The organism is Vibrio sp. 03-59-1, assembly GCF_013114135.1.
Taxonomy (GTDB): Bacteria; Pseudomonadota; Gammaproteobacteria; order Enterobacterales; family Vibrionaceae; genus Vibrio; species Vibrio cortegadensis.
Map to the genome: position 1 here is coordinate 57,672 of NZ_VTYA01000010.1, position 57,671 is coordinate 115,342.

Here is a 57,671-nt window from a genome sequence, read left to right on the forward strand (position 1 = left end):
TCAAGAGAGCACGCGCCACTCAGATGTACTGTCGGAACTGACTCGCTACCTCGGCATTGGTGATTACGCGCACTGGAGCGAACAAGACAAGATCTCGTTCCTCGTGAATGAGCTAAGTTCAAAACGCCCATTACTACCACGAGATTGGCAACCATCAGAGCAGGTAAAAGAGGTTCTGGATACTTGCCAAATCGTTGCGTCTCAATCACGCGAAGCGTTTGGTGCTTATGTGATCTCTATGGCTCGTACCGCTTCAGATGTATTAGCCGTGCATTTACTTCTTCAAGAGAGTGGCTGTGAATTCCGCATGGATGTTTGCCCACTATTTGAAACCCTTGACGATTTGAATAACTCTGAAGAGGTCATGAAGCAACTTTACTCTATCGATTGGTATCGCGGTTTCATCCAAAACCACCAAATGGTGATGATTGGTTATTCTGATTCAGCTAAAGATGCTGGTGTTATGTCTGCAGGTTGGGCGCAATACCGTGCGATGGAATCGTTAGTGAAAATCAGTGAAGATGCGGATATCGAGCTGACCTTATTCCATGGCCGTGGTGGTACGGTTGGCCGTGGCGGCGCTCCTGCGCATGCTGCACTATTGTCTCAGCCACCAAAAAGCTTGAAAGGCGGTTTACGTGTGACTGAGCAAGGTGAAATGATCCGCTTCAAACTTGGTTTACCAGATGTTGCTGTCAACAGTTTCAATATCTATGCGAGTGCGATTTTAGAAGCGAATCTTCTGCCACCACCAGAGCCAAAACAAGAATGGTACGATCTGATGGATGTATTGTCAGAAGTGTCATGCGAGGCTTATCGTCATATCGTTCGTGGTGAACCTGATTTTGTTCCTTACTTCCGCTCTGCAACACCAGAGTTAGAGTTAGGTAAATTACCGCTAGGTTCACGCCCTGCAAAACGTAACCCGAAAGGCGGCGTTGAAAGCCTACGTGCCATCCCATGGATTTTCTCATGGAGCCAAAACCGCTTAGTATTACCAGCTTGGTTAGGCGCAGGTGAAGCAATCCAATACTCTATCGATAAAGGCCATCAAGCGCTTTTAGAAGATATGTGCCGCGAATGGCCATTCTTCTCGACTCGTCTTGGTATGCTGGAAATGGTTTACTCGAAATGTAACATCGAAATTTCTCGTTACTATGACCAACGCTTAGTGGATGAATCACTCATTCCACTGGGTGATCGTCTGCGTGAACAACTACAGAAAGATATCAAAGCGGTATTGAACGTAGAGAACAACGAGAACTTGATGCAAAGCGACCCGTGGGGATTAGAATCCATCCGTTTACGTAACATCTACGTTGAGCCATTGAACATGCTTCAAGCCGAGCTGCTGTACCGTACTCGTCAGTCAGAAACACCACAGCCTGAACTCGAAGAGGCATTAATGGTGACAATTGCGGGTATTGCAGCCGGAATGCGAAACACTGGATAGCAGTTAAAACCTCTACAAACGAGACAAAAAGGTCGCCACGTGCGGCCTTTTATTCTTTTAAATTCCACTACTGAGTATTTTGTCAGTTTTTTGGGTTATTTTGTCCGACTATTCTACTTTATGCTTATTATTTAGATATACTACCTCTCCGCTGCGAAAGCACTCTAATCAAAATATTTCCGCAGCTTATTGGTATGTACTCATACCAACCTAGGTGATAAACGGCTTTTCAAGGTGACAGTACCAACTATTTATAAGGTTGGAGTCGCTTAAACATAATTACAAATACGTGCCATTAGAAGCACTCTTGAAGTTTAAGCGAATTTGTTAGTTTATTGACCATTTGGATTGAAGACATGTCATTACCACACGTAATCTTAACCGTTTTAAGTACTCGCGACGCAACCGGTTACGATATCACCAAAGAATTTTCTGCAAGCATCGGTTACTTTTGGAAAGCAAGCCACCAACAAGTTTACCGTGAACTAAACAAAATGGCTCAGAACGAGCTAGTTACATGTGTTTTAGAACCGCAGGAAGGTAAACCCGACCGTAAAGTTTACTCAATCACAGATGCTGGTCGTGGTGCACTTGGTGCATGGTTTGATCAACCTACCGCTCATCCAACCGTTCGTGATGAGTTCTCTGCTAAGCTGATGGCATGCGCTGTACAACCTTCAACAGCGTATCATGCACAACTAACAGAGTTGGTTGAAGAATCTCGTAAACTTGTAGCGCATTACAAAGAGATCGAAGCGGCTTACTACGCAACACCAGCGTCTCTAGATAAGCAAGCTCGTTTAGAGCGTCTAACACTTCGCCGTAACCTTGTTATTCGCGAAGCATGGGTATCATGGGCTGATGAAGTAATAGCTGAATTAGGCGCAATGGCGTAAGTTCAAATCAGTTCATTGAAGTAAATACCAAAAAGGGTTAATGCATTTGCACTAACCCTTTTCTATTTCTGTTCCCTTCAGCTTTAGTCTCTATTTCTATTCCTATCTCTATCCGCTAAAACAGTACCTATAAGCTATAATTGGATGCAGACCTAATTTGGATATAAACCTAAGCTAAACGTAAACTTTAGCTTGGACATGAACTTTAGCTTGGACGTGAATTTAAGCAGGACGTGAATTTAAGCAGGACGCACGCCAAGTGTATGGCAAAGCGCATAGGTCATTTCAGCTCGATTCAGAGTATAAAAGTGAAAATCTTTCACCCCTTCTCGGCTTAGTGTTCTCACCATATCAATCGCTTGACTGGCACCAACGAGTTGTCGTGTCGTAGGATCATCGTCTAAACCATTAAACTGCTGTGCCATCCAGCCTGGTACTTTTACGTTATTCATCGCAGCAAAGCGTGATGCTTGCTTAAAGTTGGAAACAGGTAGAATGCCCGGCACAATTTCAGCATCAATGCCTGCCGCCACGCAGCGGTCACGAAAACGTAAGTAACTCTCTACATCAAAGAAGAATTGAGTAATGGCACGATCGGCACCTGCATCCACTTTACGCTTTAAGTTAATCAAATCCGCTTGAGCACTTTTCGCCTCTGGGTGAACTTCAGGAAAAGCCGCAACTGAGATATCAAAATCATGCTGAGATTTAAGCAGTTTCACTAAGTCTGATGCGTACATGTCAGGCGCACCGCCACCTGCAGGAATATCACCACGCAGTGCCACAATGTTTTTAATGCCATTGTTCCAGTAATCGTCTGCAATATTGATTAACTCTTCACGACTTGCATCAATACAGGTCAAGTGAGGGGCTGCGACCAATCCAGTTTGATCTTTGATCTCTTTGATAATCGAGTGAGTACGATCTCGCTCGCCAGAGTTGGCACCATAAGTAACTGAGACAAATTTAGGTTGAAGAGTCTTTAATCGATGGACAGAGTTCCATAAGGTTTCTTCCATTTTTTCACTGCTTGGTGGAAAAAACTCAAATGACACATTGATATTGTCAGAAAGTTCGGCAATATTCTGATTTAAGGCGTCGATATGGCCTGCGTGTGTATATCCCATCTTAACTCTCCCTGTGGCCATCTTTGCCACGCAATAATCTAAATCCTTAAATGACGTTTAGACGTCTATATGTCCACAGAATGGAATGAATACGATTTAATGTCAACAGGATGATTATGAATTTTTCTCATGTTCAAAGTGAAGATAGTTCATTATTAATGGAAAACACAAAGCTCACCCGCAAAGAACATAAGATCCTCACCTCTGTAAAAAACACAAAGCCCTCTGCCAGAAAACACAAAGACCCTAATACAAAATCCAATAGCTCCCGTAGAAACAACAAAGGAGCGAATGATTTCGCTCCTTTGGTTAGGGCCTGTTGATCCAGTATCGACAGATGATGTTAGAAGGCTATAAGAAGAGCCCCCTCGACTTACCACTTAAACAACGTCGATCACCACTTAAAACAGCGCAGACATCCGATTTAGGTCTGATTGAATAGCACCAGCGGTCACTTCTCTTCCCGCACCTGGGCCTCGAATGACCAGAGGGTTATCTTTGTACCACTTACTCTCAATCGCAAAGATATTGTCACAAGGGAGTAAGTTCGCTAGCGCATGCTCTTTCGCAAGCGCCTCGACGCTCACACTCGCATTCCCATTCTTTTCCAAACGAGCGACATAACGCAGCACTTTATGCTCTTTCTGAGCTTTTTCTAAACGCTCGGCTAACTCTTCACTCAAGACAGAAGCGTGGTCAAAGAAATCATCTAATGACAGATCTTGTAATTCTGCCGGAACCAGAGATTCAACCTTCACATTTTCGGGCTCAATCTCTAACCCTGATTCTCGCGCTAGAATGACTAACTTACGCATCACATCTGAACCATCTAAATCCGACCGAGGATCGGGTTCCGTCAATCCTTGTTGCCATGCGAGATCAACCAACTCACTAAAGGGAACACTGCCGTCGAATTGCTGGAATAACCATGAAAGCGTCCCCGAAAAAATGCCCGACACCGCAATGATCTCATCGCCACTCTCACGCAAATCTCGAACGGTATGATTAATCGGAAGCCCCGCCCCTACTGTCGCGTTATACAACCAATGACGACCAATTTTTGCAAAGGCATCTTGAACTTGATGGTAATACTCACCAGAAGCTGAACCGGCCACTTTATTGGCTGAAATTAAGTGAATACCTTGATGCGCGATATTCAAGTACTGCTCGGCCAACTCTTTACTCGCGGTAACATCTAACACCACAGCTTCATCATAATTTTGAATCGCACCTAAACGCTCTAACCATTCGTGACTGTTATTTGCAATGGATTCGTCATTAAAGCGGGCATCAATTGTGGTCGGGTCTATCCCTTTATCATCAAACCAATACGTTTGGCTTCCCACCACACCCACCAAATCAAAGCTCATGCCTCGGCGTTTTTCTAGCTCACTTTTCTGCTCGGTAAACAGAGATAACCAACTCGAACCAATATTGCCTTTACCACACAATACCAATGCCACTCGTTTCTGAGCTTGGAAAAGTTGAGTATGAATGCCTTTTACTAAAGGTGGTGTTTCACTGCGGCGTAAAACCGCAACTAAACTTAATCCAGATAGCGACTCCGACACAAATTCGACTGGGGAGTGCTTCAACTGCTGATAGAAACCGTAGCAATGATTTGGATTTTTAGTGACGCCAGCACCAACGGCCGCGATCAGCGAGTAACCCTCTTTCAATTTAATTTCGGCTTCCACCGCACAATCTTGCAAATGGCTAAGAGCGCCACCAGCAATCTCTGCCGTGTACGCTAAACGCAAACAGTGCTGATCCGATTGGACTTCATAAGCCAAAGGTTCAAGTTGCGCCCGAGTTAGGCTCTGCAATACGTCCGTTTCAATTCGCTTAAAATCATGACCCTGTGTAAACGTCAGTTGGATCAACAACACCTCATCTAACGAGGTAATGATCTTAGCGCCGCGCCCTGAAGCTAACACTCGCTCAATTCGAGTCGATCCCGATTCGGGTTGATGGCTACAGCGTAAACTTAAATCCATCGCACTTTGCGCGACAGGTTGTAAAGTGCGGCTATGCAATACTGGTGCAGCAAGACGAGCCAGCTCGCTCGCCTCATCTAAGCGCAGCAGAGGCAGAAGACAGGCATCAGAGACAAGTCTTGGGTCAGCGCTGTATACGCCAGCCACATCGCTCCAAATCGTCACACAGCTCACTTCCGCTAATGCACCAATCACAGTTGCCGAGTAATCCGAACCATTTCGACCAAGCAAGACCGTTTCATGAGCGGAATCTTGCGCCATGAATCCAGTGATCACGATTCGATGATGTGTATGTTGGGCAAGAATTTCTTTCAACAACGGATAAGAGCGCGCGCGATCGACTTCTGGCTGCGTACCCGCTTCTGCCCGTAAAAACTCACGAGCATCTTGAGCTACAGCCGCAAGATCTTGCTGACACAATAGTTCAGCTAACAATCGAGCCGACCATACTTCACCATGGCCTAACACATTCGCTTTGTCGGTTGCCGAAAGCGGAGTGGTTAACTCCCCTAGCGCACTAAATTCAGCATTCAACGTTGCAAGCAAAGCCGTTTGTGATTCTCCACTCAGCAAGGTTTCAATCAATTCAGTCTGAAATTGACGCAATGACTGCAAAGCCTCATGCGCCAAACGCCCATCTTTATCCAGCGCTTCTAAAAACTCGATCAGACGATTGGTGGTTTTCCCTGCCGCAGACACCACCACTAAATCATCCGCTCCCGAATACTCTTTAAGAATATTCACCACGCGCTGATAACATTCAGGATCAGCTAAACTACTGCCACCAAATTTATGCAGTTGACGAATAACACTCATTTAAACGGTCTCTCCATCGTCCGTAAATCGCTCTGCTTTAGCAAAAGCTTGTGATAAATCGTTAATCAAATCGTCAGCATCTTCTAGCCCAACCGATAAACGTAATAAATGCTGTGAAATGCCAGCTTCCGCCAAGGCTTCCTCCCCCATCGCACGGTGAGTCATCGAAGCTGGGTGGCAAATCAAACTCTCAACGCCACCTAAGGATTCCGCTAAAGAGAATAATTCGAGTTGATCGACAAAATATTTCAGTTGTTCAAAACTGCCTGCAAACTCAAAGCTCAGCATAGACCCAAAACCAGACTGCTGCTTCTTCGCGATATCATGTCCGGGATGATCAGGCAGGCTTGGGTGATAGATAACATCGACTAAAGATTTCTTCTGAAGTTCGCTAAGGATGGCTATCGAACTCTCTTCATGCACACGCATTCTTGCGCCCAGAGTGCGTATGCCACGTAACGTCATGTAACTATCGAATGGTGTTCCTGTTGCGCCAATGCAGTTTCCCCACCACGCCAACTCTTCTGCATGTTCTTCTGTTTTCGTCACCACAACACCACCAATCACATCCGAGTGGCCGTTAATAAACTTAGTGGTCGAGTGAATAACGAAATCCGCACCGAGTTCTAATGGCTTTTGGTACACAGGTGTCAAAAAGGTATTATCGACAGCCACTAGCGTCCCGACTTGCTTAGCTTTAATGCATGTCTCTTCGATATCGATAACACGAACGAGCGGATTTGACGGCGTTTCAAGCAGTAATAATTTCGGCTTCAGAGCAATCGCAGCATCCAACGCAGCACAATCTGATTGATCAACAAAAAGAACCTTAAAGTCCCCTTTTTGAGCTCGTGTATTAAACAGGCGATAAGTACCACCATAGCAATCGTGCGGTGCGACAATCAGATCATCAGATCCTAAAAAAGCAGAAACCCAAAGGTTGAGCGCCGATGTACCGCAATTTGTGACCACTGCCCCTTTTCCCGATTCCAACTCAAACAGTGCCGTTTCTAATAATCCTCGGTTTGGATTACCAGAACGGGTATAGTCATATTTAGGCACTTCACCGAAGGCTGGGAAGCTATAATTGGTCGAAAGATAAATCGGTGGGACAACGGCATTATGCTGAGAATCTGACTCAATCCCTGTTCGTACGGCGATAGTCGCGGGCTTCCGGCTGCTCATATGTGTTTCCTTTCCAAGTCGAATTCGATGCTCACAACACCTTGATTGATATCAAGGCACTGTGTTAGAGAGTTGTTATTCTCGTTACTTTATGTCACTTTACGTTTATAAGCGTAAGCCGTCAACACATCTAGACGTCTATATGTCTTTGCTTATGGCGGTAAATCCCGCTAAAATCCCCTCCTATTATTTTTAAACAACTAACAATAACAATGAAGGTGCGCAATGGCAGACTGGAATGGTGAATACATTAGTCCATACGCAGAGCATGGAAAAAAGAGCGAACAGGTTAAAAAAATTACCGTTTCGATCCCATTAAAAGTATTAAAGGTACTCACTGATGAGCGTACTCGCCGTCAGATTAACAACCTACGCCACGCAACAAACAGTGAACTTCTTTGTGAAGCCTTCTTGCATGCTTATACTGGGCAACCTCTTCCTACTGATGAAGATCTACGTAAAGATCGTCCGGATGAGATCCCAACCGAAGCAAAAGAATTAATGACTGCAATGGGCATCGAATTCGAAACATTCGACGAAGAGTAACCGCTTACTGCTGATGTCATTGGTTCGTTTGGGCGTTGTCTCAACTTAACCTCATTAAAAAAGCCGCTAAACATAATGTTTGGCGGCTTTTTAGTGTCTCGCTAGCGTGCAGATTTATTACGTCGTGTATTTACAGATTTACTGCATTGCGTTCTTACTGCACTCTACGTATTTACTGCATATTACGTTCTTACTGCATATAGTTTTCTGGCATCTCAATACGAGCCACACCAGATTCAACCGCCGCCACAGCCACGGCTTTTGCTACGCGTGGTAACAAACGTGGGTCCATCGGTTTAGGTATAATGTAATCGACGCCAAACTCAAGTGCATCCACACCCGCCGCTTTCAATACTTCAGCAGGAACAGACTCTTTAGCAAGTTGACGAATCGCTTCTACCGCCGCCAGTTTCATCTCATCATTAATCACGCTTGCACGTACATCTAACGCACCACGGAAAATGAATGGGAAACATAGAACATTGTTCACTTGGTTTGGATAGTCAGAACGGCCTGTACCCATAATCAGGTCATTACGCACTTCATGAGCTAATGCAGGTTTGATCTCTGGATCTGGATTCGAACATGCAAACACAACAGGCTTGTCGGCCATTAATTTCAGCGCTTCAGCCGGAAGAAGGTTTGGACCCGATACGCCTAAGAATAGGTCAGCACCATCAATCACATCTTCCAACGTGCGTTTGTCGGTATTGTTCGCAAAGCGCTGTTTGTACTCGTTGATGTCATCACGGCGAGTGTGGATTACGCCTTTACGGTCAAGCATGTAGATTTTTTCACGCATCGCGCCACACTTAATCAGTAGCTCCATACAGGCGACAGCTGCTGCACCTGCACCAAGACAAACGATCGTACACTCTTCTAATTTCTTACCTTGAAGTTCGATCGCATTCAGCATGCCCGCTGCCGTTACAATCGCGGTACCGTGTTGGTCATCATGGAATACAGGCACATCACAACGTTCAATCAAACGACGCTCAATTTCAAAACAGTCTGGTGCTTTGATATCTTCTAAGTTAATACCACCGAATGTGTCTGCAATGTTCGCAACTGTGTCGACAAATTCGTCGATAGTGCGGTGTTTTACTTCGATATCGATAGAATCAAGGCCAGCAAAACGTTTAAACAGTAACGCTTTACCTTCCATCACAGGTTTTGATGCAATTGGACCAAGGTTACCTAAACCAAGGATCGCGGTGCCGTTTGAGATCACCGCAACCATGTTACCTTTCGCTGTGTACTTATAAACGTTCTCTACGTTTTGGGCGATTTCACGTACAGGTTCTGCAACACCTGGGCTGTAGGCCAGTGCCAGATCTTCAGCTGAGTCTGCTGGCGTGGTTAGCTCTAAAGCAATTTTCCCCGGTTTTGGGAAGGCATGGTAATCAAGTGCTTGTTGGCGAAATAGTTCTTCTGAAGAGAGCTCTTGGTGATTGTCGTCTGACATAGGTGCAGTATCCCCGAAAAGGTAATGTGATGATTGAGTCGAATGCTAATATTAATTGATGTAAGTCAATCTTCATAGATAGGATTGCGATCTGATTCATTAAAAAACCAGATTCATCTACTCATTCGACCAGTCATTAGAAGATGTCACTAAAATGCAGATAATAAAAAAGGACGCCATGGCGTCCTTTTTTCATTCGGTGTAGCAAAAGTAATAGAATTACTTGCTAGAAAGAGCACCGAAACGCTTGTTGAAGCGATCAACACGGCCGCCTGTATCTACGATACGTTGCTTACCAGTGTAGAATGGGTGACATTTGTCACATACGTCTAGGTGGATTGAATCTTTACCTAGAGTAGAGTTGAATTCAAATGTGTTGCCACAAGAACAAGTTGCGCTTACAGCTTTGTATTCTGGGTGGATTCCAGTTTTCATGGGATAACCTCGTTAGGCCGTGTCGCCATCCGAATCTAAGCCGGACACCACACGTAGTTTAAAAAATTATTGCCACCGCTAAATTACTCAAAGGTAAAATAAGCCATGACGTTAAGGCGCAGTATAGTAATGAATCCCCTGCCTAGGATCAACCAATTTGATAGTTTTTTCACCGTTAAATGTTTTACGCGCCTTTATTACGGCTTATCTCTCCGATTAAAGACCATTCACTTCGGTTTTAACCTAAGCAGAACGCCAGCATAGCGACTTTTATCGCCTTTTCATTAGTCGACTTAAGGATAAGATAGCTCGAATTTCCTAACTGATTAAATTAGACTGTGTTTTCTCATCATTGTGCCGAATTTATGACCCTATGCGCCCATCAATAGCTCGAATCGCTCTGCCTGTTCCCCTAGATAAGCAGTTCGATTATCTTATTCCTAGCCACCTATTTCCAATTATTGGTGGGCGAGTCTCTGTGCCTTTTGGTCGTCAAACATTAGTCGGGATCGTCACAGCACTGGTCAATGAATCCGATTTCCCTCGCGAGCAGCTAAAAAGCATTAAGCAAGTCTTAGATAACCAACCTGTTTTCTCTGAGTCGGTGTATACCCTATTAACCTGGTGCAGCAAATTTTACCAATATCCCCTAGGTGAAACCCTAACCAACGCGCTTCCTTCTGCGTTACGTAAAGGGAAAGCCGCTGATTTTGCCACCTTGGTGGAATGGCAACTGACCGCATCAGGGAAAAATCAGCTCATGCAAGGGTTTGGTCGTGCAGTCAAGCAAGCGAAAGTGATGCATATGCTCGAAAATGGCAATGTCCCTCACCAAGAGTTTATCGATCACGAAGTGGGCAGCACTGTACTGAAAACCCTGCAAGAGAAAGGGTGGATTGAATCATTAGAGAAAAAGCCAAAGATCACGGCATGGAATCATCAGGTTGAAGCCGATTGCGATAAGCCTAAGCTCAATGAAGAACAAGCGATTGCGATCGCCACCGTCAACAGCCAAACCGAATTCGGCTGCTATTTATTAGAAGGGGTGACGGGTTCGGGGAAGACCGAAGTCTACCTGAATATGATTAAGCCCATCCTCGAACAGGGAAAACAAGCGTTAGTGCTGGTTCCTGAGATTGGATTGACCCCACAAACCATTAACCGCTTTAAAAAACGGTTTAATGTGCCGGTTGAAGTGATCCATTCAGGGTTAAATGACACCGAACGTCTGAACGCTTGGCTTTCTGCTCGCGATAATATTTCAGGCATTGTCATTGGTACTCGATCAGCTCTGTTCACGCCTTTTGCGGATCTTGGCATTATTATCGTCGATGAAGAGCATGATGCCTCTTACAAACAACAAGACAGCCTACGCTACCACGCGCGTGACGTCGCTATCATGCGCGCGAACAAAGCGCAGATCCCAATCATTCTTGGCACCGCGACACCAGCACTTGAAACGCTGCATAATGCGCTCAGTGGTAAATACCATCATCTAACCTTAAGCCAACGAGCAGGGGTTGCCCTTCCAACCACCAATAAAGTGCTGGACGTAAAAGGGCTCTATTTAGAAAGTGGATTATCAGCGCCACTGATTGCCGAAATGCGCCGCCACCTTAAAGCGGGCAACCAAGTGATGCTGTTTTTAAATCGACGCGGTTTCTCCCCTGCTTTGATGTGTCATGAGTGTGGCTGGATTGCAGAATGTAAACGCTGCGATGCGTACTACACCTTCCACCAGCACAGCAGTGAAGTTCGCTGTCATCACTGTGGCTCTCAGCAACCCGTTATCCATCAATGTCATGGGTGCGGATCCACTCAACTGGTCACGGTTGGGGTCGGAACAGAGCAACTTGAAACACAGCTAGAGCAACTTTTCCCAGAATACAAAACGATTCGAATTGACCGTGACAGTACGCGCCGTAAAGGCAGTTTAGAGTCTGCTTTAGAATCGATTCGTAAAGGTGAGTTCCAAATTCTTATCGGCACTCAAATGCTCGCTAAAGGGCACCACTTCCCCAATGTGACATTGGTAGGTTTGCTCGATATTGACGGCTCACTCTACAGCAGTGATTTTCGAGCGGCTGAACGTTTGGCTCAGCTGTTTATTCAAGTGGCAGGACGAGCGGGACGCGCCAGTAAACCCGGAGAAGTAATCTTACAAACTCATCACCCTGAACACGGGCTATTACAAGCATTGCTGCACAAAGATTATCGCCACTTTGCCATTAGTGCATTGGAAGAGCGAAAAATGGCGCAATTGCCACCCTATTCCCATCTAACGCTTTTTAGGGCTGAAGCAAACAACCCGCAGCAGGTAGAAGAATTTCTTCGCCAAGTGCGACATACCCTTGAAGCTCATCCACTGTTTGATGATAGCTGCATGGTGCTTGGCCCGACGCCTGCGCCATTAGCGAAACGAGCAGGGAAATCACGCTGGCAATTACTGCTTCAAACTCAAAGCAGACCATTAATGCAAAAGCTGCTCTATAGCGCGAAGCCTGCGATTAATCTGTTACCCAGCGCAAAAAAAGTGCGTTGGTCGCTGGATATCGAGCCCCAAGATCTTAGTTGATGGTGCGAATGCCCCTAATGACAATGTAATCAGAAAATGTATTCACATTTATCGTGAGCGAAGTCACATAGACAATGTAATTTTTGTTAAACAGCCCGTAACTTTCTCTTTGGAATTGAATAAACTATCTCCTCAACAGAAAACGTTAAAAAATGTAACTGACGTCTTTCATTCATTAAAACAATAATTAAATGCCGTATTGGCATGTAAGTAAGTGACTTAAGAGGATTTAGTATGGCGACAATGAAGGATGTTGCCCAGCTGGCTGGAGTATCAACTGCGACCGTATCACGTGCGTTAATGAATCCGGAAAAAGTATCATCCTCAACCCGTAAACGTGTTGAAGATGCTGTTTTAGAAGCTGGTTATTCACCGAACTCTTTGGCAAGAAATTTACGCCGAAATGAATCAAAAACGATTGTCGCCATTATTCCCGACATTTGCGATCCTTACTTTACTGAGATCATACGAGGCATAGAAGATACCGCCATGGAGTTTGACTACTTAGTCCTCCTTGGTGACAGTGGGCAACAGAAGAAGCGTGAGTCTTCCCTTGTAAACCTCGTCTTTACCAAACAAGCCGATGGTATGCTATTGCTGGGTACCGACCTTCCTTTTGATGTCAGTAAACCTGAACAGAAAAACCTTCCTCCGATGGTCATGGCGTGTGAATTTGCACCAGAACTTGAGCTCCCTACTGTCCATATCGATAACTTAACCTCAGCATTCGATGCAGTGAACTACCTCACCCAACTTGGGCACAAGCGTATCGCTCAAATCACAGGGCCAGAATCGGCAACCTTATGTAAATTCCGTCAACAAGGTTATCAGCAAGCGCTGCGTCGAGCGGGGATCATCATGAATCCAACCTTTACGGTACAAGGTGATTTTACGTTTGAAGCGGGGGCAAGGGCTGTGAGAAAGCTACTGTCTCTACCAGAAGCACCAACCGCTATTTTTTGTCATAACGACACCATGGCTATTGGAGCGATTCAAGAAGCGAAAAAACTAGGCTTACGCGTTCCACAAGATCTCTCTTTTGTTGGCTTTGATGACATTCAATTCTCTGAATATTGCGATCCACCTCTGACGACCATCTCTCAGCCTCGATATGAAATTGGACGCCAAGCCGTATTGATGATGTTAGAGCTTCTCAAAGGGAACGAAGTCAGTGCTGGTTCAAGGCTCCTTGAGACTGAATTGATCGTTCGCGGCAGTGCTGCGCCACCACGAATGAGTTGATTGCTTGTCGATTTTGAAAGCCTAAAAGAATGAAAATGATTTGAAGCAGTGCATTTTAGTGCGCTGCTTCCGTTTTTATCTCTCCTACTGTTCTATCCACTCAATCTGGATTACCATGAGAGCAGAGAATTTAACTGTCGAATAATGCTGTGGCGAATAAAGATTATGTAAAGCGCGGTCGAGCCCCTAAAAAGCTGACCAAAAAACAAGCTCCACGCCGAAAGCCGTGGCGCATCGGACTCTTAGCCGTTCTTCTGCTAAGTGGGTTTAGTTATGGGCTGTATATTTTAAGTAACGATCCTGAGCCACCAGCGCCTGTGGTCAAAACCAAGCCGAAACCTAAGCCAGCGAAATCCCTTCCGCCTCCTCCTGAAGAGAAGTGGGATTACGTCGATTCATTACCGAACCGCGAAGTGGAAGTGAAAGCCAAAGAACAAGTTGTCTCTGCCATTCCATACATCATGCAGTGCGGCGCTTATAAATCGATGTCTCAAGCAGAAAGCCGCAAACTCGATATCGCTTTTCAAGGGATCAACAGTAAAATTCGCAAGAAAGAGAACAGCAGTTGGTACCGTGTTGTTTTAGGGCCATACAAACTCAAACGAGATGCTGAGCGAGATCGCCATAAACTGCAGCGAGCGAAGATTGAGCCGTGCGCAATTTGGAAAGATACGCAATAACACATTAATTGACATAATTAGGGTAAGCCTCAACGCTTACCCTTTTTTGTCCCTTGAATTCCCTTCTCTTTATCCTCATATAGTTTTTATCGAAACCATATTTTCATTTATGTGAGTTCCCGCGGATACCACACGGAAGCTCAAGTAATAAGTAATCTAAATAATAGAGGCCAACTCGTGACTACTATTGTATCTGTACGCCGTAATAATAAAGTCGTCATCGCGGGTGATGGACAAGTATCTCTTGGCAACACCGTAATGAAAGGCAACGCACGTAAAGTTCGTCGTCTCTACAACAATCAAGTTCTGGCTGGATTTGCTGGAAGCACTGCTGATGCCTTCACTCTATTTGAACGCTTCGAAAGCAAACTTCAAATGCATCAAGGTCATTTAACCAAAGCGGCAGTTGAACTTGCAAAAGATTGGCGCAGCGATCGCGCGCTCAGAAAGTTAGAAGCACTGCTTGCTGTTGCTGACGAAACTGCATCATTGATCATCACAGGGAATGGCGATGTGGTTCAACCTGAAAATGACCTCATTGCCATTGGCTCTGGCGGTAATTTTGCTCAAGCATCCGCGATTGCTCTTTTAGAGAACACGGATTTAGATGCGCGTGAAATCGCTGAAAAATCACTAAAAATTGCTGGTGATATTTGCGTATTCACCAACCACCACCACACTATTGAAGAACTAGACATTGACGCTGACAACAGCGAAGACACCAAAAAATAGTGTTGTGTATCGCATCAACCATGCATTGAATAGATTTTAAGGAATAAACATGTCTGAGATGACTCCTCGTGAGATTGTTCACGAACTGAACCGCCACATCATTGGTCAAGATAACGCTAAACGTTCTGTCGCGATTGCTCTACGTAACCGCTGGCGTCGAATGCAGCTTGAAGAGAGCTTACGTGTAGAAGTGACACCAAAAAACATCCTAATGATTGGTCCTACCGGTGTTGGTAAAACAGAAATTGCTCGTCGTTTAGCTCGATTAGCCAATGCACCTTTCATCAAAGTGGAAGCAACAAAGTTCACCGAAGTGGGTTATGTGGGTAAAGAAGTAGAAACCATTATTCGCGATCTGACCGATGTAGCCGTGAAGATGACGCACCAACAAGCGATGGAAAAAGTAAAATACCGCGCTGAAGAGCAAGCAGAAGATCGCGTATTAGACGCCCTACTGCCACCCGCTCGTGATGCTTGGGGTCAGAATGAACAACCAGCAGAAGAGAGCAGCTCTAATACTCGTCAAATCTTCCGCAAAAAGCTGCGTGAAGGCAAACTGGACGACAAAGAGATCGACATTGACGTTGCCGCGCCACAAATGGGTGTAGAGATCATGGCTCCTCCTGGCATGGAAGAGATGACCAACCAACTGCAAGGCATGTTCCAAAACCTTGCTGGCGACACCAAGAAAAAACGCAAGATGAAGATCAAAGATGCCTTCAAAGCGTTAACCGAAGAAGAAGCAGCAAAACTGGTTAACCCTGAAGAGCTAAAAGAGAATGCGATTTACAACGTTGAAAACAACGGCATCGTCTTCATCGATGAGATCGATAAAATCTGTAAACGTGGCGAAAGCTCAGGCCCAGATGTTTCTCGTGAAGGGGTTCAGCGTGATTTGCTTCCACTGATTGAAGGCAGCACCGTTTCAACCAAACACGGCATGGTTAAAACTGACCACATTCTGTTTGTTGCATCGGGTGCATTCCAAGTCGCGAAACCTTCTGATTTGATCCCTGAATTACAAGGTCGTCTACCAATTCGAGTTGAGCTTGAAGCACTTTCTAGCCATGATTTCGAGCGTATTCTAACAGAACCAAAAGCGTCACTGACTGAGCAGTACGTTGCGCTAATGAAAACCGAAGGCGTGGATATCGAATTCACCAAAGAAGGCATTCACCAAATCGCAGAAGCGGCATGGAAGGTGAACGAAACCACTGAAAACATTGGTGCGCGTCGCTTGCATACCGTGATGGAACGCCTAATGGATGAGATCTCATTTGATGCAACAGAGAAATCAGGCAGCCAGTTAACCATCGATTCAGAATACGTTAGCTCACGATTAGGCGAGTTCGTTGATGATGAAGATTTAAGCCGCTTCATTCTGTAATTGAACCAATTTTCAACTCACTGAATACCCGTATTCAAAGCTTTATCTGAGATCTAATTCTAAGCCCACTTTCGAGTGGGCTTTTTATTCATCAAAAAAAGCGCGTATACTGACTTTATTGTATAAAACTATGAATACCGAATGAAACAGTCACTTCTGATCTGGCTTGATGCCGCAAGACCAAAAACACTCCCTCTCGCTTTAGTCTCGATTCTTACAGGAAGTAGTCTCGCTTTTTCAGCTGATCATTTTTCTCTGCCTGTCGCTCTGTTGGCCTTTCTCACTGCCACATTGCTGCAAATACTGTCTAACCTTGCGAATGACTACGGGGATGCAGTAAAAGGCACAGACAACGATGAACGTCTTGGCCCAGTCAGAGCCATGCAATCTGGCGCGGTCACACCGAAAGTCATGAAACAAGCCATTGCGCTGAATATCGTGCTGACCATCATCTCAGGTTTGAGCTTAGTTTTTTATGCCCTCAGTAGTCTTGAAAGTATCTTGGCGTTTATCGGACTCGGCGTGCTCGCCATTATTGCCGCCATTGCGTATACCATGGGCAGTAAACCTTATGGCTACGTAGGGTTAGGTGATATTTCCGTTTTCATCTTCTTTGGTTTACTTGGCGTGTCGGGCACTTACTTCTTGCACACGGGTAATCTTGAGTTTGGATTGTTTCTCCCATCATTAGGCTGTGGTTTACTGGCTGTTGCCGTTCTGAACATCAATAACATGCGTGATATTGAAAACGATGAAGCGTGTGGGAAACGCACCGTTGCCGTGAGACTAGGTCAACAGAAAGCCAAGCAGTATCACTCTCTATTATTAGGGGGCGCACTGTTTGCTTTTACGCTTTATCTCACCTTACAAGGCAAACCCCTGTGGATCAGCCTGCCATTCCTACTAAGCTTAATCATGGTAATCAAGCACAGTAAAGCCGTTTGGGCCGCCGATAAACCCGCTCAAATCGCGCCGATGATGCCGGTTATCGTAAAATGCTCGCTCATTACCAATCTATTATTTGCAGGAGTCGTGATAGCTCAAACTCTAGTGAGTTAATTGAGCCTTGTCATTGCATTGGCTTCAGCGCCCGATATACTCAAATCAGATTGATAATTTAAAAGAGAAGGTACGCTATGGAATACAACACCTCTGCCCTGTGTGATGTCTACTTAGATCAAGTCGATGTCGTAGAGCCAATGTTCAGCAACTTTGGTGGTAGCGCCTCTTTTGCTGGTCAACTCACCACAGTAAAATGCTTCGAAGATAATGGGCTGATCCGCTCTGTCTTAGAAGAGAACGGCGAAGGTCGTATTTTACTGGTCGATGGTGGTGGCTCTTTACGTAAAGCGCTCATTGATGCCGACATTGCCACTCTTGCTGAAGAGAACGAATGGGAAGGCATTGTGGTCTACGGCTGCGTTCGTGAAGTAGATGAACTTGAAGACATGAGCATCGGCATCCAAGCACTTGCCTCTATCCCTGTCGGCGCGACTCAAAAAGACATTGGTGAAATTGATGTACCCGTGAACTTTGGCAGTGTGACCTTCTTACCTGAAGATTACCTCTACGCTGATAATACAGGCATCATCCTTTCCCAAGAGCCGTTAGATATTGAATTCGAATTAGGTGAAGAAGACGAGCTTGATGACGAAGATGAGCTTGAATCTAACGACTAAATTGGCGTCACCTCTCACGTGCGTTAGCGAATGACTGATAGATAACACAAATAAAAACGCCTGCTGAACATTCAGCAGGCGTTTTCGTATTCTTTAGTAACGTATTCGCCCTTTTACCAAGGCAAAGCTAATCGCTTATTCTACGTCATCCATTTTGCCTAGAAGATTGCGAATGCGATCTTGCCAAGCTGAATGTTCTTGTTCCATCTGTTGAGCTTTTTGCTCTAGCTCTTCACGGTTTGCTTTTAGCTCAGTCGCTTCAGTTGCTAGTTGCTGTTTCTCTTCTTTAAGCTCTTCAACTTCCATTTGCAGTAGTGCAATTGTGTCAACAGCAGTTTGGATTTTAGCTTCCAGTTGTTCTAGTACTTCAAAAGACATATGGGCCTTCCTATGATTTATTGGATTGGGCGAAGGTTACTTCACTAATATTGCTTCATTCTACTCAGCACAGCGCAGATAGACACTCCCTATATTCGATATTTTTTACCATTCGCTCAAAAAAACAACGCAAATTGACATAAGCCTAACTTTTCTCACCTCAAGTGAGCCAAATCGCGTATCCATTACCCATAAAAATCTACATTGCAGACGAACTTTAAAACCAGCAAACACTAAAGCGATGGAAAAAGGCAAACGTTACCTTTCTGATATGGTAAAATCCTGCCAAAATTTCCTATTTATCTCTCTTTCATTTATTTGGAGTCAACATGAAACGCGATTTGGCAATGGCATTCTCTCGTGTAACCGAAGGTGCAGCACTAGCTGGTTATAAATGGCTTGGCCGTGGCGATAAAAACGCCGCAGATGGTGCCGCGGTAGAAGTGATGCGTAGCCTATTGAACAAAACTGAAATCAGCGGTGAGATTGTTATCGGTGAAGGTGAAATCGATGATGCTCCAATGCTCTTTATTGGTGAGCAAGTCGGTGTCGGTGGCGATGCCGTGGATATTGCGGTAGACCCAATTGAAGGTACTCGCATGACCGCGATGGGACAATCGAACGCATTAGCGGTTCTAGCGGCTGGCGAAAAAGGCAGCTTCCTAAAAGCCCCTGATATGTACATGGAGAAATTGGTTGTCGGCCCTGGCGCAAAAGGGGTGATCGATTTGCATCTTTCTTTGGAAGAGAACCTAATAAACATCGCAAAAGCGTTAGGGAAAACCCTTGATACTTTAGTGGTCACCACCCTTGCAAAACCTCGCCATGATGAAGTGATCACCCAAATGCAAGCAATGGGCGTTCGAGTGTTTGCCGTGCCTGATGGTGATGTTGCCGCGTCTATTTTAACTTGCATGCCAGACAGCGAAGTGGATGTGATGTACTGCATCGGCGGCGCTCCTGAAGGCGTAGTTTCTGCGGCGGTGATTCGCGCTCTAGATGGCGACATGCATGGCCGATTGTTGGCGCGTCATGATGTGAAAGGGGATACACCTGAAAACCGCACTCACGGTGAGCTAGAATTGTCTCGCTGTAAAGAGATGGGCGTTGAAGCTAATATCGTACTGAAAATGGATGATATGGCACGCAGCGACAATGTGGTTTTCGCCGCTACAGGGATCACCAAAGGCGATCTACTTGAGGGCATCACACGTAAAGGCAATATCGCGACAACAGAAACACTGCTGATCCGCGGTCGCTGTCGCACTATTCGTCGAATCAAGTCGATTCACTACTTAGAGCGTAAAGACGCTGAAGTTCGCGACTTTATCCTGTAGGTTTCTAACGTTAGGTTTTCTAACGTTATGTTCCCAGCCTTGAGCTTTTAAGCTTCTATGCTTTTAAATTTTTAAGCTTGGCGCAATACAAACGAATGTCTACATCAAACGCAGCCACTTCCGGCTGCGTTTTTTATTTTCTGGCTTTCTGGCTTTCTGGCACTGAGTATTTTCGACATTAACTCTTTCTGGTACCCACTCTTTTAGGTATTTACTCTTTCTGACATTCATTCAGTGTGGTCTGCATGCCAGGATCCGAATAGTAAGTTATTTGCTTTATTAAGCTCATACTTCATAATGAAGATGAATCATAAGGCAGGGATACAATGAAGACCATCGATAGGATATTACACAGCATCAAACGGGATGGAGCCGTCACCGCAAAGCAACTGGCTGACGATCTTAACATGACCACAATGGGGGCTCGTCAACACCTCCAAGGTCTTGAAGACGATGGTATTTTGGCCTTTCATGACGTCAAAGTGAAAGTCGGACGACCGACCCGTCATTGGTCTTTGACGAAAAAAGGTCATGCGCAATTTGCCGACCGCCACAGTGAACTCTCCGTGCAGGTGATTGATGCGGTAGAAAGTTTATTTGGCCCAGAAGGCTTAGCTCAAGTCGCGGCCAAGCGCGAAATCCAAACGCTGGCTCAATACCAACAAGCGTTGGCCGACTGTAATAGCCTAGAAGAGAAACTTGAAGCGCTGACCAAACTTCGTGAACAAGAGGGCTATATGGCTGAGCTGATCAAAAATGAGCACGGTTTCTTACTGATAGAGAATCACTGCCCGATCTGTAAAGCAGCAACTCGCTGCCCTAACCTATGCCAATCTGAATTAAATGTTTTCCAACAACTACTTGGAGAAGCGTACACGGTTCAACGTTCAGAACATATCACTCAAGGTGAGCGACGCTGCACCTATCAGATCCAAAATTTGCCGTAGAGAATAAATGTCTCAAGTTTAAGAATGCAATAAATCGAGCAAGAATTAACCACAAAACTCTCTTATGCTTTGATAGTGTGCCAACTATCAATAGCGCGTAGGAGAGTGATATGGGATTTCCTCTAACCAACCAAACCTTGCCACCATTTGATGATTTAGTCGCTTTGGCTAAAAATAACCCTCAAGCTTTTAAGCAGCTCAAACATGAGATGTGTGAAGAGATGATTCAGTCAGCATCGGATGTGATGCAGCATCGATTACGCGCTCAGCAAAGCCATATCGATCTGGTGGTTAGCCACTGTAAGAACCCCAATCACATCAATATCACGTTAATGAAAGAGTTATCGGTACAGGTTGTAAAATTTCAAGGTGTACTAGGGGGTGAGTATGTCCTTGACGATGATGCAAACGTAGCGCCTACACATTCAGCGGATATTATTCCTTTTACTCTAAAAGAAAAATGAGAAAGAGGCCCACACCTCTTTCTCCTTTTATACTAACTTTCTATTTATCTTTTTAACGGTCCCTTACTTTCTGCCTATTGCTGAAGCGGGTCACGACCGTATTGATTGTCTCCGGTGGTTCCTTTCATAAATCCGCATTCAACGAGGATCCAGATACCACATACAAATGCCACCAGCGTCGCCATCAGTTCTGGAGCGGAAGGCGTTGCCGTTGCAGATGCTGCCCCCGCCATAGGTGTCATTAAACGCCCGACAATAAGAGGCACGTTAAGAAGTAACCAGCGGTTAGATTTATCTCTGTCGTGCCAACGTTTTGCGGTGATCGCTAAATCCGGAACCATTAAGATCAATAAGAAAACAGGCAACAACAAATAAGCGTATACCGGGAATAGAATATTTATACCGATCGCAAAACCAAAAATAGCCGCGTAATAGATAAGGTTCCAGATCCAGAAAACTTTTCGACCTATCCGCCCTTGAAATGAAAGTAACAACTCTTTAATCGACATCTTTCTACCTAAATATTAAAAAATTAAACCGCCAGTATCCCACCACGATTCCATAACCACCTAACGACAAGGAGAGTACTAGTTAATGATTTTCTGAAAACAGGCGGTATCCATATCGCGCATATTCACTGTTAAGCTGCGCACATGACTGGCTTGCCCTTGAAGTACTTCAATGAGCTGACGAGAGAGTTCTCGCTTCTGCTCTTCAGTACGGCCAACCAATAGCTCAAAATTCACATGAATAAAATCGACACTATCACCTTCATCACCTATCAACCAATTATGGCAACGCAGAGCTCGAGATTTCACAGAGCCAACATCAAACAGACCACAATGCAGCGCCACGTTGTGTAAATCTTCCAGCAGACCCTGAACATTCACTCGATCATCTACCGAATTGGAGTACTCCATTACTAGGTTAGGCATTTTATCTTCCTTATATCGATTTAAGGTCATGAAAAACTCGATGACCATCATGGATCGTATTTGAGATGCCATTAATAGCAATTAACGCTGAAAAAACCGAGAAGATAAGGATTAATCTGTATGTCGGATCACTGACTAAATGAAATACTCCAACCTCGCTCCTATCCTGCACTTCGATGTCAAGATTGAGAACATTTCTCTCGATCCAAGAAAGACATGACTACAGTCATGATCTAAACTTATTAATCTGTTATATTCTTACGTAATCAAGTTTATTTTTTACATATTAACTTTCACATAAATTAATCGCGGAGAAAATCCTATGCGTCATCCTGTAGTTATGGGTAACTGGAAACTAAACGGCAGCAAAGAAATGGTTGTTGCGCTTCTAAACGGTCTTAACGCTGAACTTGAAGGCGTGACAGGCGTTGACGTTGCAGTTGCTCCACCAGCTCTATTTGTTGATCTTGCTGAGCGTACGCTTACTGAAGCAGGCAGCGCAATCATCCTAGGTGCTCAAAACTCTGACCTAAACAACAGCGGTGCATTCACTGGCGACATGTCTCCAGCAATGCTTAAAGAGTTCGGTGCTTCTCACATCATCATCGGTCACTCTGAGCGTCGTGAATACCACGCTGAGTCTGACGAGTTTGTTGCTAAGAAATTCGCATTCCTAAAAGAGAACGGCCTAACTCCTGTTCTTTGTATCGGTGAATCTGAAGCTCAAAACGAAGCTGGCGAAACAGTTGCAGTATGTGCTCGTCAACTTGACGCTGTGATCAACACTCAAGGCGTTGAAGCTCTTGAAGGCGCGATCATCGCTTACGAACCAATCTGGGCTATCGGTACTGGTAAAGCAGCTACAGCTGAAGATGCACAACGCATCCACGCTCAAATCCGTGCACACATCGCAGAGAAATCTGAAGAAGTAGCTAAGAAAGTTGTGATCCAATACGGCGGTTCTGTTAAACCAGAAAACGCAGCAGCTTACTTCGCACAACCAGACATCGACGGTGCTCTAGTTGGCGGCGCAGCACTAGACGCGAAAAGCTTCGCAGCTATCGCTAAAGCAGCAGCGGAAGCAAAAGCTTAATTTTAAGCACTGCTTTGAATTCTAGTTTTAGAATTTAGCGTTAGAAAGGTCAACTTAGGTTGGCCTTTTTTGTGTTTGCTCATAAGTAGTAAGGCACGATTGAAAGAGTACTTGGTGAACTACTTTTCTCCCGCCTTACGATTCCGATAATAAAAAAATTACAGCTTTATCAGTAAAGTCCGCTAATGTTTGATAATGGCCTTCACGTAAAATATCTTCAATAATCAGTAAATCGATATTTAAATAGTCATGCACCAAACCATTACGCATGCCAATAACCTGCTTCCAAGTGCGTAACTCATGACTAGAAATCAGGTTATGCTCTTTTAAGATAGAAAAGGATTGATATGCTTCTGTCGCACTCTTCTTTTGAAGCTTCTTAACCATATGTTTAGATAAGCCAATACACATCTCTGTAAAAACTTGTAATAAGCGCTCAGTCGCTAGATAGTCGCGACTTTTTAATTCAGATTTATTTAAATCAAAACGAAGCTCATTGAGTTCCTTAAGATATTTTTCCTTATGTGACTTAACTTCCACAAGATACAACTCAAGACCTTTATTCATATGAAGTATCTCTCTTACTTTCAATTAATTGATATTCAAACATAGAGTTAATACGATTCAGCTCTTTATGAAATAATAATGGATTATTGTTATAAATTAGCTCGCCGTATTCAATGACATTAAAAGCAAGTGCAATTGGTATGCGATTAATATCAACGATACTTAGTTTATTTAAAGGCAAATGCAAATGTTCAGCCCACTCTATCGCCAAACACTCTGGACGAGTTCGCAAAGCCAAGGCAGACAAAGAGTGATCACCAAATGCCACAGCCAAGTCAAAGTCACTTTCTTGGTGATGACTCCCTTGAGCACGAGAACCGTATAACCACACAAGTTCAATACGTTCATCCATCTTGGCCAAACTAACGATAGAATTAATCATATTCAATCCATTGTTACTGCTTATCTCGATACTATAGCAAGATTGGGGACGCATCGCTGCACTTAGTAAATATCGAATCAAAACAATGTTAATGCTCACCAAGCCCTGTTAATACCGTTTGCTCCACCGTTTCCCTCCATTCTTAATATAGGGAAGTAATCAATGCTGTTTAACGAATGAGACAGGCATTAAGCGAATATCACCAAAATAACGGAACGATAAAATATTGATTAAATAGTTGGTACTATTCGATAACTTTCCCAACCGCATCATCAACTAATTCATCCATAAACTGTTGCTTGGCTTCTGGCTCTCCGTGGATCAAATGTAACTCTTTAATTGGGCTCTCGATTCCGCGTATAAAGGCGAGTAGATCCGCTTGGTCGGCATGAGCGGAGTACCCAGACATGGTATGCCGCTGCGCGTTTATCTCTATCTCTTGCCCATCTATCACCACTTGTGAACAACCGCTTTGAATCTCCCTGCCTAATGTTCCATGAGCTTGATAACCCGCAAACAGAACATCGGTGCGCTTATCAGGCAGCAGAGCTTTCAAGTAGTTCATCACCCTTCCACCTTGGCACATTCCCGATGCCGCAATCACGATCGCAGCTTCTCCCGTTGTCGCTAACCGATTGACTAACGCAATGTGCTGTTTGTGATCGTCTATCACTACGCATTGATCAAAAGCCAGAGGGTGACGCTTGGACTCCAAACGGAACTTAGCCTCTTTTCCCCACAGTTTTTTAAAGCGACGATAAGATTTCGTCACCTTACTTGCTAAAGGTGAATCCAAAATAATCGGAATATCCCCTTCGATATCGGATTGATGGATCAGCCGCTCAATATCAAACAGTAGCTCTTGGGTTCTACCGACACTAAACGCTGGGATCAGTATGGTTCCACCATCTTTCAAGGAGCGATTAATGATCGCTTTTAGCCTTTCACTTCTCTGTTCCACACTGTCATGAGTTTTGTCCCCATAAGTGGTTTCAATATAGAGATAGTCGGCACGCTTGGGCGGTTTTGGATCAGGCAACAACGGTGTATTACGCGGGCCAAGATCGCCAGAGAACACCACCACCTCACCATTCGGCAATTTGATTTCGACATAGGCAGAACCAAGAATATGCCCCGCAGGAGAGAAACGCATATACATCCGAGAGTTCGATTCTGAAACTTTGGTTTTTGAGGCTTTAGATTTTAAAGCTTTCGTTGTTAAAGCCTTTTTTGCTAAAGAAAGGGGCAACCATTGATGATACGGAACTGGTTTGATCCTCTTGCGCACTAACTCCAACACTCGCTCTCGCTGGCCTCGGTTCAAACCCAGTTGCAGTTTCAAGCCATCTTCTAGCATTAATGGGATTAGTTCTGCGGTAGCGGGCGTGCAGTAGATTGGTCCTTTAAAACCCGCAGCTAACAACCATGGAAGACGCCCAATATGATCGATATGGGTATGAGTGACGATCAGAGCTTTGATATGTGAAGTGGGAAACTCAATCGGCAGTGGACGACTATCGCTCCCTTGAAACAGGCCACAATCTATCAATAGGCTGTGATTGCACAGTTTAAGCTCATGGCACGATCCTGTGACCGTATCTTTACCTCCATGATGAATTACTTCCATTTATGCCTCCTGCTGCTCGTTGTTAGTTAATAAGTGATAGTTAATAGATGATAAATATTCGTTAGCGATATTTATCAAAGCAACGGTTAACCATTAGCTCACCAATTCAAGCTGACACAACCAGTTTCAATGGCTTTTGCAATATGAGGAATAATAGGACTGACTTCCCCACTCTGATTAGTAAGAAAATAGCTATGACCAAGTGGCGGATCCAAACGGTTATTGAAGCTATCACAATCGAACTCGAACACGCGCTTAGCAGATAGTTTTGAGATGCTTTCCGGCCCTGTCATTCCAAGACGACGTGAACAGGTGATATGACGTAAATTTGCCACTTTGGATGCGGACATAGCCAAATCATCACTGGCGTAATAGACCACGGTATTTTTGGCGGCGTCCAACACATAGCGGCCACGATGTTCGGGTTCAAGAATGTGATTTTCAACATCAGCAGCAACCATGAAAATATTACGAAACATCATTGGCATGGCACCGCGACCGAGCTCTTCCACCCAAGATTGCAGCGCATTGACTAATACTCGATTGCCCATGGAGTGCGCCAGTAAGTTCATTCTTCGTAGGCAAGGCTCCGTTTGTTGTTCGCCAGCCCTACGCCAATCATCAAATTTACACAGCAGACGCGCAAAGGCGATGCCACTATGGTCGGCGGCTTTTTGGTCGTCCCAATAGTCATCGATAATGTGCAATTTACTGTCGTCATCACAGGGCCAAATCAGTGGAATCACCAACACCCGTGCTTTCTTTTGCGAATCCATCTTCTCATCTAAAAGGTTTTGCAGTTTCTGTGCCCTGTGGAAAATATCTGGCTCCATGTTGTTATCAAAACCATGGATATAAAAAAGCAATTGAGTCCCTGTTGGCAATGATTTAAGGCGAGAGAAGAAGGGCTGAGAGGTCACTTCAGTATAGTCGTTCTCACCATGACGCTCACAAAAATAAAGCCACTTCGACACATCGGTATTTTGGTAATTAAACCCAATGCGCCGCCCAGCGTTGGAACGAGCCGATTGCAGTGGTGTACGGTTGGTGATGAAGAGCATGGCGGACTCCTTGGTGTTGAAGTGAACGAGCAATGGCTAGCTTTCCCACTTACTGTTCTATTTTCAATAAGGCGACTAGTGGAATGCGAAGGAGGTAAAGATTAAACAAGATTAAAATGAAAAATTCGCAACGCTAAGAAATATGCCTATTTATAAATTGTGGCCATTCCTCTTTTTCACGCCTTTCCGAAGAGAGCGATTTAAGCTAAAATTCAACCTATAAAAATTCTTATATAACTGGCTAGAACTATGCTCCTCGAACTTACTTTTATCTTTTTCTTTTCGTTTGCAACCCTATTTCTCATGCGGAAAGTAGCTAAAAATGTGGGATTAGTTGACAAGCCAAACGATCGAAAATTCCATACCGGTGCAGTTCCTCTTGTCGGTGGTATCTCTATTTGTATCTCTATCGCTCAATTCATAACCTTTAAACCTGATGCTATTCAGCATAGCTCCATCTACTTAGCATCTATTGTACTACTTACTTTCGTGGGTGCTTTAGATGATAAATTTGACTTAAGCTTCAAAGTTCGACTCGCAATACAAGCAGGGTTGTCTATTTGCATGATCTATTTTGCAGATATCCAACTATTGAGTTTAGGTAATATGTTTGGTTTTGGGGAAGTGCACTTAGGTTGGATGGGAAAAATTGTAACTGTGGTTGCGGTGATAGGTGCCATTAACGCCTTTAATATGGTAGATGGCATCGATGGCTTACTTGGCGGACTTTCAATAGTTACTTTCTCAGGGTTAGCAATTTTACTGAATGTCGACATGGAATGGGGACTTTCTTACTTATGTGTGGTCTTTATTGTTGCAATGATCCCATACATTTTTATGAATCTAGGGATTTTAGGGAGAGAACGAAAAGTCTTTATGGGGGATGCTGGTAGCATGATGATCGGCTTTACTGTGATTTGGCTATTACTTGGGGTCAGCCAAGATGAATCGAAATCCTTAATGAGGCCCGTTACCGCGCTTTGGCTTATTGCCGTACCTCTCATGGACATGAGCGCCATTATGATCAGAAGAGTTCGCCGTGGGGACTCTCCTTTCAAGCCAGACCGAGAGCACCTACATCATATATTTCAACGTATGGGATTAAGCTCAAAACAGACACTATTAGCTATCTGCGCCATTGCAAGCTTATATGCTGGGTTGGGTATTTATGGGGAAACGGTTGATATAGCGGAGTCAACTATGTTTTATCTATTCGTGGCTTGCTTCATTACTTATGCAGTTCTATTGAGCTATATTTGGCGAATCACAAGTTTTATAAGACGGTTTAGAGGCTTACCAGAAAGAAGCTATTAAGCTCGAAACCAAAAACCAAAAACCAAAAACCAAAAACGGTAAGCTTCCAATCTCTTAAAAGGAAGCTTACATTCATTTATTATGCCTATACTTAACGGTTAATCTGAACCAAATAAATCACGAGTGTAAACCTTATGCTCAACATCAAGAATATCATCAACCATCCGATTTGAAACAATCACATCAGAGATGACCTTAAACTCATTGATGTCATTGATGACTCGTGAGTTATAAAACAATTCCTCCTCAAGCACTGGTTCATAAACCACTACTTCAATGCCTTTCGCTTTAATGCGCTTCATGATCCCTTGAATAGAAGAGGCGCGGAAATTATCTGATCCCGCTTTCATGATCAAGCGGTAGATCCCCACCACTTTAGGGTTGCGCTGCATGATGGAATCGGCAACAAAGTCTTTACGAGTACGATTCGCTTCGACAATCGCACCGATAATGCTGTTTGGAACTTGTTGATAATTAGCAAGTAACTGTTTTGTGTCTTTTGGTAGGCAGTAACCACCATAACCAAAAGATGGATTGTTATAATGCGAACCGATTCGAGGGTCTAACCCGACACCTTGAATGATTTGACGTGCATCTAATCCATGCGCTTCGGCATACGAATCCAACTCATTAAAGTAGGCCACACGCATTGCGAGATAAGTATTAGAAAATAACTTAACCGCTTCCGCTTCCGTAGAGTCGGTATACAGAACGTCAATACCTTCTTTTTCTGCGCCTTGAACCAGCAACCCTGCAAATATTTCTGCACGCTCACTGCATTCACCCACAATAATTCGAGATGGGTGAAGGTTATCAAAAAGGGCCTTCCCTTCACGTAAAAACTCAGGTGAGAACAGAATGTTGCTACAGTTAAGTTCTTGTTTTATACGTTCAGTATACCCCACAGGCACCGTTGATTTAATCACCATCACTGCCGATGGGTTGATCGCTATTACATCTTTAATTACCGCCTCGACTGAAGAGGTATTAAAATAGTTGGTCGTGGGATCGTAATCCGTTGGCGTCGCAATAATCACATAATCGGCATTCACATAAGCATGCTCTTTATCTGTGGTTGCAGTAAAATTCAGCGACTTATTCGCTAAGAAACATTCAATTTCTGTATCCGCAATAGGTGACTGCTTTTGATTAAGCATCTCCACTTTTTCAGCAATAATATCTAACGCGACAACTTCATGGTTCTGAGCAAGCAGCATCGCATTTGATAGCCCTACATACCCTGTACCTGCAACTGCGATTTTCATCAAGAGTTCCTAACTGTAAATTTCATCTATTAAATAGCGTATAGCTTAATTTTTATTATAAATATTTAAAGCAATAAACACTATTTTCCGTACCATCAATGATTAGCAAACAACGCATCTAAACTTTACGGACTAATGAGCTCAAATACTGTCCATACTCATTTTTTAGCATTGGTTTTGCCAAATTTAATACTTGCTCATTAGTTAGCCAGCCTTGCAACAGAGCAATCTCTTCTAAACAAGCAATTTGCAAACCTTGAATGTTCTCAATCGTTTGAACAAAAGAAGAGGCTTCATGCAAACTTTCGTGTGTTCCTGTATCTAACCACGCAAAACCACGGCCAAGCACTTCAACATTGAGCGAACCTTGCTCTAAATACATCTGGTTAATCGAAGTGATCTCTAGCTCACCTCGTTCAGAGGGTTTTACTTTTTTAGCGAACTCAACAACCTGATTATCATAAAAATATAAACCGGTTACTGCAAAATTAGATTTAGGCTTCAACGGTTTTTCTTCTAAAGAGATGGCTTGCAAGTTCTCATTAAATTCGACAACACCAAAGCGCTCAGGATCTTTCACAGGATAGCCAAACACAGTAGCTCCCGATTGTTGGTTAACCGCTTTTCGTAACATAGGTTGAAACGCTTGACCAAAGAAAATATTATCGCCCAACACTAAACAACAACTCTCTTCACCAATAAACTCTTCACCAATAATAAATGCTTCAGCTAACCCATTAGGCTTTTCTTGAACTGCATAAGCTATTTTTATACCTAGCTCCGAACCATCACCCAGTAAACGTTTAAAACTCGAGTTATCTTCCGGTGTCGTTATTATCAAAATATCATTAATTCCGGCAAGCATTAACACCGAAAGAGGATAATAGATCATGGGTTTATTATAAACAGGTAATAACTGCTTAGAGATACCTTTAGTTATGGGATATAAGCGTGTACCAGAACCGCCCGCTAAAATAATTCCTTTCATCTATAAGCTCTCTTAATTACCTAATCTTTCTCGTGAATAAGAGCCATCAAGAACACGACTCCACCACTCTTTATTGTTTAAATACCATAGTACTGTTTTACGAATACCACTCTCAAATGTTTCTTCAGGCTTCCAACCTAACTCGCGCTCAATTTTACTTGCATCAATCGCATAACGAATGTCGTGACCAGGGCGATCTTTCACAAATGAAATTAAATCAGAATAATTGGAAATACCTGCTGGCTTACTTGGTACCAATTCATCTAAAAGGGAGCACAGTGTCGTCACCACTTCTATATTTGCTTTTTCATTGTGACCACCAATATTATAGGTTTCACCAACCATCCCCTCTGTCACCACTTTATAAAGCGCTCTTGCGTGATCTTCAACGTATAACCAATCACGGATCTGCATACCATCACCATAAACAGGCAAAGGTTTACCCTCTAAGGCATTTAAGATCATTAATGGAATGAGTTTTTCAGGGAAATGATAAGGTCCATAATTATTCGAACAATTAGTGACGATGGTCGGTAATCCGTAAGTACGTTGCCATGCTCTAACTAAATGGTCACTGGATGCTTTCGACGCAGAGTAAGGGCTAGAAGGCTCATAAGAGGTTGTTTCAGTAAATAAATCATCTGTCCCCTCAAGATCACCGTACACCTCATCTGTCGAGATATGATGAAAACGGAATGCATCTCTCTTAACGTCAACTAATCCATGCCAATAAGCACGAGCAACCTCAAGGAGGGCATAAGTTCCTACAATATTAGTTTCGATAAATGCAGCAGGTCCATCAATGGAACGGTCAACATGGCTCTCAGCAGCCAAATGCATAATACAATCAGGTTGGTGCTGATCGAAAACTCGCTTTAATTCAGCAGAATTACAAATATCAAGATGTTCAAAACAGTAGCGTGGACTATTCTTTATTTCTTGAAGAGATTCAAGGTTTCCTGCATAGGTCAATTTATCAAGATTAATCACGCTATCTTGTGTGTCATTGGTAATATGACGGATCACAGCAGAACCAATAAAACCTGCCCCACCAGTTATTAGTATTTTCACATTTCATTCCAATTAGTTATATACAAAGATAATATCAAAAAAATGTCCCCTTAGGACTTATGATTTTGGCACTACTTGCTCATAAACATCATTAATTTTTTGAGAAACTTCAGAAATAGAAAAACACTCAAGAAATGAGAGATAAGCAGCAGCTCCATAATGCTCACAGCCCTCTCTTTTTTTATAGATAGCGTGCAACTTCTCACTTAATGAATCAACACAGTTCGGTTTTACCACCCATCCTGTACATTCATCTTGTACTACCCAACTCATTCCTGAGCCTTCTACTGCTGTAACTAAGGCTGGTTTACTCTTTCTTGCCGCCTCTAAAATCACTAAACCAAACGCTTCTGTTCTTTCAATCGATGGTAAACATAAAAAATCACACCATTCAAAAAGATCATCTAACTGAGTTGAGGAAACACGGCCTACCAATTTTACATTTTTTAATACTAATAACTGTATTTCTTTTTGAATTGTAGTGAGTAATTCACCTTGCCCAACAATATTAAGCTGAAATGGAACTCCATTACTTTGTAACTGCTTTAATGCTCGCAATAGTATCAAATGACCCTTGTAATATGAAAGCCGTCCCACAACTAAGATCTTTAATTGACTGCTACTCGTTTCAACATACTCAACCACCTTATTACTCCCTAATGGTTTTTGTTGACCTATTTGAGGTAAGCCCAAAGGAATAACAAGGCATTTTTGCTTAAATTCAGCAAGAGGAAGGCTTGAATAAAGATAATTAGGAGAAGTGCAAATTATTTTATCTGCTCTTTTTAACAAGGTTCGTTCGAGTATGCGATAGAAAGGATAGAGTAATTTGATTAATCGTGTTGGTTCACTGCCTAATACATCAGCATGCCAATGAACAACCCAAGGAATGCGTTTTGCTTTGCTATTAAACAATAACCAAAATGCCGATAAATTGGGCATATGAATATGAATTACATCAGGCGTTATTTCATTAATAACTTTATTTAAATCTCTTCCAAACAGTGGACAAATTGGCGCAAACGCAAAACGCCCCCAAAACCCTGAGCGGAAAATCTTCCCCTCCTCCATATACTCACTTTTAATACATAATGACTTTTTATGATTATGAACCAATGCATAAATATAGTTACTGCCAGCTTGAACCCTCATCAATTCAGCCATGAAGTTTTCTATGCCACCAAAAAAAGGCGGATAATATTTTCCTATATGTAAAATGTTTTTCATATTTTCTTTATATATAAAAAAAGCCAGTAGCACTGGCTTTTAGACTAAGATAAGTCTCATGGCATGATAGCAAATGAGGACACGTTATTGCCGAATTAACGTTAATAACTCTTTTGTTTTTTGTTCCATCAGTAGCATATCTGAGCGGGTTTCTAGATTAAGTCTTAGCAGAGGTTCTGTATTTGATTTACGTAAGTTAAAACGCCAATCTTGAAAAGTCATACTTAAACCATCAGTATAATCTATTTCTAGCACATCACTTTTGTATGTCTCCAATAACAAAGCAATTTTTGCATCTGGATCATCTACTACAGAATTAATTTCACCCGGTGATGGATAAGCTTGAATACATGCCTCTACTAAGCTTGATAAGGGCTTTTGTTTCACACTCACTAGCTCTGCAATCAGCAACCAAGGGATCATGCCACTATCACAATAAGCAAAATCACGGAAATAATGATGAGCACTCATTTCACCACCATATACTGCATCTTCTAAGCGCATACGTTCTTTGATGAATGCGTGCCCTGTTTTCGACATTATCGCTTGCCCATCATATTTATTGGCAATATCAACCGTATTCCAAGTTAAGCGTGGATCATGAATAATTTTAACATTAGGATCTTTTTGTAAGAACGCCTCAGCAAGCAAACCGACAATATAATAGCCCTCAATAAACTCACCATTCTCATCAAAAAAGAAGCAGCGATCAAAATCACCATCCCATGCAATGCCGAAATCGGCTTGATGAGCAATAATGGCTTTTGAGGTATCAGCACGGCACTCAGGAAGCAGAGGATTTGGAATGCCATTAGGAAAAGTGCCATCCGCTTCATGGTGAACCTTAATGAATTCAATAGGTACACCCGCTAACTGAAAAGCCATTTCTAACTCATCAATGACATGTCCAGCCGCCCCATTACCAGAGTTAGCCACAATTTTTAATGGCTCAATTTTGGCTGGCGTAATATAAGTCATTAAATGTTTTACATATGTAGCCAAGTGGCTCTGCCGTTGATAGCTACCTTTGTGTACTCCAGAATTAAAGTTATTCTCTTCAGCTAAGCGCTTAATTTCAAATAACCCTGTATCACCACTGATTGGCTTGGAGTCTTCACGTACCAACTTCATGCCATTATAATCCATTGGATTATGGCTTGCGGTCACTTCTACCCCACCAGCCAAACCTAAATTTTTAGTGACAAAATAGATCTCTTCTGTGCCTGTTAAACCAAGATCTAATACATTAACGCCAGAATCCATAATACCATGAGCAAGTTGTTGTTTAAGTGATTCAGACGTTAAACGTACATCGCCACCTACAACGACTGTTTTTGAGCCTAATTCGCCTCCCTCACAGATCAACAATTGACCAAACGCTCGGCCAATTCGATAAGCAATATTTTCGTTGAGTTCTGTATCGAGCTTCCCACGAATGTCATATGGTTTGAAACAGGTTAATTCTTCTAGCATTTATCAGTCCTAATCACTTTGAAGTAAATTATTTTGTTCTGAAAGAGCCAATCATACACGGAAACCGCATGAGCATCACCGTCACGTAAGGCTTACGAGAACCTTACCTTAGGTAATTTTCATCCATTACGGAGTTCATCCGTTTACGTTTAATACCACCTTTAAATGTGGTTTCACTCTTTAATAAGTTCAAACATAAGTAACATCACCAACCCAAACTTTGTTTGGTTCCGTAACTGCAAACTGGCGACCTAAGTGGTTTGGGATTTCAATATGTTCTTGTGATGCTCTGCGATACTTGTGTTTTGGTACTTGGCAGCTCACTAGGCCAAGATCTTTCATGAACTTCGTTGCTCTGTAACGACTCAGGTTGGTTCCCTGAGTCGTTATTATGTCAGCAATGGTTCTAGCTCCCGCAGAGCCGTTGCTCGCGGCATGAGCTTCGCTAACTAAACTACGGAGCTTTACTGCTTCAGCGTCAATTTCTGCTGGACGTTTTCGCCAGTAGTTATAGCTGCTTCGATGAACATTGAAAACTTCACATAATATTTTTACGCTGTGGCTCTGCTTGAGTTTCTTTATTATCAAGAATTGTTCAGTGAGTCCGACATCAACAGAGCCGTGGCTTTTTTTAATATTTCATTATGCTCTTCAAGGCGAGCTAACTCCTTCTTTAATTCACGTATTTCAATTTGCTCAGGCGTCATTGGTGATGCCTTAGGTGTTGTCCCCTGACGTTCCTCTTTTAGTTGGCGAACCCACTTATCCATCGTGGACTTACCAACGTTCATAGCTTGAGCAGCCTCTGTCACTGAGTGGTTCTGATCTAGAACCAGTTGAGCCGCTTCTAATTTGAAATCAGCGCTAAATAGTCGTCTTGTACGTTTTGTCATAGTGTCACCTGTTAACTTATGAGGTGATGATATCACCTCTAACTAAGTGACCAAATTCAGCGTACCACTACACAACGACCTTGAAAAACACCGAATGAGAGACTAAATAAATTTGAAGAGAGAAACATACGATATAAGCCTCACCTATAAAATAAAACCTTGAATTTAAATGCATTTTCTATTTGGATTAAAAATAAAATTATATCCCACAAAGTTCACAACCATACTAACAATCAAGGCAAACGCTTGTGCCAAGTATATGTTTACCGAGGCGTTGTGATGTAAAACATGTAATACACAAAGGCTAGAAGCTAAAGCAAGCAAGTTTATCATGAAGAAAGAGCCTACTAACCTTGGCGTGTTACGAACGGTTGAATTAAAAGTCCATTTTTTATTAAGATGAAAGCTGAAAACTATAGCCAGAAAAAAACCTCCTATAGATGCCAGTAAGTAATGTATACCTATGAATAATAAAAAAGTAAAACTTAGATAACTTATAGCTGTATTACAAACACCAGTAACCAAAAAACGTCCAACTTTTGAACCAACAAACCGCGAGATAATCAGAGAAATGGTTTTCACTTTACCTCCAAGGAGTAGATGGGCGACAAATCAAAAACTTTGAACTTGGACTTCTTTAAAAAGTCAGTAATGTTAAACATTTGTTCCAATGTCGAAGGTGCAACGATAAACCCATGTAAAGCTTTGTCTTCTTGCGAGTATGCAACCCCTATTTGATATATATTATCTATCGTATCATTGATTAAAATCACTTCATTAAGCGCAACACATAGATCCTCAGTCAACAGATGTCTGTGATAACCCGAGCCCCGGACAAGACTAACATAGCTATTGTCTTTATATTCTGATTCCGATAATTTCAATCCACTTACTGAAATACCATATGCCCATATTTTGGGTTTGAAAATGGATAAAGAACTATAGTGAGAGAATGATGAGCTGGCAAAATTATGCTTAACTTGAATGTTAACATCAATAATATTACTTTCATGTAATGCAGATGCATATACTTCTGGGTATTTAATACCAGACAGACCTAATTGAATGCCCTCGTTAAGAAGTAAAGTTGAAATGGATAACGTATCTTTTATCTGTAATAAATCCCCCCTATCATCCCAATGTATCATTACACAACCTAAATTACTTTTAAATACACCTAACAACCAATTTAATTGTTCATATAAAAATTTTGAATTTAAATTATTCTCTGACGTATTTGAATTTATAACGCTACCAATTTTACATGTAATAACTAAATCAGACACATCTCTGGAATTACACCAGTCTGAGATATACATGATTGATTTTTGATAATCTGAAGCAACACCATTTAAAGGGTAATTATTAGCAGTATCAACATAGCGCCCACCATACTCATAAAAACAGTCTAATATAGAAAATGCTGTGATTTTATCAACAGACCATCCCCACATGGCAGTACCTAGACAAATTTCTTTCATCTTTGCTTTACTCTCTTAAGTTCTTTCATTGCAGAGATATACTCTAGAGCTAGTTTCTTAATATTTACTTTACTATTTGGATCATCCGTCCACTTGACAGGAAGTTCATCTACACGCAAACCAAACCATTCACTAACGACTAATAACTCGGTACAAAAGAACCAACCATCACTCTGCGCACCATTTTTAATGATCGAGTTTAAATGCTCTTTCCTTAAAAATTTGAACCCGCACATACCATCAGAGAATTTAGTTCCTAAATACACCTGAACAATGTAATTAAAAATGCGAGAAGTAATTTCTCTTTTAATTGTTCTACCAATAACTGTAGAGTCCTTGTGTAACCTAGTTCCGTATATAACATCAGAATTATTGGTGCTAAAAAGAGCTAAGGCCGCTGGTATATGGCAAAGATCTGTAGCCATATCAAGATCCATATAGCCAACAAATTCAGCCTTACTATCAATCCATGCAGTTTTTAGAGCTAGACCTACACCTCTTCGGTCCACCTTAAGGTATCTTAATTTATCACTATGTTGGCTAATTAATTTTCCTGTGATAACTGCAGTGTCATCAGTAGAGCCATTGTCAGCTACAATTAAAGTGTAATCATAGCGGCCAGCAAGTTCTTTTTCCAAAAACTCCAGTATAATGCCAACATTAAGCTCTATAGTAGCTTCTTCATTTAAAACTGGAATAACTATATCAACTGTAGGTCTCATAAATCACCGGGGGGTTATTTTATCTGATTCTTCTAATACATTATTTCTACTAATATCTACCATAACCGTACTATGGCGTTCATTAGTTATCCAATAAGCTTCGTGTTGACTCTGTTCGTTCAATAGTCGGCTTAGGTACTCTCCAAAAAAGCTCAGGATGGTAAAAAGCAACATAAACAAAAATGATATTAAAATGACAATAGAGCTCCACCCATCAGCAACATTATCACTGGCCAGACGAGTGAAAAAGCTATAACAGGCAAAAATAAGCGCAAATAAACTTCCAATACAACCTAAGCTAGTCATCCACCTGAGGGGTTTAGAAGAGTTGAAAATAAGTAGGTTCAAAGTCCTATTTATCGAATTAAATAAATTTATTTCTCTTTTACGGTTATCAATAATGGAAAAATCATAAGAACAAGAAGTTGCTCCACACTGTGCTATTCTAACAAAAATTTGGTGATGATAGTTTCTGGCTTTAGTAGCTGAATTAACTGCAGTACGAGACAAACATCGCAAAGTTGATGAGTTCTTTGGTATCTTATAACCAATTTCCTTTAGTATAAAGTTAACAAAAGGTCGGACTAAACGGTAGCCTATACTTTTCTTTTGGTTATCTGCGACACCAACGACAACATCAACAGAGCATTTTTGACTTAACTTAACCATAGGCGCAATGACATCAAGAGGTTCTAGACTTGGATTTAAAATTACAACAAAATCTCCAATTGAATTCTCTAACCCAACTGTAATTGCAACTTCATAATCAACTTCATAAGACAATTCAACATATCTAACAGATGGAATTTCTTTCATGATGGAAGTTAAAGATTCTGCTTCAATTATGGCTGGTTTATCTTCTACAACTAAAATCTCATAATCTATATAATGAAGTTCAAGATAATCATATAACGTTTCTATTGATGACCTAATACCAAGCTGATACAAATCACTCGCAACCATTACCACAGTGACAAATGAGTTGCACTTTAAAACATTTTCACTTTTCATCTTATCTTCCTAAGCCTTTATCAGTAAGCACATCTATGGCGTCATAAACATTATCAATCTTGCCACCCATAATACAATGGTAACCATCAACACCATAGTTTTGTTTAAAAAGGATAGGACGACTATCATCTACTTCACTAATGGGTAAAATGGTCTTTACTTCCCAAATAGAAGAATCGTATTTACATTCACTTAAAATAGGTAAATAACGGGCTGCATCTTGCTTCATTTTTCTGAAAGCAGATTTTCTATCAACTAATATTTTGTGGTTATACTCGTTAAACTCATCAGCACAACTTTTGTCTGACCATTCGAAATGGGGAGTATATCGAACGTGTGAAAAAGAATGAAAATCAGTCGAAGGAAATGGCATGATTGAAAAGAAAGGACCACACATAAGTGTAATACCTTTTTCCTTAATAACATCCGGCACGCTAACCAAACACATTTCTGTCATTTCATGTTTAAGTGGTATCATGCTCAGATTGGATCTGGCATTAACACGATTAATCATTGAATATGTACAGTTAAAAACTTCACTTGCCTCTATTAATACCTCATTATTAGAGGCATCAGACAGAATGGCAAACATACCCAGCTCAGCCTTCCCAACAGATTCCACCATGGTTTCATACTTTATCGTTACTCCGGCTTTGTGTAATCGGTCCTTCATAATATGTTTAAGTTTTATCGCATCAAAAGCATACTCGATAGTTTTATACGCGGCTTCAATATATTTTGGATTTGTAAGTTCTAAAATGGATTGTGGTGCTTTTTCACATGGAGCTCCGATCCGCTTGCAGAAAGCTTCAAACTGATTTGACGTAACTTTTCCTAGAGGCTGGCCAATCATATAATATTTTTCGAAAGAATCATCAATACAACTTCGAAATTCCTCATTAAACCGAGGAAATGAGACCCTAGATTTTAATGCTGTAAGCACACTCCTGGGATAATGATAGCCATTATGAACACGTGCTTGGTTTGAAAAAGAAGCCTTTTGAAGCAAATCCCCTTCTTTTTCACACAATAAAACCTTTCGACCTAGTAAGGCAAAATGTTCTGCAATATAAGCGCCATAGAAACCACCACCAACTACTAATATATCATAAGATAACTTTTCAATAGAAATCACAAAAACACCCCAACGAAGAAACAACCGGAAACAAAATAAACATAAACTTTCACCCCCCTTTTACAATTTTCACGCGACACATTTTATTTGAAGGGTTCACATTGAACCAAGAATTACCTTCCTGTAATAGCATGAATTCTATATTGAAATTATTATCTGGAAAACTGCCTAAATCTAGGTTTAGATCACTAACCTTTACACGCAGCTCATTAGAAGTAGATACTTTTATTAAACTTGAATTGGAATATCGATAGCCGTTATCCCAAATCAACAGATTGCCTTCTAAATCATAGAGATGAAAACCTATTGCAATTGGCCTTGTTCCTGAATTGAGGTACCAATCGAACCTAGAATTATTTTTCACCCGCAATGAGAACTGAGCAGACGAGTTCACATCTAGAATAATATTATCCATACAGCTCAAATCGCCGAGTAAGAAATCTGTAGGCAAATTATTCTGCAAATTACCAGAAGACAAATTAAAAAGTTCAGCGTCAAATAACCCTGGGTGCTGGTTAAATAAGATGATTTGAGGAGTAGAACCAAGATCATTCCTAATCAAACTTAAAAGAATGTCTCTATTAATATAGCTGGGTAAATGTTCGGAAGAAAACTGAAGTGGTTCCATTATTTCCACAGATGACGGAAACTCAAATTTGTCATCATATATAAGTTTAAATCCTAAGTTAGGTAACTTAACAAATGCCATTTTAGCTCCGTCATTTGTCTTAATTTTCAATCCATATTTATCTAAAACCTGTACTTGTAACTTATCAAACTCATCATCACTAACAACCAATCTATCAATTAATATCCCAGAGAATCCATATAATGATAACTGAGAAATTCTATCAATCAACGGAATACGTGATAACTTCTCATGCCAAAGGTCAACCTTACTATTCTTTGATGCTCCATTACTCCACCTTAAACTCTTGGAGTGCAGGTAGGCTCGCATATGAGAGAACGCTCCCCAACCGTAATATTTATTATCACTTAAATACTGAGAGTATGGATATTGGTACACCATAGAATTCGAAGGTAATTGAGATTCAATAGATTTAATAAATGTATCTTCAGCAATAAACCTACTTACATGAGGTAAAGTGAAAGGCTTATATGCACTTCTTGGAGTTTGATCCCAAACTGAAAATGTAGTTGCAAAAAATATAGTTAAAACAAATAACCTGTTTCCAAATTTTTCTTTATATTTAGATGTTATCCAATATGAAAAAGTTACTAACACTAGAAATAATAAAAACAGCGGGAAACGGTCATAAGCCCTTATCGTAGGATAAATAAGGGCAATGATAGTACCTATTCCACCAGAGATTGAACAGAGAAAGACAAACAAAGACAGTAAAGCTAAAGATTTTAGTTTTAAATTGACATCTTCGAAATAGGTTAAGTTTGCGTTGTGGTTAGATGAACTTCTAAACATCAAAACAAATAATGTAAAAATAAAGCAAAAGCCACCAACAGTACCTAAAGGTACAATAGGAACGATTGTTGGAAATGCTCTGGCCTCATCACTGGAATCAATCATTTTTCTGGCGATGTTACCGACAAATTGCACTTGATGTGAAGGAGATGGTGCAATTAAAAGCTTAAAGCTGCTAGAATACACTTCTGCTTCCATAGGCTTTCTAACTAAACTTTGGTCAGGTATACCTTTAGGATTAAATTCATCAAAGTTAGCTTCCTTGTAGTTTTGAATTGGAATCATTACCAGAAGATTTATAGTAATAATGAGAAATGCAAAGCATAAAGGAATGGCTGAATCAATAACGTTGTATTTTTTTGAACTGAAGATCACCAAGATAGAGCAAAAACCAAAAAGCAGAATGGTAAAAAATGCATAGTAGCCATCTGATATTGCTGTTAAAGATATAATGATCAAACTTAGTAAAAACTTTTTATTTCTTAATAAAAGAAATAATTGTCTTCGTAACGATAAAGATTTTTCATTATACCTACTGTAAATACCAATCGAACTCCAAACAATTACTAAGATAGCCAGCGGTATCATAAAGTAATTACCTAAAAATGAGTAAAAAATTGCATTAAATCTGAATGTTGTAAGTGAGAAAATAATACCAACAGCGATAGACAGTAAAGTGGATATCTTGAGTGCTCTACAAGTAACGTAAGATGTCAAAGATATGAGGGAAAAATTTATAAAATAGTATATTTGTTGAGCTTTAATCGGTTCCGCAATAAAAATTGAAATGAATTTCAATAAGATTGAGTGAAGGGAACTAGATTGAGCAGCAGAATGGTAATGCCAATTCGCAACATCTGGAGCACCTAAATACGCATTATGTAAAACCCAGCCATTGTCGAAAAGTCCTTTTGTTAATAAGAGTTGCCATACGTCATCATGCATGCCGTATACAAAAGGAACAGATAAATCCCATTCATTGGCACCGATAATATACCAACCTACGAAAGGTGGTAGAAAAAGAACTAAGAAGTAAATAAATAAAGTTTTAAAAGTTGGCATTGACCCGACCGATTGTCATTTAAATGAATTTGAAGTTAATTTGTTACTTATTTTGGTAGAATGGAATCAAAATCATCGGTAAAATTCTCTACACTAAAGCAGTGGCTATTCGTAATACATTGCTCCTTCATCAGCAAAGCTCTTTCGGGATTCAGATATTCAACCGCATCACATAATGAACTGATTTTTAAATCAGTATCACATAAATACCCGGTCTCATTGTGAATAATCGTTTCTTTTAATCCACCTTCATTAACTCCAATTACTGGTTTACCAGCAGCCATGGATTCAACTGGTGAGATTCCAAAGTCTTCATCGATTGGAATATAAATGGAAGCAATGCACTCCCCCATAAGCTCAACAAGCCGCTCTTTTTTTATCCAATCGGTAAAATAAATATTGGATGAATTTTTAGCTAACTCCTTTAAAGGCTCAAGTAACGTACCACCAGATGCGACTACTAACTTTTTATCTGGCATTGATATGAATGCCTTTACAATCAATTCAACACGTTTGTGGTCTTCTAGCCTCGCCGTAGATAGGTAATAGTCTCCCTGCTTAATAAAGGTATAATCTTGAATATCCACTGGCGGGTAAATAACTTCAGCGTCGTGTCCTGTGTGGACTTTTATTCGTTTTTTTACATTGTTTGAATTGCAAATAAATTTATCTACATATTTAATATTACGATTAAAATTCCAACGGATGTACTTACAAAAAAAGTAAAATTGGATTTTTTTTAACAAGCCCATTTTACAGAAGTAGTAATCATACAAGTCATAAGCAAATCTAGGTATTGTATGACAATAATATATGACATTTGCATTTTTTATTGTTGAAGCCGCCGAAAGAGCATGGTTTCCTGATAATATGATGTTTTCGTATTGGCTACTTTTATGACCAAATCTACTGAAACCGAAATTCAAATTAAAATATCTAATGACATTGTTGCCTGTAAACAAATCAAGATTTCTAACATTGAAAGACTCTAAAGTAGATGTATCAAATTGGTTACTGTCTATATAGCCAGTCGCAATGTCAGCCTTAAATAATTCAGCCACTTTCTTAGTGAAAAATTCAGCCCCACCCTGAGCAGCAAAAAAATCATATACTATTATATTTTTGGACATAATCTACCTTTAACTAGAAGTCATCGACTTTTTAGCTACAAAATGAAAGCCAGCAGATGGATACTTCCGGTATGAATGAGGGTCTTGGAACCTACTACCTACCCCTCGACAATATTCATGGAAATCAAACTCAGATTCTACAAATTCTAGCCCGTTGTCATAAAAAAGTTCACGCCACCATTCCTCATCCTTGATTGTGACATGATAAGGAACACCTGTTTCTGAATTTACATATTCCAAAGTAGAAATGGATCCAACAAAAATACCTTTGTCGGAAAAATTTTTCTTTATATTACTCAGAATAAGTGAACAATCGTTTTCTTGGATATGTTCAAAAACTTCCCACATTGATATGACATCAAAAAGTATTTCAGTTTCTTCTTCATTCACAAAACTGAATACTTTAGTCACATCACAAGTATGTAGGTGCGTTATGTCATTCCAAAAACCTACATTAAATTTTTTACATCCATCACTACCATCAAAACCAATGGCAAAATGGCCTTTAGAGAGGAAGTCATAGACTTATGCACCTGAACCACATCCAATAAGCTTTGGCTTTTTCATGATACGTTCACATGCGTTTACAAGCTCAGGTTTAGGCACTGCCCCCTCGAACGTAGATTCAGGATCTTGAGTATCATTAGAATCTACTGCTATTGACTGTGTACATTTAGACTTGTAATTTGGATAATCAGCAAGAAAACCCTGAACCATTGAGCAATCCAGTTGTTGTTGACGATTTAGTATATCTAATATTTTAACCAAATGATCTACTTTATATTTTTGGCCATTAGTCAACCACTCAATAGTCAACAAACGATTATTAACTTGTTCTTTAATAAATTGACCCATTTGATCAAGTCGTTCTAAAATTAAATAATGACTATTTGTTATTAGATCAATTAATTTATCTGTCTCAAAATTATTCATAAAAAGTTAACCTCAATAATTATTTTCGTTTTGTCAGCATAGAATGTCCCTTTCTGACAATTGACAATAACCAAGATGGGAGCGTTAAAGATTCTAGTAAATGAGCAATAATCTCTTGTCTTTCTTCTATGGAATAAGTGTTAAATTTTATTTTTTTATTATTTGAAAGTAAGTTTTGACTTCTAAGAACAGCTTGAGATGTCGATTTGTTTCCATATCGGCTTACTAAAAACTCAGTACGTTCCTCTTGCAACATACCATCCATTAGAAGTTCAGCATCTAGCTCAAAGTTTTCTAAGTTAGGATAAAGTAACTGTTGAATGTCAACAGTACAAGAAGCCCTTGATACCCTTTTAACTTTTTCAGACTTGTAAACTAAAGTGTCGATTAATCCCCAGTTCATATACTTTAACGTATGATGCAACCAAGGTTTAGCATTCATTTTAAAAAGTAATCTAGACATCCCCATAGGGTTATTGTATTCATTATTGAATGGAGTGATATCAATACTTAAATCAAAAAATTGTTTCTCTTCGTGTTTATGTTTAAATAGAACATCACTGTGGGCGAGTTCTAGTCCTTCATCATCTTCAAATGCTCTGACTAAGCTACTATAATGATTACAAAACAATGTTTCATTAGGAGGAAGTAACGAAAACAGTTCTGTTTCGTTTAGATTGGCTAATAAAGGATAAAAAACAGTTCCAAATGTATTCTCATTCACAATCACATTTTTTTCATTCCGTTTGTACAGGTCAACTGTTACCACCTTAATAGTATCGAATGAAATAAGTGAGTTTATTTCAGAATTAAATACTCTATATTCTTCAGAATCTATAACAATTAATAATTTTTTTGACTCATATGATTGCTTGTTAAAGTTTGAAATTATTTTATGAAGATTTTCTTTATTATATTTTAACAGCAATCCGAATACATTGACCACGTTGCTATTAGCTTTGCTTAAACATTTTTTTTCCAGCTCTTTTTTTCTTCCAGGTAGTGAAGAATAAATATTTTCAACCGACTTCGACATGTCGAACTTTTCTTTAAATATTTTTTGAGCACTCTTAGCTAATGCAATTGCTTCATCTGGATTATCATTAATCCAATCTAAATGTTTCCTTACTTGTCCAGTAACATTATCTGCTGCAACATTTTCAGTTTTAATATAAAGCAAAGTATCGCCGAAATGCTGCTTAGCAAAAGCATTTTCATCGACAATAATCACTGCGCCAGCAGCTAAACTTTCGAACAGGCGACTTGACATCAATGAGGCTTTTTTATGTGCTTCTGAAGACAAAACTAAAGAGATACCCGCTTTATGTATCGCTTTAATTGCCGAGGTTCCATCAAAAGGAATCGGCCCTACATAGCTAGAGTATCCTTCCCAGACGTCTACCCCATGGAATATTTTTGGACCATATATCGCCAGGTCTCCGGTAGCATCTAGAGCCTTAAGTAATCCATCATGACGGCCGACCCCCTTGCCTAACCGCTCCCAGTTTATCCCTACATAAAACAATTTTTTATCACCAAGATTTGGTTCATAGTACGGTTCTGGCAATGAATGGAATAAGGTTAAATCGGGTTCTAGATGAGAGTTTGAAGCCACAATTTGCCTTTTTATGTGGTCATCTGCAGATTCTGAACCGCAACTAAGAAAATCATCGTGGGTCATTAAGTTTGTAGAGTACTTACGATATCCCCACTCATGGTAGAAATCTAAGGGGTTCCACAAAGTAACAAAAGAAAATGCATCATATGTCTTAGGTGTTTCAAAATGGAGATGTATAACAAAATCAACATCATTTGAAGTAATCTTACTATGAGGATAATTTACTAAACAGCCAGCAGTATCAACAATACTGAGTTCTAATCCTAACAAATCACATGTGTTACTAATTCGTGCAATAACTTCATCTTCGGCTGTTTGCAAGTCAGGCCACATTCTTACAACTGCAATTTTACCAAGTAAGCCATTATTTAAAACGAGTGGCTTACCATTTACTGCTAACTTCATTATATATCCCATTTTATACTTTTAATACCTACGACTTATAAACGAAATCTGTGAAATATTTATAAATAATTGAAACCCCTTCATCGAAAGGAATTTGATGATGCAAACCAAGTGAATGCATTTTGGTCACAGATGTTTGTTTCTTACTTATTCCTTCAGGCTTAGAACTATCGAACTGGATCGTACCTTCAAAACCTACATGTTTAGAAATTACTTCAGCCAATTCTTTAATGCTTATATCTGTCCCTACGCCTATGTTTACAAGTGGAGGATAAGACTCGCACACATCTGTAAACTTCTGTTCATCGAAATTCATAACTTCAACGGCAATACGTGCGAGATCAAGACTACACATAAATTCCCTACGCTGATTACCCGAACCCCAGACTTCGACAGACACATCATTTTGCTCCTTAGCGATATGAAACTTGCGTATCAGAGCTGGTAAGACATGTGAATTTTCTGGGTGAAAGTTATCTTTAGGTCCATATAAATTGACAGGGATCAGCGCCAGAAATTTAGTGCCGTACTCTTTATTATAAGAATGACACAATTCAATTCCAGCTAACTTAGCTATGGCATAGGGCCGAACAGTTTCTTCTGGTGCCCCAGTCAAAATATCCACTTCCTCAATTGGGCGAGATATATCTTTAGGGTAAACGGCATTTGAAGCAAAAAAGACTAACCGTTCGACATTATTTTTATGAGCAGCAGAGAATACATTATTTTGAATTTGCACGTTATGCATCAAGAATTCAACAGGATACTGCTTGTTTGCACCAATGCCACCTACTTTAGCGGCACAATGGTAAACAAAATCAGGTTTATGATGGGAGAAAAAATCATCAACTTCTGTAGAATTCAATAAGTCACATTCGTCACGAGTAAGTTTGATTACTTTTATATTTTCAACATTACTTAGTGCATCACAAAGTGCACTACCCAGCATGCCATTAGCACCTGTTACTAATACTTTTTTAAATTCCATAACAGTTAGTCCTCCATCATCTTCAATTTAACAACTTCAAACTGTGCTTTTTTATAATCAGCTTTTACCATTTCTGAACACATTTCTTCAACTGTAGTTAGTGGTTCCCAGCCCAGTTTTTCTTTCGCTTTGGATGGGTCACCTAGTAATGTCTCAACTTCTGCTGGTCTGAAGTAGCGTTTATCTACACGTATAATTATGTCACCGACTTTAAGGTTTGGTGCTTTTTCTCCTTTTATTGAAGAGACCGTACCAACCTCATTAACCCCTTCACCAGTAAACGCTATACTTATGCCTAGCTCTTTGGCTGATAGAGTAACAAACTCCCTGACTGAGATTTGTTTACCCGTTGCAATAACAAAATCCTCAGGTTCATTCTGTTGCAGCATCATCCACTGCATACGAACGTAATCTTTAGCGTGACCCCAGTCACGTAGAGCGTCCATATTGCCAAGATATAAACAATCATCTATTCCTAATGCAAGATTAGCTATGGCCATGGTTATTTTTCGAGTAACAAAAGTCTCGCCACGTCGAGGTGATTCATGGTTAAAGAGAATGCCATTGCATGCATACATACCGTAGGATTCTCTATAGTTCACTACAATCCAATAGGCATACATTTTTGCTACTGCATATGGGGAACGAGGATGAAAAGGTGTCGTTTCTTTCTGAGGTATTTCCTGAACTTCACCATATAATTCAGAGGTTGATGCTTGATAAAATTTTGTTTTTTTCTCAAGTCCCAAAAACCTGATAGCTTCTAGCAAACGTAAGGTACCTATTGCATCGGTATCGGCTGTATACTCAGGGCATTCAAAACTTACAGCTACATGCGATTGCGCCCCCAAGTTGTAAACTTCATCTGGTTGAACTTCTTTCAAAATTCTAGTCAGGTTTGAAGTATCAGTTAGGTCCCCGTAATGAAGAAAAAAATTGGGTTCCGATACATGCGGGTCTTGATAGATGTGATTTATGCGGTCTGTATTAAATGAAGAAGAGCGACGTTTAATACCATGCACTTCGTATCCTTTTTCCAACAATAACTCTGCAAGATATGACCCATCTTGCCCAGTTACTCCAGTAATAAGTGCCTTTTTCTTGTTCATGAATTCATTCCAAAAGTTAATTTTTTTGTTAGTTAATACTTGTGCCAACTAGAATCTGGTTCTATCCAAAAATCAGTTGAAACATTACCGAAAGCGTTGTGGGTTATAAATATTTCTTTTGTTGTCGTGGTTTGAAGTTTTCCATTATTTTCACTGTCAAGTACAAAAAATGCATTAAAGCATGGGTGATTAACTGCAACTAATGAATACCCCGCTTGCAATAGGAGTTTTTCCCAAGCAGGCAAAGACGCCGTACCAGATTGATTAAACCGTTTGTTGAATTCAGAACGTTCACTCTGATATACAGAATAATCACCCTTAAACCTCTTCTCGAACTCAACGATTAAAACTCTAGGTTTAAATCTAAGCATGTTTTTAACTACATCAAAATCTTCACCATCTATATCTACTACAACAAGATCATAACACTGGTCAGAAGAGTCGTTTAATATCAGTTGCTCAACGTTTTCTGGTGAAACTGCATGATTCATAATGACGGGGTTATAATATGAATTATCCCCATTAGTCTCATGATGAAAATGTTTAGTTGAAAAGCTTCTTGCGAAGAAGTACGTTAATTGTTCACAAGCAGTAGTGTCTATGTCAATAATTGTTCCGTGCCAATTATGGTTTACAATCAAATTTGTACTACAGTTTTCAGGAATGCCTATATCAGAGTCATTACAATTAGAACCAATTTCGAGTACTTTTTTATTTGTAAAACCAATAATTGAAAAAATAGCAAGAATAATCCCATCTTCGTCATTCTGTGAAAACACACGAAATCCATAATTCATCAATTCTTCAGTATTTATCTGTCTATTATTATATAGCCCAGATAAAGTAGTACAAAATAGCTTCTGTGATAACCCACTATCATTTGGCAAAGTATTTCTCTTGAAGTAATGCGACGTAGAACTTAAGGAGTTTTCAGATATAGAACTGACAGCATTAAGTTTATGCTCAATTCTTTCTAAATATTTAATTATCTCAGAATTCATAGGTTTTGTTCTCCAGCAGTTATGTTTATAAGCGGTTTCATGTTAAACACTCCACCATAAAAACCATGTGAGGATGATTCTAAAACCTGAATAATTGCGACATCCTGAACTAGCAAAGAATATTCTTCAAATTCACTTTTAGAAAACCCTTTATTGGCCACCCCAATTGAAAATGAATATTGGCCGGGAAATAAATTAAAATCAAGTTCAAATTTAACTGTTACAACTGAATTACATTTAAAATATTGATCTGGAAATCTCTGTCCATAAGTTGTCGTCTCATATAGAGAACGCCCTAACTTGTCTCTTATTATTAATCCAAATGCAGCCCTTTCGAAATCTTTATTTAATTTAACAACATAGTTAATTACCAACAAATCATCACTATCTATATACGATATTGCATTTCTGGATTTATCTAATAATTGAAAATTTAAGAGCTCGGCATCACCATTACTCGTAACAGAAGTACCTCTCAATAATGATTTATTTTCTTTGCTTGAACTAAATTCAACTTTGTCAGCACTTCTATCTGATAAAGACAGTATTTTGGACTGATAAAAATCAATAACATCTTTTGGAGAACCAGACATAACAAGGCGGCCACCCTCCAAAAGAATAGCACTATCACAAATGCTTTTTACTGTATTTGGATCATGAGAGACAAACAGCAATGTCCCACCTTTTTTTTTGTAATTTTCAATAACATAAGTGCATTTCTGCTGAAAATATGCGTCTCCGACAGAAAGAGCTTCATCTACTATTAATAAATCAGGATTTGACGATGTAGCTATACTAAAAGCAAGTCTTACTAGCATTCCACTAGAGTATATTCTAATTGGTAAATCAAAGTACTCATTTAACTCAGAAAAAGATGCGATCTCAGCAATTTTTTGGTTAATTTCATCTCCATTCAAACCTAGAAGATGCAATCCCATAATTGCGTTTTGCCTTCCTGATAGATCTTGATCAAAACCCATACCTAGCTCTAGGATTGCAGCAATCCTTCCTTCACATATAACACTGCCGCTTGTCGCTTTTGTCGTTCCCGTGATAATCTTTAATAATGTGCTCTTTCCTGCCCCATTTCGGCCTACAATACCTACAGATTGTCCTTTTTCCACTTCGAAATTAATATCATTAATAACCCAATTCTGTTCATGTTTTTTCCAATACCCCCCAGTGATAAGCTCTAGGAATCTTGAAAACTGGCTATTATATTTTTTATAGCTCTTACCAATATCTGTAATCTTAAGCATGATTAAAGTTCATCCACTATTTCCCCTTCTAAACGAATAAACAACCAGCCCCCCAATAGGCACAAAGCTAATCCTGCCAATGTTGGGAATAACAATATTTCAAGATCAGGAACCTTATTAAAAAGAAATATTTTGTGATGAAATTCAACAATTGATGCGAGAGGATTAATAAGTAGAATTATATTTGAAAATTGTTCAGGGACAAGTTCCAAGCTATATACAATAGGAGTGCCCCAAAATAAAAAATTCAAGGTAACAATTACAAGACGACTAACATCACGAAAAAAAACATTAAAAATGCCAACAATCAAACCAATACCTATTGCAAGTATCAATACTGACAGCAAACCAAAGGGCAAGGCTAGTACAGCCTGTGTGGGAAATTGCCCAATCACAATCAAGAAAACGGCAAAAATTGAAAAAAATATGGCATATTGAAAAGTGGATGAGATAGCAATAACCAACGGTAATATCGAGCGAGGAAAACTAACTTTTTTTATCAAATTTGCTTGCTCTATAAATACGCCGGAAGAACGAGAAATAACTTGTTGGAATAACTCCCAACACAATAATCCTGAGCACAAGTATATACTATAGGCCCATGGATTATCATTTCCTTGCATCTTGGCTCCCATAACTGTTGAGAATATCAATGTATAAATAACAATCATAGAAAGAGGCTCTATAATCATCCATAGTGAGCCCAAAAGAGAACGACGATATTTACCAAAAAAATCTTGAGTAACCTTATCTACTATTACCCCCCTATAACTCCACAAAGAACTAATCATCTGCATAATACTTCCTAACAACGCCCAAACACATCTTCAAAACGCACAATATCATCCTCACCTAAGTAAGAACCACTTTGTACTTCTATCATCTCTAACTCAATTTTTCCTGGGTTAGTTAAACGGTGTGTTGCTCCTAACGGAATATAGACAGATTGGTTTTCAGACAATAAGGTCTCTTTATCATCGACTTCAACAATCGCGGTGCCAGAAACGACTATCCAATGCTCTGCTCTGTGATGATGCATCTGCTTTGACAGTGAAGCTCCCGGCTTAACGTTAATGCGTTTAACTTGAAAGCGTTCACCACTTTCTAATGAGTCATAGCTGCCCCAAGGACGATACACCTCTCTGTGCAGCAAGTGTTCACAACGGTTTTCTTGCTTAAGCCTATCTACTACTTTTTTAACGTCTTGTACTTTGTCCTTGTGTACAACAAGTACCGAGTCTTTTGTGCCAACCACAACAATATCTTCTACTCCTATTGCTGCAACCAATTGATTCTCTGATTGTACTAAGCAGTTATGGCTATCAATAAACTGAACATCACCAAGGGCTGCATTACCATTTTCATCTTTTGAAAGCACTTCCCATAATGCAGTGAATGAGCCAACATCACTCCAACCTACATTAATGGGTAATACCATGCCTTTGGTGGTTTTTTCCATTACAGCATAATCAATAGAGTCATCTGGTGACTGTTCAAAGCTCTCTTTTTCGACCCGAATAAAATCAAGATCTTGAACTTTATTTTCGTAAGCCGCTTGCACTGCTGAGAACATTTCAGGGTTATGCTGTTGTAGCTCATCAAGAAAGCATTGTGCTTTAAACACAAACATGCCGCTGTTCCAAAAGTAGTCGCCGCTCTCTACATAACGCTCTGCGGTTTTTAGCTCTGGCTTTTCTACAAATTGTGCTATTGGAGATATAGCTTGGCCTTTCTCTTTTGCTTGAATGTAACCATAACCCGTTTCAGGTTTGGTTGGGATCACCCCAAATGTTACTAATGCACCTTGTTCGGCACTCTCTAGTGCTATTTTGACTGATTCTTGAAAAGCAGTAACATCGGTGATCACATGATCCGCAGGCAAAATAACTAATATTGCTTCTTGGTTTTTATCTAACGCTGCAAAGGCTGATAACGCGATCGCAGGGGCAGTATTACGAGCAACTGGCTCTAAGATGATTTGACTATTTAATTTACCAATTTCTTGTAATTGTTCAGCCACCATAAAACGATGAGTATCATTACACACAACAATAGGATCATTGTCGTAATCTAAGCGCAGTGCTGTTTCTTGCAACATTGTTTTATCACTTATAAGCTTAAGCAACTGCTTTGGATAATGTTTACGAGAAAGAGGCCAAAGACGGGTACCTGAGCCACCCGATAAGATAACGGGGTAGATATTTTTATTCATAAATAACTCTAATTAATACGTGAATTCTTTTTCTGTATATTGTTGTCGATCTTTTGCTCTAGCATTGCTACTCGTTGGATAAGTCGCTCTATTCTTATTCTGTCTTTTGTTCTTTCAATATCATTCAATAATGCTTTTAAAAACAAAATAACAATAGCAAAAAGAACAGGAATAATAGGTGGGTAAGCGACCCCTAAGGTAGCCGCGATAATATCCGAAAAGCGAGGAAAAAAACCAAGCACGAGAATAACGACAGATAATAAGGTCCAGCGTAATGCTGAACCTGGTAAAATTGTATCTCGCCTGACCAAAATAAAGGCGGTAATAAAAAAGCCGATGCCAATTAAGGCTGAAAAAAGTTGATAATGCACAAGGTTGCCTTAATGGTTTCGCCCTTGCTTAGAAAGACGCGTTTGATATTGTAGTTCATTGCTTTTACGCACTTTGCTTATACATAATAAACTGGTGTGTACCATATAATACGCAACCGCTCGCCATGAATAAAAAATTCGTGAAATGCCTCCGACACGTGAGTTCATTTCGACTTGGACTTCCGAGAACGTTAAGCCAAATGTTTTAAGCATGAGCAGTACACCTACATCTTGATATTCAAGTAGAGATGCCTCTCGGGTGCTTAATACGGCCATTGCTGCACGGTTATAAATTCGTAAGCCAGAAGTAAGGTCTTGAACTCTAATTCCCGATAAGATCCGAAATAAGCGCCATGCGATGTGACGAGCCATGCTCCCTCTTTGGGTGCATGAACCAATAACAACATCATGGTTTGTTTGTGCGATTTCAGCGGATAAGATAGGGAGGCTACTCGGCAAATGCTGCCCATCAGCATCGAAGGTAATGACCTTGTCATAGCCATTATTGTAACAATAGCGAATACCGGTTTGCATGGCTTTCCAAGCACCTAAATTGGATGCTAGCGATAACAGTATAACGTTGGAATCCTCTTTCACTATTGTTGCAGTATGATCGGAACTCGCATCATCAACGACAACAATATCTATAGTGGTATGTTCGAGCAGGGAGTTGAGCACCAATCTTATGCTAAGCTCTTCATTAAACGCAGGAATGACTATGGCCTTTTTCATGTAACTCCTTCGTTACAGCACGCTACCGCCCTTAGGTAAAGCCCCCAAAAACTATTTAACGTCTCAATTTAGCTGCATATAATACCTGATAGGTTAGGGATTAAAAAGTATTACAGGCACATCAGTAGTAGGTAGGTAGGTAGGTAGGTAGGTAGGTAGGTAGGTAGGTAGGTAGCGAATAAAAAACAGTAGCTGGTATTCCTACTGTTTTATTCGAAACATATTACTTGGTTATCTTCTTAGTTTTGTACAATCGATACCACTTTTCGGACAGCTTTTGGGCCTCATTGATTTGACTTTCTGTTAAATCTTTTTCTGCTTTCTTCCTAAATTCTTCAGATTTTATATGGCCATTCTTAAATGCCACATCAAACCACGCATACGCTTTCACCATATCCTTATTAGTGTCGTTACCAATTGCGTATTTAAAACCAACACGGCTCTGGCCTTGTGCATTACCTAAACGAGCAGCACGTAGAAACCAGTCGAACGCTTGCTTAGTATCTTTATCTACTCCACGCCCCTCATTATAAAGGGTGCCTAATTGATATGCTGCGAAATCATTACCTTGTTTAGCTTCTTTGGTTAATTGTTCAAGATCTGCGCTTGCCCACGCTTGGCTCATAAACAAAACAGAAATAGTCAATATGATTTTTTTTAACATGATTGGAGTTACCTACTTTTTTAGCGTGTTATTACTCTACTTGAGTATGATTCAATCAGTACCCAAGTTGTTTTAGTTGACCCAACAATTGCTTAGCGTAAGTGTGTGTTGGATCTCTTTTTATAACATATAAGAAAAATGGTTTAGCCTCTTGCGGGCGCTGTAAAGCCCATAAACTCAACCCCATGCCTAGGTGGCTCTCTAATGGTGCTTTATTCTTGCCAATTTTTAATGCTTTATCAAACGCTAAATGTGCCTTTTCTGCATTACGAAGTTGGAAAAACATATACCCAAGATTGGTCATTAATAAACTGCGTGATTCGCGGTCTTTCGCTACATCGATATACTGCAATGTGGTTTGTATCGCTTTTTCGACTTCTCCACTGTTTTTTAATGCCGCAACATAATTGTTCAAATAACGAGCTTCAAAGCCATAAATACTACTCTCAAACTCTAAGAAAAACGCGTCACGAAAAGAGTCTGCGGCAAGCTCCCATTTTTCTTCTGCCATGTAAGATTGGCCTAACGCATTATGTACTCTTGGTTTATTTTCTGAATACACTAACTCATTAACATAAAATGCAACTGGGTTTTGCCAAAGCTTATTACGATTAACCGTAAGCTCAATCAAAACAACAGACAGCAGCACAATAGAAAGTATCGATGCCGAAGACCACTGCTCATTGCTTATTCTACGATTACTGCCCCTTAGTATCGTCATACCCCGAAACAAAAGGTCACTTACCGCGACAATCAGACCAAAATTTGGCAAATAAGTTCTATGTTCAAACGATAAATCTCGAATAGGGACAATCGATGACTCGACTGCGTGCGCGACATAATAAAACAGCACTCCAAAAGCAACTAATGGCATACGCTTAACTAACAGTATCGCTGTTACTATAAAGCCGAGGTGTAACGCTAAATAAGCATAAGATTGGGTAAAGTCACCAGATTGTAAGCTAATATCATACTCTAGCTGTAGATGAAGAGGCCAAAAGAAGGTATAGAGATAACCGGCAACAACATGTAATTGAGTGTCAAGATACTCAAGACGTGTGATCGCCATAGTCTCTCTAGTCGCTCTATCGAGCCTCTCAAATAAGTTCCATACTTGGTCTGATTGAATAACACCAATAAGCGTCACGATTGCGACTACAACACCAAGCGTTAGCCACACTTTTTTGTTTTTAAACCAAGTAGGCGAAATAAAGATCAACTCAAGTAAAATAATGGCGGCAGGCAAAGTCGCGCTGTTCTGCTTAGTAAATAACGCACAAATAAATGTGACTAAACATAGCATAAACCAAACAATACGAACCTTCATTTGAGAAGCTGTTCGAGCTAATACGTAACACCATAAACTTAGTAAATAAAACAGAGCAACTAAGGCTGCAGTTCTCTGCACAATGTAGGTAACCGCTTGAGTTTGCAGAGGGTGAATAACAAAAATAAGCGCCACAAATAAGGCAAAATATTGTGCTACTTGTTGTTTGCTATTTTTATTTTTTAACGACAAACAGCATAAGCTATAAGTTAAACCAAAAACGACAAAACCTGTAAAAAGGTGTATGGCTATATTGACAACATGGTAACCTAATATAGAGAGTTCATGCACCTGATAATTAGCCCAAAAAGTTACATAAGTTAATGCTCTCGCACCATATATCGTAACTACATCACTAATAGGCCCACTCAGCACCCTTGTATTATCAAAAATAGAAGAGGCATCATCAAGGTAAAAAGGTACTGATAATGATGAGGTATAAGCCAGTAATACCAAAAAAGAAAGCAAACATAGAGCCGTAATAGAAAATGATTTATTCACATTATTTTCTTAATTTAAATATTTATCAGTAATTTTACGGCTGTGATGATACTTAGCAGGTGAACCTATCATCACGGAATTTGACTCAACCACCGACGCTAGCACTGTAGCATTAGCGGCAATGACACAAAACGCTGCGATGTCGAGTTTTTCTAAAACCACCGCACCTAAACCTACCACTGTTTGAGTATCAACTTTCACATCACCCGCCAAAGCACACATCGGAGCAAGGCTACTATAAGCGGCTAAATAGCCATCATGGTCAATACTTGCACCATGATTTACGATGACATGCTCTTTTAGTACGCAATTAACAGCGACAACTGATTGAGCAGCAATAAAGCAACCTTCGCCAATCACCGCATGCTTACTCACTGATGCCATAGGATGTATCACAGTAATGCATTGAATATTTTTATATTCTGCTAGCTTCTCACTAAGCATTTTCCGAGCATAATTAGCACCAACAGCAATAAATGCATATAACGACTCATTTGGAGCTTGCTTTGCTTTCTCGAGTAACCATTGCATACCACCAACAATGGAATAGCCCAACGTTGTTTCACCGTCCTCTCGATAATCATCAATCAAACCTGCAATGGTGTATTTATCTTGCTCTTCAATGGCATCAATAATCACTTTAGCATGCCCTGCAGAGCCAATAATATAGACGCTTGGTTTCATCATACATTCAGCCTTTGCCTGTAATTGATTGATTAACTTGCTGACGAGCTTGGACTAACTCTTCAAGGTATAGCGAAAAAGTGAGCCAGCCTCCAACGGTTTCAGGCTTCATGGTATAATCAGAAGCAAACTGCTTAAGTGCCGCCTGTGCCTTTTGGTTATCCGTGAAAAGTGTATTTTCGACCTGATACGGTTGAGACAGTTTGTTTTGCATATAGCTAATAAAATGATCTTCTCGCATCCAAGTGGGGTAGCTCACATAGTTCTTTTTATTGCTGAATAACGTCTGATGAATACGACGGCTAAAAGATTCAAAAGGAGAACCCTTGATAGCGTTAATGATTGTTCTCTTAAGTGATACCGAACCTTTTAGGCTCTCTGCGTTTTTACCTTCTAGATTATCCCACTCCACAGTTATCACTTCACCTGTATTTTGCCAAGGTATCGTAGCAAAGTAATCAGGGTAATACTTAAGTAGCATCGCATTATATAAACGGCTGTTATAACGATATTCATCCGGTAGTGAATAAACAAAATCAAGTAAATCGGTATCCATAAACGGTTTTAAATTGTGTAGGCGGTCGGCCAATAAATCAGAACCGGAAGCCACAAAGCGAACGCCTCGATTTGATACCACCATCGCCGGGT

Annotated in this window: 54 protein-coding genes and 1 pseudogene (2 of these 55 cut by a window edge); 15 read left to right on the plus strand and 40 right to left on the minus strand. The window is 40.5% G+C overall.

Annotated elements, in window-relative coordinates; genetic code table 11:
- Nucleotides 1-1,453: the 3' portion of a phosphoenolpyruvate carboxylase gene (ppc, locus tag F0249_RS11750; protein WP_029203376.1), read on the plus strand. The gene continues 1,178 nt to the left of window position 1, outside the view; only the last 1,453 of its 2,631 coding nucleotides appear in the window; its start codon lies beyond the left edge, outside the window; it ends in the stop codon at nucleotides 1,451-1,453.
- Nucleotides 1,454-1,809: 356 nt separating this feature from the next.
- Nucleotides 1,810-2,349 (plus strand): PadR family transcriptional regulator, encoded by a 540-nt coding sequence (locus F0249_RS11755; protein ID WP_017052591.1) that lies wholly within the window; start codon nucleotides 1,810-1,812, stop codon nucleotides 2,347-2,349.
- 239 nt (nucleotides 2,350-2,588) lie between these two features.
- Here the strand turns inward: F0249_RS11755 and metF are convergent, their stop codons facing one another.
- The 3 genes from metF to F0249_RS11770 form a co-directional block, all read right to left on the minus strand.
- The gene (metF, locus tag F0249_RS11760) at nucleotides 2,589-3,476 is read right to left on the minus strand and encodes a methylenetetrahydrofolate reductase (RefSeq protein ID WP_017052592.1); all 888 of its coding nucleotides are present in this window, start codon (nucleotides 3,474-3,476) and stop codon (nucleotides 2,589-2,591) included.
- 401 nt (nucleotides 3,477-3,877) lie between these two features.
- The gene (locus tag F0249_RS11765) at nucleotides 3,878-6,289 is read right to left on the minus strand and encodes a bifunctional aspartate kinase/homoserine dehydrogenase II (protein ID WP_171756787.1); all 2,412 of its coding nucleotides are present in this window, start codon (nucleotides 6,287-6,289) and stop codon (nucleotides 3,878-3,880) included.
- On the minus strand, nucleotides 6,290-7,474 hold the full coding sequence (locus F0249_RS11770) for an O-succinylhomoserine (thiol)-lyase (protein WP_171756788.1): 1,185 nt from the start codon (nucleotides 7,472-7,474) through the stop codon (nucleotides 6,290-6,292).
- Between the two features lie 225 nt (nucleotides 7,475-7,699).
- Between F0249_RS11770 and metJ the strand changes: the two genes are divergently transcribed.
- Nucleotides 7,700-8,020: a met regulon transcriptional regulator MetJ gene (metJ, locus tag F0249_RS11775; RefSeq protein ID WP_017052595.1), complete on the plus strand. Its 321-nt coding sequence runs from the start codon at nucleotides 7,700-7,702 to the stop codon at nucleotides 8,018-8,020.
- A 190-nt stretch (nucleotides 8,021-8,210) separates the two neighbouring features.
- Here metJ and F0249_RS11780 read toward each other — a convergent pair whose 3' ends face one another.
- Both F0249_RS11780 and rpmE read right to left on the minus strand, forming a co-directional pair.
- Complete coding sequence (locus tag F0249_RS11780; protein ID WP_171756789.1) at nucleotides 8,211-9,485, minus strand: malic enzyme-like NAD(P)-binding protein; 1,275 nt, start codon at nucleotides 9,483-9,485, stop codon at nucleotides 8,211-8,213.
- Between the two features lie 219 nt (nucleotides 9,486-9,704).
- The gene (gene rpmE / locus F0249_RS11785; protein WP_017052597.1) at nucleotides 9,705-9,920 is read right to left on the minus strand and encodes a 50S ribosomal protein L31; all 216 of its coding nucleotides are present in this window, start codon (nucleotides 9,918-9,920) and stop codon (nucleotides 9,705-9,707) included.
- Between the two features lie 373 nt (nucleotides 9,921-10,293).
- Between rpmE and priA the strand changes: the two genes are divergently transcribed.
- The 7 genes from priA to rraA all read left to right on the plus strand — a co-directional run bounded on the left by priA (nucleotide 10,294) and on the right by rraA (nucleotide 18,215).
- The gene (gene priA / locus F0249_RS11790) at nucleotides 10,294-12,495 is read left to right on the plus strand and encodes a primosomal protein N' (RefSeq protein WP_171756790.1); all 2,202 of its coding nucleotides are present in this window, start codon (nucleotides 10,294-10,296) and stop codon (nucleotides 12,493-12,495) included.
- Between the two features lie 234 nt (nucleotides 12,496-12,729).
- A complete protein-coding gene (gene cytR, locus F0249_RS11795) occupies nucleotides 12,730-13,737 on the plus strand; it encodes a DNA-binding transcriptional regulator CytR (protein WP_171756791.1) in 1,008 nt (335 codons plus the stop codon).
- 149 nt (nucleotides 13,738-13,886) lie between these two features.
- Nucleotides 13,887-14,417: a cell division protein FtsN gene (gene ftsN / locus F0249_RS11800; RefSeq protein ID WP_171756792.1), complete on the plus strand. Its 531-nt coding sequence runs from the start codon at nucleotides 13,887-13,889 to the stop codon at nucleotides 14,415-14,417.
- A gap of 177 nt (nucleotides 14,418-14,594) precedes the next feature.
- Nucleotides 14,595-15,149, plus strand: coding sequence for an ATP-dependent protease subunit HslV (gene hslV / locus F0249_RS11805; RefSeq protein WP_017052601.1), 555 nt, complete (start codon nucleotides 14,595-14,597; stop codon nucleotides 15,147-15,149).
- A gap of 49 nt (nucleotides 15,150-15,198) precedes the next feature.
- Nucleotides 15,199-16,536, plus strand: a complete 1,338-nt coding sequence (hslU, locus tag F0249_RS11810; RefSeq protein ID WP_017052602.1) for an HslU--HslV peptidase ATPase subunit — start codon at nucleotides 15,199-15,201, stop codon at nucleotides 16,534-16,536.
- 141 nt (nucleotides 16,537-16,677) lie between these two features.
- On the plus strand, nucleotides 16,678-17,595 hold the full coding sequence (locus F0249_RS11815; RefSeq protein ID WP_171756793.1) for a 1,4-dihydroxy-2-naphthoate polyprenyltransferase: 918 nt from the start codon (nucleotides 16,678-16,680) through the stop codon (nucleotides 17,593-17,595).
- Nucleotides 17,596-17,672: 77 nt separating this feature from the next.
- Nucleotides 17,673-18,215, plus strand: coding sequence for a ribonuclease E activity regulator RraA (gene rraA, locus F0249_RS11820; protein WP_171756794.1), 543 nt, complete (start codon nucleotides 17,673-17,675; stop codon nucleotides 18,213-18,215).
- Between the two features lie 135 nt (nucleotides 18,216-18,350).
- Here rraA and zapB read toward each other — a convergent pair whose 3' ends face one another.
- On the minus strand, nucleotides 18,351-18,593 hold the full coding sequence (gene zapB / locus F0249_RS11825) for a cell division protein ZapB (protein WP_017052605.1): 243 nt from the start codon (nucleotides 18,591-18,593) through the stop codon (nucleotides 18,351-18,353).
- Between the two features lie 329 nt (nucleotides 18,594-18,922).
- On the opposite strand from zapB, the gene glpX reads away from it, so the two are divergent.
- The 3 genes from glpX to F0249_RS11840 all read left to right on the plus strand — a co-directional run bounded on the left by glpX (nucleotide 18,923) and on the right by F0249_RS11840 (nucleotide 21,341).
- Complete coding sequence (gene glpX, locus F0249_RS11830; protein ID WP_017052606.1) at nucleotides 18,923-19,930, plus strand: class II fructose-bisphosphatase; 1,008 nt, start codon at nucleotides 18,923-18,925, stop codon at nucleotides 19,928-19,930.
- Nucleotides 19,931-20,256: 326 nt separating this feature from the next.
- Nucleotides 20,257-20,877, plus strand: a complete 621-nt coding sequence (locus F0249_RS11835; protein ID WP_171756795.1) for a metalloregulator ArsR/SmtB family transcription factor — start codon at nucleotides 20,257-20,259, stop codon at nucleotides 20,875-20,877.
- A 110-nt stretch (nucleotides 20,878-20,987) separates the two neighbouring features.
- Nucleotides 20,988-21,341 carry a DUF3135 domain-containing protein gene (locus F0249_RS11840; RefSeq protein WP_171756796.1) on the plus strand — a complete coding sequence of 118 codons (354 nt, stop codon included), beginning with the start codon at nucleotides 20,988-20,990 and terminating at the stop codon, nucleotides 21,339-21,341.
- 74 nt (nucleotides 21,342-21,415) lie between these two features.
- Here the strand turns inward: F0249_RS11840 and F0249_RS11845 are convergent, their stop codons facing one another.
- Together F0249_RS11845 and F0249_RS11850 are read right to left on the minus strand one after the other, a co-directional pair.
- Complete coding sequence (locus tag F0249_RS11845) at nucleotides 21,416-21,850, minus strand: DUF805 domain-containing protein (RefSeq protein ID WP_113798128.1); 435 nt, start codon at nucleotides 21,848-21,850, stop codon at nucleotides 21,416-21,418.
- A 78-nt stretch (nucleotides 21,851-21,928) separates the two neighbouring features.
- The gene (locus F0249_RS11850; RefSeq protein WP_017052610.1) at nucleotides 21,929-22,276 is read right to left on the minus strand and encodes a 5-carboxymethyl-2-hydroxymuconate Delta-isomerase; all 348 of its coding nucleotides are present in this window, start codon (nucleotides 22,274-22,276) and stop codon (nucleotides 21,929-21,931) included.
- 322 nt (nucleotides 22,277-22,598) lie between these two features.
- Here F0249_RS11850 and tpiA point away from each other — a divergent pair, with 322 nt between their 5' ends.
- Nucleotides 22,599-23,369, plus strand: a complete 771-nt coding sequence (tpiA, locus tag F0249_RS11855; protein ID WP_017052611.1) for a triose-phosphate isomerase — start codon at nucleotides 22,599-22,601, stop codon at nucleotides 23,367-23,369.
- A 135-nt stretch (nucleotides 23,370-23,504) separates the two neighbouring features.
- Here the strand turns inward: tpiA and F0249_RS11860 are convergent, their stop codons facing one another.
- The 4 genes from F0249_RS11860 to F0249_RS11875 all read right to left on the minus strand — a co-directional run bounded on the left by F0249_RS11860 (nucleotide 23,505) and on the right by F0249_RS11875 (nucleotide 27,006).
- The gene (locus F0249_RS11860) at nucleotides 23,505-23,936 is read right to left on the minus strand and encodes a DUF86 domain-containing protein (RefSeq protein ID WP_017052612.1); all 432 of its coding nucleotides are present in this window, start codon (nucleotides 23,934-23,936) and stop codon (nucleotides 23,505-23,507) included.
- Nucleotides 23,929-24,318, minus strand: coding sequence for a nucleotidyltransferase domain-containing protein (locus tag F0249_RS11865; protein WP_017052613.1), 390 nt, complete (start codon nucleotides 24,316-24,318; stop codon nucleotides 23,929-23,931). Before F0249_RS11865 ends, F0249_RS11860 begins: the two co-directional genes overlap by 8 nt.
- Nucleotides 24,319-24,562: 244 nt before the next feature.
- Entirely contained in the window at nucleotides 24,563-25,945 is a 1,383-nt protein-coding gene (locus F0249_RS11870) for an MBL fold metallo-hydrolase RNA specificity domain-containing protein (protein ID WP_171756797.1), read from the minus strand.
- 98 nt (nucleotides 25,946-26,043) lie between these two features.
- Nucleotides 26,044-27,006 carry an alpha/beta hydrolase gene (locus tag F0249_RS11875; RefSeq protein ID WP_171756798.1) on the minus strand — a complete coding sequence of 321 codons (963 nt, stop codon included), beginning with the start codon at nucleotides 27,004-27,006 and terminating at the stop codon, nucleotides 26,044-26,046.
- A 249-nt stretch (nucleotides 27,007-27,255) separates the two neighbouring features.
- Between F0249_RS11875 and wecA the strand changes: the two genes are divergently transcribed.
- The gene (gene wecA, locus F0249_RS11880; RefSeq protein ID WP_171756799.1) at nucleotides 27,256-28,320 is read left to right on the plus strand and encodes a UDP-N-acetylglucosamine--undecaprenyl-phosphate N-acetylglucosaminephosphotransferase; all 1,065 of its coding nucleotides are present in this window, start codon (nucleotides 27,256-27,258) and stop codon (nucleotides 28,318-28,320) included.
- 98 nt (nucleotides 28,321-28,418) lie between these two features.
- On the opposite strand, the gene F0249_RS11885 is transcribed toward wecA, so the two are convergent.
- The 28 genes and pseudogenes from F0249_RS11885 to F0249_RS12020 all read right to left on the minus strand — a co-directional run.
- Nucleotides 28,419-29,585 carry a nucleotide sugar dehydrogenase gene (locus F0249_RS11885; protein ID WP_171756800.1) on the minus strand — a complete coding sequence of 389 codons (1,167 nt, stop codon included), beginning with the start codon at nucleotides 29,583-29,585 and terminating at the stop codon, nucleotides 28,419-28,421.
- Between the two features lie 118 nt (nucleotides 29,586-29,703).
- Nucleotides 29,704-30,573 carry a glucose-1-phosphate thymidylyltransferase RfbA gene (gene rfbA, locus F0249_RS11890; protein ID WP_171756801.1) on the minus strand — a complete coding sequence of 290 codons (870 nt, stop codon included), beginning with the start codon at nucleotides 30,571-30,573 and terminating at the stop codon, nucleotides 29,704-29,706.
- 12 nt (nucleotides 30,574-30,585) lie between these two features.
- Nucleotides 30,586-31,644, minus strand: coding sequence for a dTDP-glucose 4,6-dehydratase (gene rfbB / locus F0249_RS11895; RefSeq protein WP_171756802.1), 1,059 nt, complete (start codon nucleotides 31,642-31,644; stop codon nucleotides 30,586-30,588).
- Between the two features lie 57 nt (nucleotides 31,645-31,701).
- Nucleotides 31,702-32,871 carry a glycosyltransferase gene (locus F0249_RS11900; RefSeq protein ID WP_171756803.1) on the minus strand — a complete coding sequence of 390 codons (1,170 nt, stop codon included), beginning with the start codon at nucleotides 32,869-32,871 and terminating at the stop codon, nucleotides 31,702-31,704.
- Between the two features lie 84 nt (nucleotides 32,872-32,955).
- Nucleotides 32,956-34,344, minus strand: coding sequence for a phosphomannomutase CpsG (locus tag F0249_RS11905; RefSeq protein WP_171756804.1), 1,389 nt, complete (start codon nucleotides 34,342-34,344; stop codon nucleotides 32,956-32,958).
- A gap of 192 nt (nucleotides 34,345-34,536) precedes the next feature.
- Nucleotides 34,537-35,237 (minus strand): annotated as a pseudogene (locus F0249_RS11910) (IS3 family transposase); the annotation flags it as partial.
- A gap of 165 nt (nucleotides 35,238-35,402) precedes the next feature.
- Nucleotides 35,403-35,819, minus strand: coding sequence for a GtrA family protein (locus tag F0249_RS11915; protein WP_171756805.1), 417 nt, complete (start codon nucleotides 35,817-35,819; stop codon nucleotides 35,403-35,405).
- A complete protein-coding gene (locus tag F0249_RS11920; RefSeq protein WP_171756806.1) occupies nucleotides 35,816-36,718 on the minus strand; it encodes an aldo/keto reductase in 903 nt (300 codons plus the stop codon). The genes F0249_RS11915 and F0249_RS11920 overlap by 4 nt, the downstream gene beginning before the upstream one ends.
- On the minus strand, nucleotides 36,715-37,440 hold the full coding sequence (locus F0249_RS11925) for a glycosyltransferase (RefSeq protein WP_171756807.1): 726 nt from the start codon (nucleotides 37,438-37,440) through the stop codon (nucleotides 36,715-36,717). Before F0249_RS11925 ends, F0249_RS11920 begins: the two co-directional genes overlap by 4 nt.
- Nucleotides 37,441-37,443: 3 nt before the next feature.
- Nucleotides 37,444-38,451 (minus strand): glycosyltransferase, encoded by a 1,008-nt coding sequence (locus tag F0249_RS11930; RefSeq protein ID WP_171756808.1) that lies wholly within the window; start codon nucleotides 38,449-38,451, stop codon nucleotides 37,444-37,446.
- 1 nt (nucleotide 38,452) lies between these two features.
- Complete coding sequence (locus F0249_RS11935; protein WP_367613437.1) at nucleotides 38,453-39,586, minus strand: FAD-dependent oxidoreductase; 1,134 nt, start codon at nucleotides 39,584-39,586, stop codon at nucleotides 38,453-38,455.
- 49 nt (nucleotides 39,587-39,635) lie between these two features.
- Nucleotides 39,636-42,089 (minus strand): hypothetical protein, encoded by a 2,454-nt coding sequence (locus tag F0249_RS11940; RefSeq protein WP_171756809.1) that lies wholly within the window; start codon nucleotides 42,087-42,089, stop codon nucleotides 39,636-39,638.
- Nucleotides 42,090-42,136: 47 nt separating this feature from the next.
- On the minus strand, nucleotides 42,137-43,219 hold the full coding sequence (locus F0249_RS11945) for a glycosyltransferase (protein ID WP_171756810.1): 1,083 nt from the start codon (nucleotides 43,217-43,219) through the stop codon (nucleotides 42,137-42,139).
- Between the two features lie 9 nt (nucleotides 43,220-43,228).
- A complete protein-coding gene (locus F0249_RS11950; protein ID WP_367613439.1) occupies nucleotides 43,229-43,711 on the minus strand; it encodes a methyltransferase domain-containing protein in 483 nt (160 codons plus the stop codon).
- Nucleotides 43,712-43,744: 33 nt separating this feature from the next.
- Nucleotides 43,745-44,152 (minus strand): hypothetical protein, encoded by a 408-nt coding sequence (locus F0249_RS11955; RefSeq protein WP_171756812.1) that lies wholly within the window; start codon nucleotides 44,150-44,152, stop codon nucleotides 43,745-43,747.
- A gap of 19 nt (nucleotides 44,153-44,171) precedes the next feature.
- Nucleotides 44,172-46,175: a glycosyltransferase gene (locus tag F0249_RS11960; protein ID WP_171756813.1), complete on the minus strand. Its 2,004-nt coding sequence runs from the start codon at nucleotides 46,173-46,175 to the stop codon at nucleotides 44,172-44,174.
- Between the two features lie 28 nt (nucleotides 46,176-46,203).
- Complete coding sequence (locus F0249_RS11965) at nucleotides 46,204-47,163, minus strand: GDP-L-fucose synthase (protein ID WP_171756814.1); 960 nt, start codon at nucleotides 47,161-47,163, stop codon at nucleotides 46,204-46,206.
- 5 nt (nucleotides 47,164-47,168) lie between these two features.
- A complete protein-coding gene (gene gmd, locus F0249_RS11970) occupies nucleotides 47,169-48,272 on the minus strand; it encodes a GDP-mannose 4,6-dehydratase (RefSeq protein WP_171756815.1) in 1,104 nt (367 codons plus the stop codon).
- Nucleotides 48,273-48,304: 32 nt separating this feature from the next.
- Nucleotides 48,305-49,273 carry a hypothetical protein gene (locus F0249_RS11975; protein WP_171756816.1) on the minus strand — a complete coding sequence of 323 codons (969 nt, stop codon included), beginning with the start codon at nucleotides 49,271-49,273 and terminating at the stop codon, nucleotides 48,305-48,307.
- On the minus strand, nucleotides 49,270-50,532 hold the full coding sequence (locus tag F0249_RS11980; RefSeq protein WP_171756817.1) for an ABC transporter ATP-binding protein: 1,263 nt from the start codon (nucleotides 50,530-50,532) through the stop codon (nucleotides 49,270-49,272). Before F0249_RS11980 ends, F0249_RS11975 begins: the two co-directional genes overlap by 4 nt.
- Before the next feature lie 2 nt (nucleotides 50,533-50,534).
- Entirely contained in the window at nucleotides 50,535-51,329 is a 795-nt protein-coding gene (locus F0249_RS11985; protein WP_171756818.1) for an ABC transporter permease, read from the minus strand.
- Between the two features lie 8 nt (nucleotides 51,330-51,337).
- A complete protein-coding gene (locus tag F0249_RS11990) occupies nucleotides 51,338-52,744 on the minus strand; it encodes a mannose-1-phosphate guanylyltransferase/mannose-6-phosphate isomerase (protein ID WP_171756819.1) in 1,407 nt (468 codons plus the stop codon).
- A gap of 8 nt (nucleotides 52,745-52,752) precedes the next feature.
- A complete protein-coding gene (locus tag F0249_RS11995) occupies nucleotides 52,753-53,115 on the minus strand; it encodes a DUF2304 domain-containing protein (protein WP_171756820.1) in 363 nt (120 codons plus the stop codon).
- 9 nt (nucleotides 53,116-53,124) lie between these two features.
- Nucleotides 53,125-53,847 carry a glycosyltransferase family 2 protein gene (locus F0249_RS12000; RefSeq protein WP_171756821.1) on the minus strand — a complete coding sequence of 241 codons (723 nt, stop codon included), beginning with the start codon at nucleotides 53,845-53,847 and terminating at the stop codon, nucleotides 53,125-53,127.
- 223 nt (nucleotides 53,848-54,070) lie between these two features.
- A complete protein-coding gene (locus tag F0249_RS12005) occupies nucleotides 54,071-54,511 on the minus strand; it encodes a tetratricopeptide repeat protein (protein WP_171756822.1) in 441 nt (146 codons plus the stop codon).
- Nucleotides 54,512-54,566: 55 nt separating this feature from the next.
- Nucleotides 54,567-56,339 carry a hypothetical protein gene (locus F0249_RS12010; RefSeq protein ID WP_171756823.1) on the minus strand — a complete coding sequence of 591 codons (1,773 nt, stop codon included), beginning with the start codon at nucleotides 56,337-56,339 and terminating at the stop codon, nucleotides 54,567-54,569.
- A gap of 9 nt (nucleotides 56,340-56,348) precedes the next feature.
- Complete coding sequence (locus tag F0249_RS12015) at nucleotides 56,349-57,026, minus strand: NeuD/PglB/VioB family sugar acetyltransferase (protein WP_171756824.1); 678 nt, start codon at nucleotides 57,024-57,026, stop codon at nucleotides 56,349-56,351.
- Nucleotides 57,027-57,030: 4 nt separating this feature from the next.
- On the minus strand, nucleotides 57,031-57,671 hold the 3' portion of the coding sequence (locus F0249_RS12020) for an asparagine synthase-related protein (protein WP_171756825.1). The gene runs 1,183 nt beyond the window's last position; only the last 641 of its 1,824 coding nucleotides appear in the window; its start codon lies beyond the right edge, outside the window — the gene reads right to left on this strand; it ends in the stop codon at nucleotides 57,031-57,033.

What these genes read in the sequence shown, in the direction of transcription:
- F0249_RS11755 (WP_017052591.1), top strand. Translation starts at nt 1,810, where the DNA reads ATGTCATTACCACACGTAATCTTAACCGTTTTAAGTACTCGCGACGCA.
- metF (WP_017052592.1), bottom strand. Translation starts at nt 3,476, where the DNA reads ATGGGATATACACACGCAGGCCATATCGACGCCTTAAATCAGAATATT.
- F0249_RS11765 (WP_171756787.1), bottom strand. Translation starts at nt 6,289, where the DNA reads ATGAGTGTTATTCGTCAACTGCATAAATTTGGTGGCAGTAGTTTAGCT.
- F0249_RS11770 (WP_171756788.1), bottom strand. Translation starts at nt 7,474, where the DNA reads ATGAGCAGCCGGAAGCCCGCGACTATCGCCGTACGAACAGGGATTGAG.
- metJ (WP_017052595.1), top strand. Translation starts at nt 7,700, where the DNA reads ATGGCAGACTGGAATGGTGAATACATTAGTCCATACGCAGAGCATGGA.
- F0249_RS11780 (WP_171756789.1), bottom strand. Translation starts at nt 9,485, where the DNA reads ATGTCAGACGACAATCACCAAGAGCTCTCTTCAGAAGAACTATTTCGC.
- rpmE (WP_017052597.1), bottom strand. Translation starts at nt 9,920, where the DNA reads ATGAAAACTGGAATCCACCCAGAATACAAAGCTGTAAGCGCAACTTGT.
- priA (WP_171756790.1), top strand. Translation starts at nt 10,294, where the DNA reads ATGCGCCCATCAATAGCTCGAATCGCTCTGCCTGTTCCCCTAGATAAG.
- cytR (WP_171756791.1), top strand. Translation starts at nt 12,730, where the DNA reads ATGGCGACAATGAAGGATGTTGCCCAGCTGGCTGGAGTATCAACTGCG.
- hslU (WP_017052602.1), top strand. Translation starts at nt 15,199, where the DNA reads ATGTCTGAGATGACTCCTCGTGAGATTGTTCACGAACTGAACCGCCAC.
- F0249_RS11815 (WP_171756793.1), top strand. Translation starts at nt 16,678, where the DNA reads ATGAAACAGTCACTTCTGATCTGGCTTGATGCCGCAAGACCAAAAACA.
- rraA (WP_171756794.1), top strand. Translation starts at nt 17,673, where the DNA reads ATGGAATACAACACCTCTGCCCTGTGTGATGTCTACTTAGATCAAGTC.
- zapB (WP_017052605.1), bottom strand. Translation starts at nt 18,593, where the DNA reads ATGTCTTTTGAAGTACTAGAACAACTGGAAGCTAAAATCCAAACTGCT.
- glpX (WP_017052606.1), top strand. Translation starts at nt 18,923, where the DNA reads ATGAAACGCGATTTGGCAATGGCATTCTCTCGTGTAACCGAAGGTGCA.
- F0249_RS11835 (WP_171756795.1), top strand. Translation starts at nt 20,257, where the DNA reads ATGAAGACCATCGATAGGATATTACACAGCATCAAACGGGATGGAGCC.
- F0249_RS11840 (WP_171756796.1), top strand. Translation starts at nt 20,988, where the DNA reads ATGGGATTTCCTCTAACCAACCAAACCTTGCCACCATTTGATGATTTA.
- F0249_RS11845 (WP_113798128.1), bottom strand. Translation starts at nt 21,850, where the DNA reads ATGTCGATTAAAGAGTTGTTACTTTCATTTCAAGGGCGGATAGGTCGA.
- F0249_RS11850 (WP_017052610.1), bottom strand. Translation starts at nt 22,276, where the DNA reads ATGCCTAACCTAGTAATGGAGTACTCCAATTCGGTAGATGATCGAGTG.
- tpiA (WP_017052611.1), top strand. Translation starts at nt 22,599, where the DNA reads ATGCGTCATCCTGTAGTTATGGGTAACTGGAAACTAAACGGCAGCAAA.
- F0249_RS11860 (WP_017052612.1), bottom strand. Translation starts at nt 23,936, where the DNA reads ATGAATAAAGGTCTTGAGTTGTATCTTGTGGAAGTTAAGTCACATAAG.
- F0249_RS11865 (WP_017052613.1), bottom strand. Translation starts at nt 24,318, where the DNA reads ATGATTAATTCTATCGTTAGTTTGGCCAAGATGGATGAACGTATTGAA.
- F0249_RS11870 (WP_171756797.1), bottom strand. Translation starts at nt 25,945, where the DNA reads ATGGAAGTAATTCATCATGGAGGTAAAGATACGGTCACAGGATCGTGC.
- F0249_RS11875 (WP_171756798.1), bottom strand. Translation starts at nt 27,006, where the DNA reads ATGCTCTTCATCACCAACCGTACACCACTGCAATCGGCTCGTTCCAAC.
- wecA (WP_171756799.1), top strand. Translation starts at nt 27,256, where the DNA reads ATGCTCCTCGAACTTACTTTTATCTTTTTCTTTTCGTTTGCAACCCTA.
- F0249_RS11885 (WP_171756800.1), bottom strand. Translation starts at nt 29,585, where the DNA reads ATGAAAATCGCAGTTGCAGGTACAGGGTATGTAGGGCTATCAAATGCG.
- rfbA (WP_171756801.1), bottom strand. Translation starts at nt 30,573, where the DNA reads ATGAAAGGAATTATTTTAGCGGGCGGTTCTGGTACACGCTTATATCCC.
- F0249_RS11900 (WP_171756803.1), bottom strand. Translation starts at nt 32,871, where the DNA reads ATGAAAAACATTTTACATATAGGAAAATATTATCCGCCTTTTTTTGGT.
- F0249_RS11905 (WP_171756804.1), bottom strand. Translation starts at nt 34,344, where the DNA reads ATGCTAGAAGAATTAACCTGTTTCAAACCATATGACATTCGTGGGAAG.
- F0249_RS11920 (WP_171756806.1), bottom strand. Translation starts at nt 36,718, where the DNA reads ATGAAAGAAATTTGTCTAGGTACTGCCATGTGGGGATGGTCTGTTGAT.
- F0249_RS11925 (WP_171756807.1), bottom strand. Translation starts at nt 37,440, where the DNA reads ATGAGACCTACAGTTGATATAGTTATTCCAGTTTTAAATGAAGAAGCT.
- F0249_RS11930 (WP_171756808.1), bottom strand. Translation starts at nt 38,451, where the DNA reads ATGAAAAGTGAAAATGTTTTAAAGTGCAACTCATTTGTCACTGTGGTA.
- F0249_RS11940 (WP_171756809.1), bottom strand. Translation starts at nt 42,089, where the DNA reads ATGCCAACTTTTAAAACTTTATTTATTTACTTCTTAGTTCTTTTTCTA.
- F0249_RS11945 (WP_171756810.1), bottom strand. Translation starts at nt 43,219, where the DNA reads ATGTCCAAAAATATAATAGTATATGATTTTTTTGCTGCTCAGGGTGGG.
- F0249_RS11955 (WP_171756812.1), bottom strand. Translation starts at nt 44,152, where the DNA reads ATGAATAATTTTGAGACAGATAAATTAATTGATCTAATAACAAATAGT.
- F0249_RS11960 (WP_171756813.1), bottom strand. Translation starts at nt 46,175, where the DNA reads ATGAAGTTAGCAGTAAATGGTAAGCCACTCGTTTTAAATAATGGCTTA.
- F0249_RS11965 (WP_171756814.1), bottom strand. Translation starts at nt 47,163, where the DNA reads ATGGAATTTAAAAAAGTATTAGTAACAGGTGCTAATGGCATGCTGGGT.
- gmd (WP_171756815.1), bottom strand. Translation starts at nt 48,272, where the DNA reads ATGAACAAGAAAAAGGCACTTATTACTGGAGTAACTGGGCAAGATGGG.
- F0249_RS11975 (WP_171756816.1), bottom strand. Translation starts at nt 49,273, where the DNA reads ATGAATTCTGAGATAATTAAATATTTAGAAAGAATTGAGCATAAACTT.
- F0249_RS11980 (WP_171756817.1), bottom strand. Translation starts at nt 50,532, where the DNA reads ATGCTTAAGATTACAGATATTGGTAAGAGCTATAAAAAATATAATAGC.
- F0249_RS11985 (WP_171756818.1), bottom strand. Translation starts at nt 51,329, where the DNA reads ATGCAGATGATTAGTTCTTTGTGGAGTTATAGGGGGGTAATAGTAGAT.
- F0249_RS11990 (WP_171756819.1), bottom strand. Translation starts at nt 52,744, where the DNA reads ATGAATAAAAATATCTACCCCGTTATCTTATCGGGTGGCTCAGGTACC.
- F0249_RS12000 (WP_171756821.1), bottom strand. Translation starts at nt 53,847, where the DNA reads ATGAAAAAGGCCATAGTCATTCCTGCGTTTAATGAAGAGCTTAGCATA.
- F0249_RS12005 (WP_171756822.1), bottom strand. Translation starts at nt 54,511, where the DNA reads ATGTTAAAAAAAATCATATTGACTATTTCTGTTTTGTTTATGAGCCAA.
- F0249_RS12015 (WP_171756824.1), bottom strand. Translation starts at nt 57,026, where the DNA reads ATGATGAAACCAAGCGTCTATATTATTGGCTCTGCAGGGCATGCTAAA.